The organism is Anabaena sp. WA102, assembly GCF_001277295.1.
Lineage (GTDB): Bacteria > Cyanobacteriota > Cyanobacteriia > Cyanobacteriales > Nostocaceae > Dolichospermum > Dolichospermum heterosporum.
Genome location: NZ_CP011456.1, coordinates 2,650,259 through 2,707,929, shown reverse-complemented (window position 1 = coordinate 2,707,929; position 57,671 = coordinate 2,650,259). Strand labels below are relative to the sequence as shown.

Here is a 57,671-nt window from a genome sequence, read left to right as displayed (position 1 = left end):
TTATGGCAGGTAAAGCTTTAGAAGTTATCCCCAATTTACCCACACCAAACGCTATTTTTATCGGTGGTGGTGTCACAGCACCAGAAATATTAGAAAATTGCTGGAATGTGTTACTTCCTGGGGGCAGAATGGTAGTTAATGTTGTTACTTTAGAAGGTGAACAAAGATTATATCAATGGCATGAAAAAGTGGGCGGAAACTTTACCCGCATTACTATTCAACGCGCAGAACCTATTGGTAAATTTCTGGGTTGGAAATCAATGTCCCCTGTTACCCAATGGATAGGAATCAAAAATTGATAATTAAAGATTTGGAGATTTAGACAAAATTACAAACAAAACTAGACGGGAATAATCAGATTTTCTAAAAAACCTATTTCTAATTCTGATGCAGGTTTACCACCACCACCTTCTATTAATTTTAAATATTTTCGCAATAGTTGCTGCATATTGGGAGTCCGATATTGGGGACTAATTTGTAATAAAGCATTTTCCCAATGAGTCTTTGTTGGTAAGTGTCCATATTCAGCTAAATAAATAGCTTCTCTGACCAATTTATCTAATTCTGCACCGGAATAACCGGCGGTTTTTTCAACAAGATATTCTAATATAGAAGGTGGAGTTGGTGGTAATTTATAAGCGGTAGTGCGTTTTTGCAAAATTTGATATCTTTCCTCAGTATTGGGAGGCATAACTATAAAAATTTCATCAAAACGGCCTGCGCGAAACAATTCCGGTGGTAATTTTTCTCTATCATTAGAAGTGGCGATGAAAAAAATTGGATATTCGTGATCATTTAACCAGGATAAAAATGTCCCAAACTGTCTGGTACTAATTCCTGAACTATCACCTCCCACACCGGCAAAAGCCTTTTCGATTTCATCCATAAATAGGATATTTGGGGCTGAGGCTTCGATGGCTCTAAGCGCTTGGAAAGTGTTGCTTTCCGATTCTCCTACCCAGCGCGATTGTAACCGAGCAATTTCAAAATTAATCTGGGGTACGTGCCATTCTTGTGCGATCGCTCTGGCAATAAAAGTTTTTCCACAACCAGGGAACCCTTCGAGTAAAATAGCACGAGGACGTAATTCTGGTTGTCCGTCTTGAGCAAACCAACACTCACGGCTATATATCCATTCTTTAACTTTAGTTAATCCTCCCACATCTCTCAAACCTTGACCAGAGGGAGCATAATATTCTAAAACTCCAGTTTTTCTAAGTTCCTGTTTTTTGGCTTCTAATAATAACTGTCCAGCCGCTTCTGGATCTGTCCATAAATTTCGAGATGTTGATAATTTAGCAGCCTGAATTGCCGCTTGTAAAGGCATTCCTTGAGCTTGTTCTGCTAATCTTCCAGCATCTGATTCTGTTAAACCATATTTTTCTACAGCCACACTAAAAACATCTTCATAAAGTTCTGCTTCCACAGGTAAAGGTAGATCTATAATATGTACCATATTTCGCAAAATAGTCGGAATAGTCCAATCTGAACCAATGATAATTAAAGACATTCTTACCAAAGGTCTTTTTTGGTCTATTACTAATATTAATTCTTTCAATTTCCGAGCCATTAAATGATCATCAGGGCGCAATAAAACAGACCAATCTGGCAATAAATAGGTGTGTTGTCGTTGGAGATTTTTACTAACTTGATCTTGTAAACGATGTTGCAGAATATCTAAAGATTGTAAAATTGGATTACCATTTATATCAATAGCATTACCTAATCTTTGCCATTGTGCTTGATTTACAGAACCAGTAGTTTCTAGTCTTTGTTTAAAACCTTCTGTGCTATTCCATTGTGCTAATTCTCCATCTTGAATATCTGCATTATTCAAAATTGCTAAATGGGCATCTATTGTACAACGAATAGCGCGATTTTCTTCTGATGATCTCAAAAAGATTAACGGATAACGAGATTTTAATAAATCCTGTAATTCTTGCTGACATTTAGGATAAGGTAATTCGGGTTTCATATTTTTTAACTTCCTTAAAAATCAGCTTTATTAGTATCAGTCCGAATATCTGTAACTGGTTCTTGTATTTTTTCTGTGTTATTATTAGGAGAATTTTCAACTTTATTGGTAGAGATATTTGCAGTTTTTATTTCGGAAGTTGGAGTTACTACTGGACGGAGAGGTTTCTTAGCAGGAGCAACAATAGGGTTATTTCCAGGATTATTGATGGGAATTACAGGTTGGATAGGAACAGAAGCATCAAGAGGTAAATCTAACGTTACAATAGTACGATGACGACCAATTTTAATATCTGCAATCCAATTAGAAATGATCGCAGTTAAATTTTCAGAAGTTAACATTCTAGCTGATTGTTGTTCAATAGTTTGACTAATCAGAAAACGATGATTTTCTTGGCGAAAATAATCTTCAGGATAACTTTCATATAATGTACTCAAATTAATAGAATAACTAATTTCCTTATTTCCTGCTTGTGCTATTCTGGCAACTAACGTATATTCAGACATCATGAAAACACTATTATTAATTATGGATTTTGTATGACGAGAGAAGCCCATGACCAATTTGCGAAAGAATATCTAGAGGAATTATTAAAACCTTTAGGTCAAGTAGATATTGGTAAAGACGTAAAAAGCGAAGTTAGGGAAATAGATATTTGGTTTGTTCCCAATCAATCAAAACCTGTAACTTCCGATTTAGGATTATTAGCGAAAATGGCAGTTACAAGCTGTCTATTTGAACCTTTTCGTAATCCTCCCAATGAAATGACAATTAGAAGTTGTATGTCAAAATTATACAGCCTTCATGAAGAATTGTTTCGACAAGCAAAAAGAGAAGATCGTCGGATAATGGAAAACGAGTTCCCCCTTTTATGGATTTTAACACCAACTTGCTCAAAAAATAAATTAGATGGATTTAGAGCTACACTCAAAGATGATTGGGAAACAGGAGTTTATTTTCTAGGAGAATCGCAGAAAACCGCAATTGTAGCAATTAACCAATTACCCAAAAATCAGGATACACTATGGTTAAGGGTGTTAGGTAATGGGGAAACCCAAAAACAAGCAGTACAAGAACTGATCACAGTTTCCACAGAAAACCAGCGTAATTATCTACTGGAAATTTTAGCATCTTGGCGTAAAAATATAGAGATTAACACTAATATCAACGATGAAGATAGGGAGTTGATTATGACTTTATCACCAGCATATCTCAAACAACGCGAAGAATGGCGACAAGAGGGACTGCAAATGGGACTAGAAACAGGACTGCAAACGGGACTACAAACGGGAAGACAAGAAGAATTACGGTTAATAGTAGGAAGTTTACTAACAGCACGTTTTGGTAATTTAGATGAGCAATTATTAGCTGTTGTTACTTCTATTATGGAACTTTCTCTCACAGAGAGAACTGATTTATTCCTCAACTTATCTCAGTTGTCCCGTGAAGAATTATTAGCTAAATTCCCCATTAAATAACCCATTTTTGTAGGTTATTTATTCATATCCTTCAGGTCCCCGACTTCTTAGAGAAGTGGGGGACTTTTTTGACTAAATCCATCGATCAGCTTCTGTTTTAAGTTGTTGACTCCAACGTTTAAACCAGAAGATACCACCTCCTAAAATACCTAAAGTTAATATTAATATAAATAACCGATCTGGGATCAAAGGTAATTTATAAAAAGATATATTTGGCATTCTGATCTTAACAGGTTCAGCATTAATATTTAGTTCTCTTTTAGAGGAATTAACACTAACTTGCACTTGATATTCTTCTGCTGGTGCTGCATTTGGTTGAATATATTGTAATTCATATTCTCGTAATGCTTTAAAAAAGGTTTCTAAACTGTTAACAGCTTCATTTACATCTTGCGGAAATTTACTAATACCTCCTGTTAATTCAGCAATTTGTTTTAATCTTGGTTGATCAACGATATAGTTGAATATGTCACCAGAGGGAAGTTTACACGATTGAATTAAATCAACTGCTTGTTTTTTTTCTAACCAACTATTAGGAATATTGCAGTTATTAGCACGATCTCTTAACTGTTTTAAAGACTCTCCATAACCTAAAGTGTAAACTCTGACTGTCGGATATTTTTTAAAGACTTTTTCTAAATTAGTAAATTGTTGATCTTCTGTTTTGCGTTTACTGTTGTGATAACCATCAGATAATAACATTACAGCTAATTTAGGCGGAATTTGTGGTTCATCTTTTCTCAAATCATTGCTACTATTTGCTTGTCTTGTCAATTCTTCGGAGTTATCACCTAAATACTGTACAGCTTCCTTTAAAGGATCATATAAATTAGTCCCAGCGTTAGTGGGAGAAGATGCTAAATCAGATACTCTTTTATCTAAATCTGGTGAATTTGCTGGAAGGAAATTTTTAGCAATAATTTCTTGGTTAACCTCATAATTATCTTTAGCAATTTGTGATTCTCCAAATGGTACTAAGGAAATATGTACAGGTAAATTTTTCTCGCGGACTAATTTAATAAATCCTTGAATAGCCAGAATAGCACCATCTATTTTTTTGACTCCACTAGCATCTTTTTTTCTCATGCTTCCACTCATATCTAAAAGAATGACGACATAAGCAGGATCTGATGTTAATTGTTCTCCCGGTGGAATTAATCTAAATTTTGTCACTTCTGAGAAGTCAAGATTAATAGGAGTATCTTGACTTTTGGCGATAATTCTGGCAGTTTGTAATTTGAATTCAGATTTTTGTAATCCCTCAATAGGAATATTGTTATCATTAACAACTTTAACTTTTAAGGTGACAATATCAGCATCCGTAGGACGGGGAGATACTTCAATTTTGGAATTAGCAAAAACAGGTAATGGTAAAAAGCCTAATAAAAGAGTAACAATTCCTAATTTAAGCTTGGGGGTCAAGTAAGCGGTTATAGAAAATGAATCTGTAGAATTTCTCTTCATTGTTTTCATGATAAAGTGTCAAAATTTGATTATGTTTGAGGGTGTTTTTTTGATTTTCCGGTAGAAATTTTTGTTGAAGTTTCACAGATTTTTCTGCTAAACAACGAATAATTACATTATCAGAATTTATCTCTAAAGATGCACATTCTTCTGGTAAATGAGGGATATAAATATCTGCTGTATCCCCAGAACCAATGATTATGGGGTTCTTGCTTTTTCCTGGTAATTGAATTGAAACTCCTTCCTCAATATGTTTGTAATCATTATCAGGAATATATTTGAGCGATTGATTATTTAATGTTGGTCGGAGTATTTGTGTGGGAGCATTATTATTAACTTGTAATTGAGTGGTTGATTTTCTAGTGCGTTTTTTTGTGGCTTCAAATCCTGTTCCTGCTCTCAATGCTACTTGATAACTGGGTTTGGCTGCAAAGCATAAAGATAAACCTAATAAACCACCAAATAAAAAGAAACCAAAGGCTTCTTGATATTGACCTAATGCTATATTTACACTTTCGCAAAAACTGGCTGCTAATAATCCTGAACCAGCACCAAGACCTGTACTTTGCAGAATACGTTGAATGACCCTATTTCCTGTTCCTTCAATACTTCGCCAACTCCAACTAATACTTTCAGCTAAACCGGCAAATGCACCAATAATGATCCAAGAAATGATTCTGACTGAACCACCTGACCAGTTACTTTGTAATAGCGTCCAGTTTAAAATACCAAGAAATAAACCTATTAATGCACCGACTATAAACACTTTTTTAAAAAATGTCCGAGTCAAGAATCGCCAATTAGCTTTATAACGAGTAGGGTTACTCATGAAAGTTTCTGCTATGATCATGCCACTTGTAATACAAGGAGTGACAATAATTAATAAGATTATGTAGGGAGGAATGCTAAATTCTTTGGGTACAAATAGCATCAAGAAAGTGCCTATTTCTTGCCATAAAATTTGACTGATACTCCAGCCTAGCAGGGCGGAAACTATGCCGCATAGTGCGTAAAAAATGGCTCTAATTGAGAGGTTATTCATGGGTTGGTGATGTAGAAATGAAATATCTATATTAAAATTATCGGTGTATACTGGATTATCATTTTTTCGGTTGTTTAGATTTGTTTATTGTACGTTTTATGCAGTCAACTCTTTTGTCATTATTACCTGTATCTGTCATAGGGTTATCTCTTTGACATTTCTCTATGTCACGTTTTCTGTTTTGGAATTGGTCGTTATTTTTACTATCTAGATAATATTTTATTAAGTTTCCAGCAATTGTATCATCAGGTAATGATAACACATACTGAGTCTTTAATTCTTCCTCTAATTTTGCTTTATTAGATTCATTTTTATTGCAATCTTTAAATGCTTGAAAAGTAATTAGCGCATCTTTTGGACAGTTAATATTATTTGAAGGAGAAGCATGAGAAATATTTCTGTTTTCACCTGGAATATTATTTCGGGTTTCTCCATTTCTTGTATCTTGTCTAGCTAACTGAGTTTGATTATTTTCGCCAAAAAGATTTATAGATGTTGGAATTTTATCTATTTTCCATATTATTGAAACAAATACCAATATATAGAAAATTGCTAAAGAAATTCCAATAATGCGATTGGTATGTTTAAAATGATGATTTCTTCTATTAAAAAAATTATCTATCGTAAGGTGAATAACTATTACACTCAAAATAGCATATATAATGCTAACAAATAATAACAATATTTGAGGAGGAAGAAGAAAACTTTTCCAAAGTTTTAACAGAATAGAACCTGCTAAAAAAAGCACAAATAAAATGAAAGCCTGTGTATTATATTCATTTTGGATTGGGTTATGTTTAATTGGTTGGTGTTGAATTTGAGTATATGGAATTGGCTTATTTTTAGGTTTTTTACTTCTATTTTCATTAGTTTGAGATTCATCAACTGGAGGTTCGCTATGATTTTTAGGAGGGGAATTAGGTTGTTGAGGTTTTATATTACGAATTTTTAAAAGTATTTCGTCAGGGATTCTATCGAGTATGTCTTGTGGAATATATCTATCGCTAATATAATAAAAAGTTCCAGCCAAAGAATAGTAATTTATCTTAATAAAAGTAAATGCTAACTTTTTGTATGGACTTCTTTGTTCTAAAGTAATATTTTTCGGTTCTTGTAAAATAGTTAAAATGTCTTGACAAAAATCTTTTATAGATTCTTCAACGGTTATTTCTTCTTGAGAGAAAATTCTTTTTTCAACCAGTTCTGCATAAGTTAAAAAGTTTTAGACCATATACTTTGCGATTGAGTTAATAGAAATTCAATTTTATTACTTCCATTGTCATCAGCCATTAACTGATTTAGTAGATATGAAATACCCGTATATATAGAAGAAACTAATCTGTGAATTACCTGTGGATTTTGATACTTGTAACTAGCATTTAATAATTGAGTGTGAAATTTAATAGCAATGCTGTTACTACTAGATTTTCCTGACGAATTACCGAAATTAGTTGAATTTAATATTTCTATCAAAAATGAACTCTTTTCCTTTGGTAAAAGCAGATATATTTCGGCTTTATAGATTATATTAAAGTTGCCATCAGATGCCTTTAAAGTAGCTTTGTCTATAAAATTAGACCAGGTTTCATTTGGGTATTTTGCTAAATATTCAAATAATTCCTCAGTTTTTTTAGAGTCTAGTTCATGTGTATCAGCAAATATTCTTGCTATCTCTTTTAAACAATCTCTAATCTTTTTATCTGGGACTATTTGACCAGAGTTTTTTGTAGTAGCTGTAGTAGAATTATTATTAGAATTATCTTTTTGTGGGGATGGTAATGGACGTTTACGAATAGTCTTGGGTAGATTCTCTTCAGTAGTGTAAGAAATTGCTAAAAAAGTCTCTGGATATGATAATTTCTGAACATTCCAAGCCCAAGCATTAGCATCGTTAGCACGATGACTAAGAGCTAAAGCTAGATAGTGTATTTCCATATATGCTGGATATCCTTCCCAAAGTTCTTTCTTAACTACTTGAACTTCAGGAATTTCATGCAGTGTTTGTTCATATTGCAAGATTTCTCGGAAATTATTTTTTTTAATTTCTTGGTCATAGTCAAATATTCCTGGTGAGATTGAATCAATCAATTCCTCCATTTTAAACTTAGGCTCATTCTTAGACCACCAATAAAGTAAAGTTCCAATCCCATCAACATATCGAGATAATTTTGACTTATCTAACCAAAAATATTTATAGCCAATAGTAGGACGACCACCATCATCTAGTTGCCTATTTGCTACTGCTAAAACAGAATATTTATCATTTATTTCTCTGGCAATGAGAGAAAAATCATCCTGATCTGGTGGATAATTATCATTCAATTTAAAATAATCATTAATTACTGCTTCACGAATTTCTGGAGGAACTTCATGACTTGCACGAGCGATTTTCTCAAAAGCATAACCACCAGATACATAACATTGATATACTTCTGACTTACGGACGTTATCAAATCCTCTACAAAATTGATAAATGCGAACAACTGACATAATTATTTCCTCCTAAATATCTCTTAATTGATTATCTTCCTTACCCGTTGCCAACCAATACAAAGGCGCAACTAAACCTAAAGGTCGCCATACTCCCGGTTTATCAATTACTCCATAAGTTCCCCCACTATCTCGATTTTTTTTCTTAAAGTTGGGTCTGGGTGGTGTTCCTTTTGTGCCAAAGGTAGAAGCAAAAAAGTAATTTGTAGAACATCCCCATAGGTTACTCCATTTCTTTACTGTAGTTTTAAGATTAGGAAATTTTAAGCCCATGAAAGTGTCTATATCTTGCCAATAACCTGAAGCTGGAGGTTGTTCACATTTCGTAAATACTACAGCAATTCGATAGTTTTGTAATCCTCCTTTCTTAATATTTAATCGCTCATTTAATTCTCTTTGCAGGTTTTCTAAGGCTTGAGCATATTCTTGATCAGATGTTTTATTCGCAGTGCTATCAATGAGTATCAATAAGCCTGATGCAGTGGCACAATCATCTAAATAACTAACTAAATGTGCGCTAGAATTAGCCAGATTTCGTAATTCTTTGATCAGTTCCCCGGAGTATTCTCGACAGGATACTCGCAATCTAATAGGTTGATTTCTTAAAGCTGGCAGAGGATGATTAATAAACTTAGCTTTTAAGGTAATTAGTAAGGAGTATGTTGGTAAATCCTCAGCCTCTTCACGCCCATAATCTGTACCTGCTAACTCTCTACCATCTTCTAAGATGTCCTGAGCCAGACTAATTAATTCCCCAGCTTCGTCGTTATAGGGGTCAACAGCCAGAATAGGACTGTCTGTTTTAGCATTTGGCCAACGAGCTAGAGCCGCCATAAAAGCTGTTTTTCCAGAACGACGGGGACCGATAACGCGAAAATCCTGGTTTCCGCCAATGTTACCGGGAAGATTAGAGGCGTTCGTCATGAAATACCCTCCCTGTGCTTAACCAATAAAGTGGGGAAATTAAACCGAAGGGTTTCCAAGCATCAACCTCTCGTAAATGGGCAATAAATTCGGCGGAACTGCCATCATCCGGTATATAACGATTAGGACGGGGATCATGTTGTCCAGACCTATCTCCCATGACACCGAAGGAAGAACAGGCGAAAAACCGTAATCTGGAAGGTGGTAATTTGTCTTTCAAAACGTTATAAGTTTCCTTTAAACGGACTCTAAATAAGTCTTCTTCGGCATCTAAACGACAAGGCCACAGTTCTCCTCGTTCACATTTACTCATAACTACGGCAACTCTCAATTTACTCAAAGTTTCATTCACATTAGCCTGTTCGGATAATTCTGTTAATAGCCTATTCAAAGCAGGTGCATAGAGTTTTGCGTCATTACTTGTATCCCAATCTGTGAGCATAATCATCCAACTTTTGGCGGTTAACCAATCTTCTACATATTCTTGAAATTCAGATGCTCTGTGAGGGATAGCTGCACATTCAAATGTTTCACCTGAGTAATCTTTGACGTTTAATTGTAATGTTGTTTCTGGTGAATTTTTACTGGTGGGAATTTTAATTTCAAAAGAAAAATATGGTTCATCACCATTTTCAATATCTGTCCCCGCAAAAACTGCCCCTTGTTCTAAAATATTCTTAGCTGCACTAATTAATTCTGCCGCATCATCAGAAGTAGGTGTAATTTTTAAACCAGGAAATTGTTTTTTTAATTCTTCTGGAAGCCGTAATAATGAAGCTAAATAAGTGGTTTTACCGGATTTACGAGAGCCAATGATTCTAATGTCATTGCCAACTGATTGTTGTTTTTTCAGAATTGTACGTTTAGTCTGGGAATTTTTGGCAAGCATAAGATTTTATGGGTTAATTATAAATAAGATAAGGAGCAAGATACAACCAAGGCAATTCTAGTAATTCCTGATTTTCGGTAGTAGTAATAAAGAAATTAGTTCGAGAACCAATTTCTTTTCCTTTGTATTTACGAATGACTTGATTTGCAACTCCAAAATATGACTCAACTACATGATCACTATAATCATACCAAGGGGCTGCACCGCCTCTCTTTGGGTTATATCTCCAAGTCTTTCCTTCTGCTTCCACATCACAAAATAAATCGGCTTTATGGAGGGCAATAATTATGTGTTTGACTCGTTGACAATTCTGTTGTAAAAAGTCAAACCAGTTCTGTAAACCATTCACCCATTGATCACTAGTTGGTAATGTATTAACTGGTTGGAGATGATTAGCAGCTACATCTATCAGACGGCTAGATACTAGACTTTGGTGGGGCGGTAACATTAAAATTACGGCTTTACTTTCCTTGACTTTATCTTCCATTCCTTGCCAAGCTGCTGGATGATCTTTTCGATATTGGGGGTTACTCCAAAATTCTCCAGGGGTATCAATCCATAAAATATTCAATTGTCTTGGTCCGGTTGCGGGTAAATCTACCTCCATGTTTAAGGTTTTGGTATTTAATTGATCTGTACCTGCTATTTCCTTGGTGCTGGGATTGTATAAGTCACTGGCTAGGATATTACTGATTTTGACATATTTCCCGTGTTCAGCCAAGGCTCTGACCATGCTGGTTTTTCCGGTTTTGCGATCGCCTATCACCACAATACTCATCTATTTTATACCCCACCCTGATCAAGTTGCTTGTATTTCACAGGAAAACCCGTATATGTTAATGTCTCTGAACCTAATATCCACTCCTGACGCGGTATATTCACTAAATCAGCCTCAACAATTCGCCCAGATAAAAAATGCAGTTTTTGATTATTTGAACCTTTTAGTGGTTGGTTACTAACTTGCTGCTGTATAAATAAGCCATCAACTAATAAATCTATATGATTTAGTAACCTTTGACTATCAGGAATATTATTGAATTGCAATTGTTGTAGTTGATACCCTGTCCAACAAACAACCGTCTTACCTACGGATTGGACGCGACGTGCTAAATCTGCCAAAGCCACAGCTTGAGCAAAAGGTTCACCACCGGAAATGGAAATACCCGCTAAATCCGGTAATTCTTGGAATTTTTGCCACATTTCCTCTACAGTCACCACCTGATTTAACTTAAACTGCAAATAGTCAGGATTTTGACAACCTAGACACCGAAAAGGACAACCTTGTACCCAAATCACCATCCGAGTTCCTGGACCATTAGCACAAGAACGAGGCAGCCAAGCAGCTATATTTAGCAATAGCGGTTTTGTCATCATTTACCATCTTAAATTAAGAGATTGAAACCCACGTAGGTGGGTTTTGCCTGTGTAGCCGCGATTTCTAATCGCTTCTAATCGCCGATACTTTCAGAACGCCGCTCAGGTATTTTATTAGAATCAGACTCCATAGTTGTTTTTACGGAAATAATCCCCATATCCACATTCCGCCATTCTTTGTCCACAGGTTCACCATTCCATGCTGTCCATTCCACCTGATAACCTTGCTGTTGAAACAGTTCAATCACGTCAAACGTGCGACTAGAACAGGAAGAATCACCTTCTTCATCATGAGGTCCAGCTAAGTCAATTTGTTGACCATCAAACTGAATCCGCATTTGCGTATTTACTCCCTCATGGGTTTCAATATTAATAACTACATCACCATCATTAATTTCCGCAATTTTGGCAACATAACCAACTTCTTGCCAAGATGCTACTAAATTTTCCGCCGCAGTATACACTTGTTCTGCTTGAGATTCGTAGCTACTAATTTCTTGATGGAAAATTTCTATCTCTTCATCAGAAATAGTCTGCCAACTATTACACAGATCATTTATTTTGATTTGTAATTGTTGAGTGATATGATCAGGAAGACTTGACTGTAAATTATTGAGTCTAGATTGCAGAAATTCAAACTGTTTTGTCCACTCTATCTGGAGTTGTTGAATTACCTGAATGCGAGCATCATCTAATGTTTGTAAGTAGGTTTGAGCGTCAGTTAAATTATTATTTTGTAATGCCGTTTCCGTCTTCTGAATAGCTTGTTGTACACTTGCAGTTTCCAATAATTGCCGATCAATTAAAATCTGATATTCTGATTTAATCTTTGGTAATTGCATTTTTAGATTCTGCACTTGTCTTTGTGCATCCTGAGATAAGGCTTGATTTACCTCAGCATTTATTAAGTTAACCTGTTCAGGTTCTTGAACAACAATCTTTTTTTTAGTAGCACCAGAACGAAATTGAGCAATTTTTTGTTGTATATCTTGCTCTCTTTTGATAGCAGTTTCCCTTTCCTGACGCTGACGTTCTTGATATGCTTGCAATGCAGAAGCTATCCCATCAAATAAACCAGGTTGTGATGCTGTAGAAATACCAGCAGTGACGCTAAATGTTTTTTGTCCACTCATAGTTCTTACTTGATACACTTTATTGCTATATAAAGTATATTTTAACTTATATTGTGGTATTTTAGACAGGTTTACACTATTTTTTTACCGCTGAATTTACTTATGTAGTCAGAGAAGATATAAAAAAAAATAAGGCATAAAGAAATATGGCGTTGCTGATTAAGGGTATAAATTTTAGTTTCACGCAAAGACGCAAAGGTAAGAGTTTTAAAGGTTCAATTTAGGAATTTCATACCTCAATTCAGCAACGCCAGAAATACATATACAGCACTTCCCGATGTTATGAGGTACAAGAACCCCACCCCCAACCCCCTCCCCGTAAGCGATGAGGGGGCTAAGATGTACCTCATAAGAGCGGAAACCGCTGTATGTACCGATTTTTATGACAATAAAAGGTTAAATTTATGTGGGGGTTTAGCATTGCTAAACCCTTCTCACCGTTAAAATTAAACCATCTTCTGAGCCTTTAATAAATCACCGGGAAGAAAAGCCCCATTTTCAGTAATAATGGCGGTAATTAAATCAGCAGGGGTGACATCAAAAGCCGGGTTATAAAATTCCACACCTGGAGGAGTGAGGATAGTTTCACCTATTTGATAGATTTCCGCTGGGTGACGTTCTTCAATGGGAATTTGACTACCATCAGTTAATTGAAAATCTACGGTAGATAAAGGTGCAGCCACAAAGAAAGGAATATTATGAGCTTTAGCCACAATAGCTAAACTATAAGTTCCGATTTTATTGGCAGCGTCACCATTAGCAGCTATTCTATCAGCGCCCACAACTACAGCATCAATTAAACCTTGTTTCATGCAGTGGGCAGCCATATTATCGGTAATTACTGTCACCGGAATCCCTTCTTGGACACATTCCCAAGTGGTGAGTTTTGCACCTTGTAACCGGGGACGAGTTTCGTCTGCATATACTCTGGCTAAACGTCCTTCTTTCCACGCAGAACGGACTACACCTAATGCTGTACCATAACCAGCGGTAGCTAAAGCCCCAGCGTTGCAGTGAGTGAGTATAATTAGTTTTTCTGGGGTTTGCGGTAATGCCGCCAAACCATGATCACCGATCGCTTGACAAGTTTGCAAGTCTTCGGCATTGATCTTTTGGGCAGTTTCTAAAAGGGCTTGTTTAATTTCGGCGACTGTTCCCATGGTTTCATAAGCCGTTTGCATCATTCTGCCAATTGCCCAAAACAAATTTACCGCAGTGGGACGGGTAGAACGCAACAAATTAGCTACTGTTTCCAGTTTAGCTAAAAACTCTTGGCGATGGCTGGTTTCAATTTCCCTTGCCCCCAAATACATTCCATAAGCTGCCGCAACTCCAATCGCCGGCGCACCTCTCACAATCATAGTGGTAATGGCTTGTGCCATATCTTCACTGCGGTGAATCTCCACCACTGTATATTCATTAGGTAAGCGAGTTTGATCAATCAGTGAGACTGAATTATTGTGCCAAATAACGGGATAAACCATATTGTCAGTTGTTGGTTGTCAGTGGTCAGTTGTCAGTGGTCAGTTGTCCGTGGCAATTAATGACAGGGGCTTTTTAGATGTAATTCTCAATCATTATCAAATTTATTCCCTCTTGCCTCTTGCCTCTTGCCCCTTGCCTCTTGCCTCTTGCCTCTTGCCTCTTGCCTCTTGCCTCTTGCCTATTCCCTGTTCCCTGTTCCCTGTTCCCTGTTCCCCCAAAATTAAGTTAAAAAAGTAAGATGAAAATTACCAAAAAAATCAACAATTGGCTGGAAACCCATGCTGCTGCACCTGCTTATGGCGGTTGGGTGTTGGCGGGAATCTCTGTGTGTTATTTGGGTGCAGGGATTAATACCATGGCTGGCTGGCTGTATGTGATTAGTGGGGTTAGTTTTGCGCTTTTGGGGGTGTCGGCTTTTGTTGCGCCGCGATCGCTCACAGGTATAATTGTCAAACGTCGTCCTATTGCACCAGTAACCGCCGGTGATGCACTGAAAATTGAAATAGAAATTCAAAATCAGAAAAAACAATCTTCTAGTCTATTACAAATTAGAGACATTCTCCCATTTATTCTTGGTCAACCAGTCCAGCAAAATATTGAAGCTATTCCACCACAAGAGAGTTATCAGTGCATCTATTATCACCCGACCCAACAGCGTGGTATTTACCGCTGGCACACAGTAGAATTAGTCACAGGTGCGCCCTGGGGTTTATTTTCCTGTCGTCGTCCTCGTCAGTGTGAAGCTAGGGCGACTGTTTATCCCACCGTTTTACCCTTGACTACCTGCCCCTTAATTGATGAAATCGGACAAGATGATAGCCAAAGGGGAGATCCCCGTGGTAAACCTTTACAGATGGCAACAACGGGATTAGTGCGATCGCTACGTCCCTATCGCATCGGTGATCCTACTCGGTTGATTCATTGGCGGACGAGCGCTCGCTATGGAGAATTACGAGTCCGAGAATTAGAAGTAATTACCGGGGGACAAGAAATTATCATTGCCATAGATAGTTCCTTTATATGGCAACAAGAATTGTTTGAACAAGCCGTGATTGCTGCTGCTTCCCTGTATTTTTATGCCCAAAAACAGAAACTGCAAGTGCAACTATGGACATCAGCCACAGGTTTAACTACAGGTAATATCTCCGTTCTCGAAACCTTAGCAGCCACCAACCCCACCGAAAAAAACAGCTTACCACCAGATCACCGCCCCCTCATTTGGCTAACCCAAAACTCTTTCACCACATCTTCCTTACCTCCGGGTAGTCGTTGGCTACTGTGGCAAAATCCAGATTCAGCCACACCAAACCTCATTAATCGGGAATATCCTGGCATCATCGTCCAAAACGAACAAGAACTACAACCCCAACTACAAAAAGCCCTCAGTTTATTTTGAAACGATTTCTCACACTGAGCCTGATGTACAATGCAAAGAAACATGGAAATTTATAAACAGCACAACCAATGGTCACATCAGAAGTGAATTCAAAATCCAGCGATAAAAGCCTAGAAGCAATGCGGCATTTTTCCGAACAATACGCCAAACGGACGGGAACATTCTTCTGTTCTGAACCTTCCGTCACCGCAGTTGTCATCGAAGGACTAGCCAAGCATAAAGACGAACTCGGTGCGCCCTTATGTCCTTGTCGTCACTACGAAGATAAAGAAGCCGAAGTTAACGCCGCTTTTTGGAACTGTCCCTGCGTACCCATGCGCGAACGCAAAGAATGTCACTGTATGCTATTCCTCACTCCTGAAAATGAATTTTCTGGGGACAAACAGGAAATTTCTCTCGATTGTATTAAAGAAGTTCGGGATAGCATGGGATGAGCGAAATCATGCCTGAAGAGTTTTGGCAAGGTGTAGAACATTTCAATGCTGGACAGTTCTACGCTTGCCATGACATTCTTGAAGCACTCTGGATCGATAGTATCGAACCAGATAAAACTTTTTATCAAGGTATTCTCCAAATTGCTGTAGGACTATATCATCTGGGTAATCATAACCAACGGGGGGCAATGATTCTTTTAGGCGAAGGTAGTAATCGTCTTCGGCGTTATCTACCTAGCTACGGCGGTATTAATGTGGAAGAATTACTAACTGAAAGTGTGGATTTGTTAAAAACACTACAACAAGAAAGTCTACAACCAATGGCAAATAATAAATTGGCTGAAAATCAAGCTCGACTTTTACCCAGTATTTCCCTGTCTAAACTATGATTTGTGGGATTTTGATGATTTGTGGGATTTATTTGCTTAATTTTTTGTGGGTGTGTCAGACTTGATAATTCGGTAACAATTAACAAATTTTTGCCAGTTGTGAGCAAAGGTTCTGGAAGCGAAACTTAAAGTTTAAAAAACCGTCCATTTTTGCTATAGGACTCATATTTGATTTTTATCTCCCTGTTCCCCGTTCCCTAATTACTATGATACCTCCTTATCAATTGCTAAAATCACGGATACGCCGCTTAGGATTAGCCTTGGCACTGCCAATTTCCCTTGTAGGTGTTGCAGGATTGCCCAGCCAATTGCTACCAGCTACAGCCCAATCTGGGGGAAATCGTCCCCTGACTATTCGCTCCGATACCCAAGAATATGACGCGAAAACTCAAGTAATTACTGCTCGTGGCAATGTGCAAATGGTCTACCCGGCTCGCCAAATTCAAGCCACATCTGCTCAAGCTCAATACTTTAGTAAAGAAAAACGGATTGACTTCAGTGGTAATGTTTACATTTTACAACAGGGTAGCAATAGCATTCGTGCCGAAAAAGTCACCTATTTAATTGACGAAGGCAGATTCATCGCCTTACCCCAATCTAACCGTCAGGTAGAATCTATATATATGATAGAAGATTCTAATCCTAGTAGACAAACTACGAAACCAGCCCCAAAAACTCCAGCCTTAAAGCGTTCTAATTAGCATCTATACCTAGACAAAATCCCATAGTGAAAATTGTTTTAGAGAATATTCACAAATCCTACGGTAAACGATTAATTGTAAATCGTGTTAGCCTTTCTGTTAGCCAGGGGGAAGTTGTCGGTTTACTTGGTCCCAATGGTGCGGGGAAAACGACAACATTTTATATTGCCACAGGTTTAGAAAAACCGAATCATGGCAAAGTGTGGTTAGACAATTTAGATATTACTAATTTCCCCATGCACACAAGGGCTAGATTAGGTATTGGCTATTTAGCTCAAGAAGCAAGTGTATTTCGTCAGTTGTCAGTGAAAGAAAATATTCTCCTAGTATTTGAACAAACTCAAGTTCCCAGGAGAGAATGGAGACACAGACTACATACCTTATTACAAGAATTTCGCTTAGAAAAGGTAGCTAATAGTAAAGGGATTCAACTTTCTGGTGGTGAACGACGACGCACAGAATTAGCGAGGGCTTTAGCAGCAGGGAAAGAAGGACCCAAATTCCTGTTTTTAGATGAACCTTTTGCTGGAGTTGATCCCATTGCTGTGTCTGAGATTCAGGAGATTGTCAGTCAACTGCGCGATCGCGGTATGGGAATTTTAATCACAGATCATAATGTCCGCGAAACCCTAGCCATAACAGATCGTGGTTATATCATGCGTGAAGGACAAATTCTGGCTTTTGGCAACTCTGACGAACTGTATAACAACCCCTTGGTGCGACAATATTATTTAGGTGATAATTTCGCAGTTTAAACTTTGCGCCTTTGTTCCTTTGCATCTACCCTGCGGGATCTCTAAGAGAGATTTCACGAAACATAATCATGATATCTAAACAGATTAAACCCTTCTCCAATTTAATTTCAATATTTTCATTTTCTATCATGGATCGCTATTTAGCGATGCAATTAATTTCACCATTTTTATTTGGTGTTGGTGCATTTACTTCTGTAGTTTTAGCAATTGATAGTTTATTTGAATTACTGCGAAAGGTTGTAGAATCCGGGCTACCTCTCAATATCGCCCTAGAGATTTTCCTCTTAAAGCTACCTTACGTCATGGTGTACTCTTTCCCCATGTCCACTTTGTTAGCTACTTTAATGACCTATAGTCGCCTTTCTAGCGAAAGTGAATTAATCGCTTTGCGTGGGTGTGGTGTTAGTGTTTATCGCATGGTTTTGACGGCTGTGGTGTTAAGTTTTGCCGTCACTCTCATCACTTATTTATTTAATGAGCAAATTGCCCCCGCCGCGAATTACAAAGCCACTATTACCTTAGCACAAGCTCTCAAATCAGACCAACCTTCCTTTAAACAACAAAATATTTACTATCCTGAATATCGAGAATTTAAAGAAGCAGATGGTACTCGAAAAAAGATCCTTTCTCGCTTATTTTATGCTGACCAATTTGATGGTAAGCAAATGAACGGTTTAACAATTATAGATCGTTCCAGAGGCGGAGTTGATCAAATCGTTGTTTCCGAATCAGCTAAATGGAACACTCAAAAACAAGTTTGGGATTTTTATAATGGGACTATCTATTTAGTAGCGACAGATCGCTCATATCGGAATATTTTACGATTTGAACATCAGCAATTACAACTTCCTCGCACACCTTTAACCTTAGCCGAAAATAGCCGAGACTACGGCGAAATGAATATCTCCCAAGCCTTAGAACAATTAGAAATAGAACGTTTAGGTGGGAACAATCAAAAAATTCGCAAACTCCAAGTGCGAATCCAACAAAAAATCGCCTTTCCCTTTATTTGCGTTATTTTTGGCTTAGTTGGTTCAGTTATGGGTAGCATCCCTCAACGCACTGGACGTGGCACAAGTTTTGGTATTAGCGTGATTGTAATTTTTAGTTACTATTTGCTACTATCCGTCTCTGGGGCGTTAGCACAAGCTGGTATTCTTTCGCCCTTCATTGGTGCTTGGTTGCCTAATTTATTTGGATTAGCCACAGGTTTGTTTTTGTTATTGCGAGTAGCCCAGCGTTAATATACAGTAAATCCCGCTAATTATCAAGGACGGGCAGGATGCCCATCCCACAAAATTGGGTAATTTATTTTTTGGTGTTCCCTAAAATCTAAAATTAGCGATCGCCGAGTCAGGAGTCAGGAGTAAAACTACTTTGCTGTCTGGCTTTGGAATAACTTAGTCAAAAAAAGGTTATATTATTTAATATACTCAGTAATTTGCTTGATTGTTTGATTCTAAACGTAGGGGTAAAGCAAAAGCTTAATGGTGTCAACTTAAGCTCAAATCCATGCCACACCTCGTTCCTAGTCTCTGACTAGGAATGCAGTTGATGAGGCTCTGCCTCTAATATCATTGAGGGCAGAGCCTTCTAGGATTCATTCCCAGTTAGAGACTGGGAATGAGATGAATTGAGTTCTTTGCGGGATAGATGTTTTACGTTAAGTTGACACCAATGAAGCTCTTGCTTTACCCCTACACATCTGGGTTCTTTGTCATTTGGCAAAAGTTTAAATCTCACCCGTGTTTAGTATATCTAAGTAGCCATCATGAACTATGTATACCAGAATATATGGAAAAACTTCTTATTCCCCCCTCGAAGAACGGGGAGGGCTAGGGGTGGGGTATTATTTTTAAGTCAGGTGGACGGCAAAAACCAAAATATGTGACGAAAAATGAGTAAAATCCGCACTGTCATCATTGAAGATCATGAACTCACTCGTCTCAGTATTTGCACAGCATTACAACGAAAAGACGAAATTGAACTAGTTGAACAAGCTAATAATGCTCGTCATGGGTTGATAATGTTAAAAAAGCTACAGCCAAATGTGGCGATTGTGGATATAGGTTTACCAGATCAAGATGGAATTGAATTAAGGGACTTCCAAGAAATAAATTATCCTGATTAACGAACCACAGAGGCGCAGAGGACACAGAGGAATAAGGGTTTGAGAGATTTTTGCGTTAGGTGGTTGAGTATTTTTTTATTTGGAAGTCCCTAACCAGGAAAATTAAAGGGAATCATCAACAGTTATTAAATACAAAAGTATTAATCTTAACATCATCTGATCATGAAGAATCCGTACTTTCAGCCTTTAGTGCTGGTGCAGACTCTTACTGTATGAAAGATATCAAGTTTGACAACTTACTGAATGCTATCCGGGTAACTGCTGAGGGAAATCCTTGGATTGATCCAGTGATTGCCCGGATTCTTGTAGAAAAGGCCAAGCAAAAACAAGATTCTCTCAAATCCCATGATCATAAACAACTTATTAAAGTCGGTATTCTCTCAGGCAGAGAATTAGAAGTGATAGAATTGATTACCAAAGGTTGTAGTAATAACGATATCGCCAAGAGACTTTATATTGCAAGTGCAACTGTAAAAACCCACGTTCGTAATATTATGAACAAACTAGGTGCTAATGACCGTACCCAAGCAGCAGTAATTGCTATGCGTTCTGGCTTAGTTAAGTAGGCGGAAGGAGGAAAATCAAAATATATTTCGTTTTTTGCAATGGCTAAAACTCAACGACAATAACGCATTGAGGTAAATTTACATATCGGTACACACTTTTGGTTATTTCACGTCCACCTACTTAGTTATTAAAATTAAGGACACTTTATGGCTGGAAAAAAGTTAGATAAGCTCAAGCTCATGGTCGTAGATGACGAGCTAGATAACTTAGATGTCCTCTATCGCACATTTTGGAAAGATTTTAAAGTTTATAAGGCTAATAGTGCCACTGAAGCCTTAGCTATCTTAGAAAAAGAAGGTGAAATGGCTGTCATTATCTCCGACCAAAGAATGTCTGAAATGAACGGTAGCGAACTATTAAGTCTGACAGTGGAGCGGTTTCCTGATACAATTCGGATTTTGCTCACAGGTTTTACAGATGTAGAAGATTTAGTAGATGCAATTAACTCAGGTCGAGTATTTAAATACATTACAAAACCTTGGAATCCCAGCCAACTCCAAACATTAGTCAATCAAGCTAGTGATACCTATCGCTTAGTTAAAAAACGATTAGCAGAATTATCTCGTGCCTTGCGACGGGAATCTTTATTTAATGCTGTAACAACAGCAATTAGAGAATCTTTAGACTATGACAATATGCTGCAAAAACTCGTTACTACAATTGGAGAAACATTTGCGGCTCATTATTGCTTAGTCAAACCAGTCGAAGATGATTTACTAACCGAAAAGCAATTTTGCTATCAAAATTCTCAATCTAAAATCTATGATTTACTTCCAGACCTTAGTAATTTAATTGCCGAGGTTTTCCGAACTCACCATTATGAAATAAAAGACGATATCTACGAAGACATCCCTTGTCAATATCTAATTTTTCCACTCATTTATCAACAGGATTTACTAGCTATTATTGCTATTTGTAAATTGGGAAGTGATCACATTTGGCATCAAGAAGATATTCAACTGATTACAGGTGTAGCAGAACAAGCAGCCTTAGCCCTTTCCCAAGCAAAACTCTATCAGAGTTTGCAAGAAAAACAACAACAAATTAACTTAGAGTTGGAAGTAGCCCGCCAAATTCAACATAACCTATTGCGGCAAACTTTACCAGAAATGGCAGGTGTAAAAGTCCAAGCTTGTTGCTATCCAGCACGAGAGGTAGGAGGTGACTTTTTTGAAGTGTTTGTTCATCCTAATGGTGATTTGTGGTTAGCAGTTGGTGATGTTTCTGGGAAGGGTGTGCCAGCGGCTTTGTTTATGGCTAGTACGATTTCTTTGCTGCGTCGGGAACTCTGTCAAGAAGTAGCAGTAGAGCCAAATCTCATCATGCAAAATCTGAATTATGCTTTGATTGATGATTTAATGACCAGTAATTATTTTATCACAATGATTTTAGCTCGTTATCACCCAATTACAAGAGAACTTGTCTATGCTAATTCGGGGCATATTTATCCTTTTGTGTGGTCAGAACAAGCCACTGTGAATGATTCTCCCCATTATCTGAAAGCTCGCAGTATTCCCTTGGGAATATTACCTAAATGGCAGGCTGAGTCCGGACGTTTGATTCTTGCTCCTGGAGATACATTACTCCTGACTAGTGATGGAATTACGGAAGCAACTGTATGGGAAACCTTAGACAGTTCGAGAACAACTCATCATTCTATGCTTAACCAAGAAGGTCTATGGCAACTTATTAAAAAACAATCTCAACCCCTTAATTTTGATAATTTATTAGCTCTTATTCAAGCCAATAACGATGTTCAAGAAGATGATCAAACTATACTGTCTCTGGAGGTTTTATAGGTTATGAAAAGTGAACTTCATGTTCCCAGTGACCTAAATTTTATCAATATTGCAGAACAATGGTTATTCGGATGCTTACAATTACAATTAGGGGAATCTGTTGATTGGATCAAACAATCAGGTCGCTTACGCTTGGTTTTAACAGAAGGATATTCTAATGCTGTGCGTCATGCCCATAAAAACAAGTCTGGATTAACAATTTTACTGCGGTTAGAACTGAAAGACCGAGATTTATCTATAGAGATTTGGGATTATGGTGAAGGTTTTGATTTATCTACTTACTTTCCTCCCAACCCCACAGAAAAGCAAGAAGGTGGTTATGGTTGGTTAATTATGAATCGGTTGATGGATAAGGTAGAGTATCAATTACAGGTGAATGGTGCTAATTGTCTGAAACTAGAAACTACTCTCCCCGAACTATTTCTGTAAGTTGTTAGTTATCAGTTATCAGTTGTCAGTTGTCAGTTGTCAGTTGTTGGTTGTTAGTTGTCATTGGGAAAATTCTTTCTCCCCCCCAACTCCCCCAACTCCCCCAACTCCCCCAACTCCCCCAACTCCCCCAACTCCCCCAACTCCCCCAACTCCCCCAACTCCCCCAACTCCCCCAACTCCCCCAACTCCCCCAACTCCCCCAACTTCCCCAACTCCCCCAACTCCCCCAACTCCCCCAACTCCCCCTGTTCCCTATTCCCTGCTATAACTATAACAAATCAGGCAAAAACGTCTGATTTATGGCTAATTATGGAGGAATCAACACTGTGATAAATGACCCAGGGTTGTATATTTTGCTCGTCAGCGTTCATGGTTTAATTCGTGGTAACAATCTAGAGTTAGGTAAAGATGCTGACACTGGTGGACAAACCAAATACGCGGTAGAACTGGCTTGCACATTAGCTAAAAATCCCCAAGTCGCAAGGGTTGATTTAGTAACCCGGTTGGTAAATGATCCCAAAGTTAGCCCTGATTATGCTCAACCAGTCGAAATTCTCACAGATAAAGCCCAAATTATTCGCATCGCCTGTGGTCCCAAACGCTACCTCCGCAAAGAAGTTCTTTGGCCACACTTAGATACATTTGCAGATGAATTACTCAAACACATTCGCAAAATCGGCAAAATTCCTCATGTTATTCATACACATTATGCTGATGCTGGATACGTAGGTTCTAGGGTTGCGGGTTGGTTAGGTATACCTTTAGTCCATACGGGTCACTCTCTGGGACGTATCAAACAACAAAGATTATTAGAACATGGGACTAAACAGAAAACCATTGAAGAAAATTTTCATATTAGTACAAGAATAGAGGCGGAAGAAATCACTCTGGGAAGTGCAGCTTTAGTTATAGCCAGCACTCATCAAGAAGTTGAAGAGCAGTATAGCGTTTACGATCACTATCAACCCGAACGTATGGTAGTCATCCCTCCAGGTGTCACCTTAGAGCGTTTTTATCCAGCCGCAGATAATTGGCAAAATCCGCCTATTCAACAGGAATTAGAGAAGTTTCTCAAAGACATACAAAAGCCTATAATTATGGCGATTTCTCGCCCAGCTATCCGTAAAAATGTCAGTAGTTTAATTAAAGCTTATGGGGAAGATCCCGAACTGCGCCAATTAGCTAACTTGGTGCTAATTTTAGGCAAAAGAGACGATATTTTGGCGATGGAATCGGGTCCGCGTCAAGTATTTTTAGAGATATTGCAATTAATAGACCGCTATGATCTTTATGGTCATGTTGCTTATCCTAAACATCATCATGCAGATGATGTACCAGATTTATATCGGTTAACGGCGAAAACCCAAGGAGTGTTTATCAACCCAGCTTTAACAGAGCCATTTGGACTGACATTAATTGAAGCGAGCGCCTGTGGTGTCCCTATCATTGCTACGGCTGATGGTGGTCCAAGAGATATTCTCGCGGCTTGTCAGAATGGATTATTAATTGATCCTTTGAATATTCAAGATATTCAAACTGCTTTGCGAACATCGCTCACCAATCCAGAACAATGGCAACAATGGTCTAAGAATGGCATGATTAATGTTTGCCAACATTTTTCTTGGGATAGTCACGTAGAGCATTATCTCGAACAAGTTCACCGATTATTGCCCCAAAAACGCATTCAATCTCTGTTAAGTCCGCTTGTTAAATCCCCCGCAGATGAACATCCCGATTGGAATATATCGGAGACTAATCACCTACCAACGGCTGATCGGTTTTTGGTGTGTGAAATTGATAATACTCTATTAGGTGATGGGGAAGCTTTAGCACAGTTAATTGAGAGGATTCGTGATCAAGGGAATACAACTGGAGTCGGTATTGCTACAGGGCGCAGTCTGAAAAGTACCTTAAGTATGCTGGAGGAATGGCGTTTTCCCATGCCAGATTTGCTAATTACATCGGCAGGAAGTGAAATTTACTACGCTCCGCAGATAGTCACAGATACAAGTTGGAAAAGACATATTTCTTACCATTGGCAACGGTCAGAAATTCGCAAAGTCATGCAGGATATTCCTGGGGTAGAATTGCAATCGGCTGATGCTCAGGGTAAGTTTAAGGTTAGCTATTTTGTGGATGAGGCAAAATCACCTAGTGTCCGCGAAATTATCCGTCGTTTGCGCCAACATCGTCTTCATGTGAAGGGATTTTATAGCCATAATATGTATCTTGATTTATTGCCTATCCGAGCCTCTAAGGGGGATGCTATTCGTTATGTGGCTCTAAAATGGGGGTTGCCTGTGCAACGCTTTTTGGTGGCTGGGGCTTCGGGTAATGATGAATCTATGTTAGCTGGTAATACTTTGGCAGTGGTGGTGGGAAATCACAGTCAGGAAGTGGAAAAGCTGCGCGGTTTACCACAGATTTACTTTGCTGAAGGAAATTATGCTTGGGGGATTTTGGAAGCTTTAGATTATTATGACTTTTTCGGCAACTTATCTCCAACACCATAAGCAGGTTGGCGTTGAAAATTGTCGTTATGGCAAGGCAAGAGGCAAGAGGCAAGAGGCAAGAGTGAAGAGGGTTTGGGCGATTTTACGTTTCTTTGCACAGTTTGGTTTTATTGTGTTCACCTACTTAACTGTCCGGGGACTTATATTGCTCAAAAAGAGATAAATATAGAAAATCCGTCAACCACCCATCACCAAACTGAGTACAGTTTTGGTGGGGGTCTCCTGGAGGTTTAGATGAATTCATCCATATTCATCTGCGTTTATCTGCGTTTATCTGCGGTCAATAATTCTGGAAATCTGATTTTGGATGACACGGGTTTTTTGGGAAAATAAAATTTCCCGTAGCAATTCACTATAAAATCTAAAATTCAAAACAGAGATTAGCACACATGGAAAATCTTACTCCTAATTCTAGTTTTAGTGTGACATTGCGCTTACAAATTCCCAATCGGGTGGGGATGTTAGCTTCTGTTACTCAAGCGATCGCTGCCACTGGTGGTAATCTCGGACAAATTGATTTAATTGAACAAAGCCGTCAAGAATCTATCCGTGATCTGACTGTTGATGCGGCGAGTACGGAACACGCGGAAACTATTGTCCAAGCGGTGAAGGAATTATCAGATATTCAGGTAATTGATGTTTATGACCGCACCTTTAATTTGCATCGCGGTGGCAAAATCAGTATTGTCAGTAGAATTCCGCTCAAAAGCGTTTCTGATTTAGCTATGGCTTATACTCCCGGAGTTGGTCGCATTTGTAAGGCGATCGCCGAAAATCCAGAGGAAGTATATAATCTGACTATCAAACAGAACACGGTGGCGATCGTCACTGATGGTAGTGCAGTATTAGGTTTAGGCAATTTGGGACCAGCGGCGGCTTTACCCGTGATGGAAGGGAAAGCGATGCTGTTTAAGGAATTTGCTGGACTGGATGCTTTTCCCATCTGTTTAGATACTCAAGATACAGATGAGATTGTCAAAGCAGTTAAAAATATCGCCCCGGTTTTTGGTGGTGTAAATTTGGAAGATATCGCTGCCCCCCGCTGTTTTGAAATTGAAAAAAGACTGCGGGCGGAATTAAATATCCCGATTTTTCATGATGACCAACATGGTACAGCCATTGTCACCTTAGCGGCTTTGTTTAATGCTCTCAAACTCGTGCAGAAATCCCTTGCAGATATCCGCATTGTGATTAATGGTGCAGGTGCGGCTGGGGTAGCGATCGCTCGGTTACTCCGCAAAGCTGGTGCAGAAACCATTTTGATGTGTGATTCTAAGGGAATTATTTCCCATAATCGCACCGATTTAACCGCTGAAAAACTGGAATTTGCTGTTAAAGCCCAAGGAACTTTAGCTGGTGCAGTTCAAGGTGCAGATGTGTTTATTGGTGTCAGCGCACCGGGAGTTTTGACACCAGAAATGGTACAGGGAATGACGAAGGATGCAATTGTGTTTGCAATGGCTAATCCTATTCCCGAAATTCAGCCCGAATTAGCTCCTAAAAACGTCGCTGTGATGGCTACGGGTCGGAGTGACTACCCCAACCAAATCAATAACGTCCTGGCGTTTCCTGGGGTGTTTCGTGGGGCTTTAGATTGTCGGGCTAGGACGATTACTACTGCTATGTGTTTGGAAGCTGCCAGTGCGATCGCATCTTTAGTTAAACCCTCGGACTTGAACCGGGAACATATTATTCCTTCTGTCTTTGATCGGCGTGTTGCTACTGCTGTGGCTGCTGCTGTCCAACAAGCCGCACGGGAAGAAGGTATTGCTCAAAGTTAGTTAATTTTTGACACTCCCCGGTCTAAAGACGCGGGGATTCTTAATCGAATAATTGTCAAGACAACTGCTCGAATAATATCCGCTTTTCAGGTATTACCTTAGATGTACGGTTCTTGCCCTGATCCTGTTTGCCATTACTGGCAGAATCATCTCTGACAAGCGTAACTTTCCGAGAGTCCCCCGGTAGGTTTTTAATGTCTTTGCTGACAAATTTTAAATTAGCTCTTCACAGTAATTATACCAGTGGCGTTATCATCTGCACCCGGAGAGGCAGGAACTGTGTCATAATGGGCAGCAATGAGAATTGCTCCGGCGGTTTTGTTTGTTCCTGGTCGTTGGGTAAAAATATTTACACCTTGAGGAAATTTTTCTAGTTGAGGTTGCCAGCCAAATTTTCGCAGTTCCTTTGTGATATATGTACGGGTAAGCGATCGCTCCATTTTGCTATAACGCCGAAAATTCAATTTTTGAACATGAGCGAAAAGTTGATTACTATCAACCAATAGAGTATTGTTCACATTTTGGGGTTTCCCCGGGGTTTGAGGTTGTTGTACAGGAGTATTTTTAACTATCGGTACAATCTCAGATTGCGGAAAAAAACCGCCAATAGTCAAAACAATCATTACCGGAAAATGTTCATTCGTCATTGACCAACGATCCTGATTGAACTGCATTCAATTTCGCCTGTTGGTCAATTCCTCACTCGCGCGCATTCATCCCACACTCCTAAGAGTGAGATGTGGGACTTCTGCTGTTTGTGTTAAAACTACACCAAGTTTGACAGATTGTCTTTTGACATGGACATCATGATAAGAGATGTAAAAAGTATACTTTCCCAATAGACATCTCCAGAAATTAAAGATGCTTGACCTGAAACCCTTGTAGAGACGTTCCATAGAATGTCTCTAGCATCTTTTTTGGAGATGTCTAATTGCCAATTCCCAGTTCCCATCATGAATATGCTAGATTTATTACTCATCACATTACTAGGTTTCTTGGGCAGTTTTGGACATTGCTTTGGAATGTGTGGACCCTTAACAGTAGCTTTTTCTCTTTCTAAACAGCAGGAAAATCCAACTTGGCAACAGCAATTAAAGTTTCATACCTTACTCAACTTGGGGCGAATGTTGAGTTACGCTTTAGTAGGTGCTGGTATTGGCACAATCAGTTCGGTATTAGTAGAAGGTGGACAACTTGCAGGAGTCGGTAGTGATTTGCGGCGTTGGATAGCCATAATTACAGGCATAATTCTGATTTGGTTTGGTTTAGGACAGGTGAAACCAGATTTATTACCGCATATTCCCCTACTACACCCCATCTTAAAAGGGAATTTACACAACCGTCTCAGTGCAGCCATGCTCAAGTTATCTGCACAAACTCAATGGTGGACACCGACACTTTTGGGCATGACATGGGGATTAATGCCCTGTGGTTTTTTATATGCGGCTCAAATTAAGGCTGCGGCGACAGGGAATTTGTGGCAAGCAACAGCGACAATGTTAGCTTTTGGAATTGGCACGCTGCCCATCATGCTAGGTGTAGGTGTTTCTACGGCTTTAATGAGTAAAGATCGCCGCAGTCAATTATTTCGCTTGGGTGGTTGGCTAACTCTAATAATTGGGGCTATTACCCTCTTACGAACGGGGGATACCATGACAGACTATAGCGGACACGCTTCTCTAATTTGTTTAATTCTCTCATTGATTGCCCGTCCTGTGAATAGTTTTTGGTCTGCACCTCTGCGTTACCGTCGAGCTTTGGGAGTTGGGGCTTTTGTTCTGGCTGGGGTACATACTATTCATCATGTTGAACATTCTCTAGCGTGGAATTTCAACGCTTTTTGGTTTTTAAAGTTAGAATTTCAATGGGGGATGATTGCAGGAGCTATGGCATTATTATTAATGCTTCCTGCTGCTTGTACAAGTTTCGACTTTCTGCAAAAGTCATTAGGTAAGCGTTGGCGACAAATTCATCTCCTGAGTGTACCAGCTTTGTTATTGAGTGCTATTCATACGCTGATGATCGGTTCTCATTACCTGGGTGCTTTCAGATTAAGTTGGCAAAACCAGTTAGCAGCCGTGTTCCTGGGGATAATTATTTCTGGTGTATTATTAGTGCGCTCACGGTATTTTTGGTTATATTTACATCTAGAAAAATTTTATGTTCCTCCCAATAAGTCGCGGTAAATTGACTCGTTCTACTCAATGTAACAGCAAAATCAGGTATCTATTATTATTAATTTTATCTAGTTTGATAGTTACTACAAATACTCAAGTTTTAGCCCACACGGTGAAAATATCCGAAGATGTGGGTGGTACTGTCCATTTAGAACCTAATGATAATCCCCGCGCTGGGGAAGTTACTCAAACTTGGTTTGCCCTGACGCGAAAGGGTGGTAAGGTAATTCCTTTAAAAGATTGTAATTGTCGGTTGGCTATTTATGCTGAACCTCATGTAGCAGGAGAACCAGCATTAATTGAACCTCGATTAAAATCTATTCAGGCTGAACGGTATGAAGGCATACCAGGAACAGAAGTAACTTTTCCCAAACCAGGGGCTTATCAGTTGCAATTGAGTGGTAAACCTGTGATTAAGGGAAGTTTTAAACCTTTTGAGTTAAAGTTTGTTGTCACTGTGGCTACAGGAAAGGCTGTAGATATTTCTCAACCGGGGCAAAATGTCAACGAGAATCAGCAAGGAACAAAAATTGGTTTAGTACAACCTTTAATTTGGTTGGGAGTTTCGTTAATTTCAGGTGGTATTGTAGTTTTTTTGAGACAAATTAAGTAAGTTGGCGTTAAAAATTGTCGTTGGGATCAGACATTTGACTTTTGACTTCTGCCCTGCGGTACTAGTAGTCTGTCAAATAAATTTTGACGGATAAAGAAGAAATGAACCACGAAGGACGCAAAGAGCGCGAAGGAACAAGGAAGAGGAGAAAGAAGCTTGTTTAACTTTAAGAGAATTAGAACGTCTATTGGTAAGGTAAGTAGGTGAACACAATAAAACCAAAGTGTGTAAAGAAAAGTAAAATCGCCCAAAGCTTCTTCACTCTTGCCTCTTGCCTCTTGCCCTCCTATAACGACAATTTTCAATGCTAACCTACTTATCTCGTAGACAAATATAACCAAAGTATTGATGCTCGTTTAGGAGATCAAACTCGTTATCAAAGATGGGAAGCTGGGTTAATTGTTGCACCTGATTTAATCTCAGAAGAAGATTTGCGTATTTGTTTAATGAAACAAACTCGACGCTCGATTTATAGGGGTGGATATCTGCAACTTGAAAATCTCACCTATCGGGGTGAAAACCTAGCTGGTTACGCTGGGGAAAGCGTGGTGTTGCGATTTAACCCCAAAGACATTACAACTATCTTGGTTTATCGTCAAACAGGTTCTCAAGAAGAATTTTTAGCTCGTGCTTATGCTCAAGATTTGGAGACTGAAGAATTGTCTCTGGATGAGGCTAAAGCCATGAGTCGCAGGATTCGACAAGCAGGTAAAGAAATTAGTAATCGTTCGATTTTGGCAGAGGTAAGAGACAGAGAAACTTTTGTTAAGCAAAAGAAAACGAAAAAGGAACGCCAAAAAGAAGAACAGGTTGTAGTTGAAAAAGCCAGCAGTGAGCGTCTTGCCCTGAGCGAAGTCGAAGGGAGTCGAACTGTTAAAAAACCTGTGATTGTTGAACCAGAAGAAATAGAAGTGGCATCTGTGGAAAGTTCTTCACAACCAGATATGCCAGAGGTTTTTGATTATGAACAAATGCGCGAAGATTACGGGTGGTAAATTATGACTTCACAACAAGCCCAAAGTGTTGCTCAAGAATTAGGTGATATTCTCCCCAATGATGAGAAATTACAAGCAGAAATTCACCGATTGAATCGGAAGAGTTTTATTCAATTGGAACAGGTGAAAATGCTCCATGATTGGTTCTATTCGGGCTTTAAAGAAGGGATTATTATTTTAACATCAGCTAAATATTTGAAACTTTCAATTATAAATGATAGAATGTAATTGTGGGTGAACGTCGGCTTCATGCCGTGTGTTTGGGTAGCTTGTCTACTTAAATCTAGCCCACAAACCATTTTAGTTTATCTAGTAATAGTCGGTTATAATCAGTTTTAGATAAACCTCTTTTGTAATTATTTTGCAAACTAAATTTAGCTAATTTAATACATTTACTCACTAATTAATTGCAAGTCTTGTATCTATACTGATGATGTATCAGTAGGGGCTGTGGCAATTATTTTTAATAGTAAATGGTGACACCGAAATTCAGCAGGATATGATTTTCCTGATGGAACTACCCTCTGATGATCCGAGGTTTTGTGATCACGAATTGGAAAATCTGGATGATCATTTAATGTGCATGGTACTTTAGTCTCAATATTGGTAAAAGCTTTGTTAGGATCACCAGAAAAAAGATAACCGAGCATTCCTCCTTCATAAGAAAAGGGTGCATACTTGCAAGTTATAAAATTTTCATTTATTTCTTTTACATATTCACCTACTGCGCCATCTGTTTTTAAAACTTTAGCTTCTAAAGGCCATATAATCCTTCTATTCTTTCTAAGAATAAATGCAATGTCATACTCTTTTGGTTGTGCTGGTGCAACTTGACGAGTCTCCCTTTCATAAGAACCATGTTGAACATAATATGGCTCATCCCCTGTCATAACGCTGCGAATTTCTGGCTCAAGCAGTTGAGTGATATCTCTTTCAATATCATCTTCAGCTTGACTACAATCAATTTCTGAGAATACCTCGTTTACTAATAAATCATATCCTTTCCACACAAAAGTAAGTATATTGATTGATGCTGTTTCACACCAATCCTTAGAAATCGCCATGAATTCATCTGTCTCTGGCCATCTTAATTCCGAAATTGTCTGCCGTCTTCTAATCAAAATTTAACTCCTGTACTACTAATATTTTGCGTTTAAATTTAGTTAATTAATCTCAGATATATATCTAAGTCATAATATCTGCGGCTACTTCGTCAGCATCTCTTAAAGCCATAGAGCGAGTCCAATAACGAATTTTGTCAGGTTTGATTAAATAAATAGTAGGAATTTTCACCCCTTTCAATTCTACAGAATCATAGATACTGGCAACACGCTGATAAAAGATGCCACCGTCTTCTATACTTCCTCTTTCCAGATATAACTTATTTAAGTTTTCCAAACGTTCCATTAAATCAGGGGAGTCAATAGGTTTAATATGAACACCTTCAGAATCAGGCTTATTAAGATAAATAGCCACTAAGCGAATAGGAAGAAGAGTTTTAGTTTGTTCCTGAAATATGGTGGCGCAAACTTGTTTATCTTGTCCAAATCCTGCTTTAAGAACTCGCAAGAAATACTCACAATATGCCGTAAGTTCAGGTTCAGTATTATTCTGAAATTGACTATTATCTATACGGTGAGTTCTTTTGCGTCCTGGCGAAGCACCATCTCCTTTAAAGTCTGGCAGAGTGTAATTAAATAAATCATTAATTAGCACCCATTCACTATCTTTAAATTCAAAAGCTTGTCGTATGCGCTCATCTATATCATCATCATCAATTGTTTTTATATTATGTAATTCTCCTACCGATAATTCAGGTATTGGCACACGCAGTAAATCGCTTGGTTTTATTTCAGGAATATATGACGCAAAACGACCATTTGAAAGTAGTAGATAATAGACAGCCAATTTACTTTTGTAGCTCAGACAAGCTGCTTCTAATATTAAAGAATTTTCTTCGGCAATGTGTACACTGACATAGCTACCAGAGCAAATAATTCCTTCATTAGTTCCATCTAATTCAGTTAGTTCTGCTCTAAATCGTTTATTTTCTACTAGCCAGCTTTGCTTGATTATTAATTGTGGTAAATTGAAAGCATCTATTTTTGTTGATCTTCCTCGTTCAGCGTAGGGATCTTGATTAATAGGAAAATCATTTTTACTAATACGAATAGATGTATTTTTTGGGAAATTTTTCGTTTCTAAAATTCGTCTATTTAAAAGATGATTATACCTTTGTTTATTAGTACCTCTAATTATTCCCTGACTAGTAATAGCAATATTATTATTCTCTAATTGTGTAAGATTATTAAATCTACTTAATCTCCTAATAAGATTCAGATCGCGTCTTCCTCCCCACATTAAAGCTGTCCAAACTAATGGATCTGTTATTGCCTCTTGTGGGTAAATTATATTAATATAATCTGGCTCAATTACTATATGATAGTCATCCTCATTTGTCATAACGGGCTTGGGACAAATGTATGTCAAAGGCTCACCATCAGGAGGTATTGCTGACATAGTAATGATACAAGTTGGAGAAATAGCATCTTTAAAAAGTCCAAAACGTAATGCAGACAAATTAACTATTTCTTCTATTTTGAAATCTGAAAAGAGAGTATTACGGAATATCTGAGCAGGTTTACTTTGATTAAAAATCAAAGCCATTGCAGGTTGCATCATTGCGATTTGCCCACCCAATTTAGTTAAAGCAGCAGCTTTTGGTAGAAAGAAAAGGGCAATATTACCATAAGAGGTATTCCATTTATTCCGATTTTCAGGTCTATTCTTCCAAGAATCTATGTATAAAGATTTCTTTACGGAATTTTTACCCCAGGGTGCATTACCAACAACTAAATCATATTTAGCAGCATCTTCAACAGAACGAAAACCTTCTTTTTCTTCTTCAAAAAAATCAGCAGCAATTAATTGACGTTCACGTAATCTAGGAAAGCGAAACTCATTATCCCAATAATATTGAGGTTCAACTTTATCAAGCATGGTTAAATAAAGACTAAAAGATGCTACTCTTACTGCTTGAGCATCTACATCAACACCAAATAAATTATTTTCTAGTAAATATTTTAAATCACTAGGTTGAATTTTTTTTGGATGAGCTTTTTCCCATCTATAAATTAAACGTTGGAATGCTTTAACTAGAAAAATTCCTGAACCACAAGCAGGATCAAGAATCTTCATATCCCATTCTTCACTATCCCAAGGTAAAACACCATCTAATACAAAATCAACTATATGTTCTGGTGTGTAATGAACTCCTGTGCCAGATTCTTTACTAACAAACTCCTCATATATACTACTGATAAACTCTAAAGGTATAACGTCAAAACGGTAGTATGGCCATAGACTTAATTGTCCAGTTTCAATGTCTATATGACCACTAACAAAATCAGCAAGTATATTTAGGTGGGTTTCTTTAACTTTTTGTTCTTCTGTTTGCCATTCAGTTTCACGTTTTTCTTCCGTAGCACCTTTACCTGGGAATAAATCACCATTGAACTTGCTATTAAGCCAACGGAAAAATTTATAAGTATCTCTATGATTTCTTAATATGTCAGCTAAATGAGAGTATTTAGCAGATAATTCACCAATTCGATATAAATAATCTAGTAAGTTTGTATTTAAAGCAGGATTACCTTCAGATTCTTGACGATCAAAAAGGAATTGAATAAAAATAATTCTTGCTAATAAATCATGAATCGTGTCATCATCAAGTTCTTTTTTTTGAAGTATTTTCCGAACACTTTTTAGATTTTTTAACAGCATCTGGTCAGCAGCTTTTTTTCGTTGAAATCGCTGACTATGTTCTTGGAAAAATTGACCAGATACTAGATCAACCCAGTGTAACCGCAAAGTTTCAGCAGCTTGACCTGAAAGAGATAACTGATTAAATGACTCAATTTCCTGTTTAGAAACATTAACTACAGGCTTGATAACATCATCCTCTTTTGGAGGTTCTTCGTAGCACGTCCAAATTCTTAATCGCTGAGGTTCTGTTGTAATTAGTGATGGTGTACGAGAAAAACTCCAAGCAAGTTGATAAGTTTTTCTTATTGTGTCTTCTGAAACTTCTGTAGGAAAATCGCACACCAACGCAATAGGTGTTTCTGTTGAGTCACCTTGAGGATTTGCCGACAGCACGCCTATTTGCACACCATAACCATCTGAAAGTTTGCTGATAGTTCTACCTAATTTTTCCCTAGCGATTCCTGCATAAACACCTGGACCAGCACCAGATGGGTCCAAAATTTCTTGTGGAGTTGGCCAGTGAAGCTTTTCATGTGCTAGTTCAAGTAGTCCAGACTGTGACATTCCGTTTTTTACGCTGAATTAAAGTATAGTTTCAGATTTCAACCATCACATTGTCATGATATTGATTGATATTCTTCAAGAGTACAGGAGTATTATCCATTGCTGCAATAATAATATTTAAATATAGTTCATAAAATTTTATTTAGAGCGATCGCTCCGCTCGCCGAAGGCATCGCACTTTCATCAAAAGCAAGCGATGCTCCCAATATACAGTAATCATGCGACTTCAGTTTTAATCAGCCAATTTTTTAGCTAACCCCTGATAAATAACATCTAACCACACGGGAATCACAGAATCTGCCGAAATTTTGGCTCAATTTGCTCCCCAAAATCCTGCTGAAACTCAACCAGCGAAAAGTAAAAAAGGGAAAAAATCTCCAACTTCAGATAGCGAACGTAATTTATCAAAAAACTTATTCGACACTTACAGTAATACAGAAGATAATTTAACTCGTTGTGCCATTAGTTATCTACTCAAAAATGGCTGTAAAATTAGCAATAAAGATTTCAACACCTTTCAACACCCCTCCCGGAGTGGGCTACGGTGTACACACAAGTCTTAAAATTCCCCCTATGACTTGGTTTCGTTATCTAATTTTAGGCTGTGCGATAGCGTTCGCGGTAGTGTCTCGTTCGCGGTAGCGTTCCGATAGCTTGCGTGGCGACGCAGGAGCCATAGGAATAGAGATAGCGCGACCTAGGAATCGCTCTGGAAGTCTTTCATTGCCTTCCCGTAGCGTCTCCCACAGAGGAGGAATAACGAAGCGATAGCGAACGCATTGCGTCCCGGAGGGAACTAGCGCGACCTAGGAATCGCAAAAACCACAAGATTATGTGATTACTTGCGCTCGTAATGACAATTTCAGGGGTCTATAACGCCTGAAACCCTTGCAGATAACACTTGTGTGTACACAAAAATGAGCGCGGAGGGATTCGAACCCCCGATCTACAGGACCGGAACCTGTTGCTCTATCCACTGAGCCACGCGCCCTTATACCTCTATTACCATAGCACACTTTTTCAATTTAAATAAAATTAAATTATGAGTAAGTAGGTGAACACAATAAAACCAATCTGTGTAAAGAAAAGTAAAATCGCCCAAACCCTCTTGACTCTTGCCTCTTGCATGAGTGCCTCTTGCCTTGCCATAACGACGATTTTCAATGCTAACCTACTTAATTTGCTGGGTCAACGGGTGTACCATCACGGCGGACTTCAAAATGGAGGTGGGGTCTGGTGGATAAGCCTGTAGAACCAACAGCAGCGATCGCTTGTCCTTTCTGTACAGTTTGTCCTTCACTAACGTATAATTCTAGTGTGTTCATAGAGGGTGGTCATCGCCCGACTATGGCTGATAATCAACATAAACAGGATTATGCCTGACCTGTGGCAAAATTTAACACAGCGATTCAAACCGAATTCCTATTCATGGCAGTAATTACGGGTAATAAAATGATTTATTGAATATTACAGCAAATTGTCATCAAACCCGGAACAAGAACCCCACCCCCAACCCCCTCCCCGCAAGCGATGAGGGGGCTAAGATGTACCTTATATGATTGGAAATCGCTGTATGAGCGATCGCAATAGTGGCTGTGTAGTAACACACTTTATTATTTTGGGTATCCTATTAAAATGGAAACCATGAATAGTTATTGATACTAGCAGTGCGAAACCGTCAACTCCCTTATTTTTTATTTTCTTTGACTTTAGTGATCATAATTGGCTTTGTTAAGTTCTTAGATAAATCCCCAAGTTTTCCCTGTGAAAAAGCGGGATTTATGGTTAGCCAAATTACACAATCTTATATCCATCCTGAGAAAATATTAGTCCGTCCCTGGTTGGGTCAACATCATGTATATGCTGTATTTATGCTGCCAACTAATTATGTATATGATCGGCTTATCAAAGTTAATTTACCAGTCAATAAAACCTTTTGTGGAACTACCGTTAAATTCACTCAAGCTATAGATGACATTAATCTTCAACCAGGACATTATTTAGTCAGGGGATATTTACAAACACGCACTGCACTCCAATATATCTTTGCAGGCAAAATAAATGACTTAAAGCAAGTAAGTAATTGGCAATTACTTACCCACTTTGTCAAATAAAGATAAAAAAACGCTGCTGATTTTCTGTTTTCACAGCCAGGGACTCAGCAACGCTATTTTTTAATCCACAGTATTAACTACTGACTACTTACACAGCTTCAGTATTCTTTTCACCTGTTCTAATTCTCACAATTTGTTCAACAGGGGAGATGAAAATTTTACCATCACCAATTTCACCAGTACGGGCGGCGGCGATAATTTTATCTACAACCATATCAACTTGGGCATCTTCAACCACAATTTCCACTTTCAGTTTTTGGAGAAACTCCACAGTATATTCCGAACCCCGATAGCGTTCAGTTTGACCCTTTTGCCGTCCGAAACCCCGAACTTCAGAAACTGTCATCCCGACGATGCCCGCATTAACTAAGGCGATTTTCACTTCATCCAATTTAAATGGACGAATAATGGCTTCTACTTTTTTCATTTTTTTGATTCCTGACTTCTAATAACGTCGTTTATATATCTAAGCAGATTCATTGTCTCACACTGTGAATACAGCCATAGTTATTTAATTTCAGCCTGATGTATGGGATTTCGCACTTTTTTTACACTTCCCATTATGGACTATTTTTTGGCAAAAGTGATCACTTCGCCTGTCCCAGACTCTGCCAATCAGCGATCGCCTGTTCCGTCCATAGCCAATTTTGTGATAACCTCTCAATAGTAAAGTCTGCTGGTGCATTTTGAATCACCATCTGCCGCAGTTTAATCGCTTCCTGTAAATATTGCTGGCGTTTATCAGCAGGTTGATTCTTCGCCGATTTATATAAACCCAATGCTAACCCAGCATAAGCCGTCAAAGCCTCCGGTTCTCCCGCTATTTGGGGATATTTCATTGGACCTGAACCTTGATTCTGTTGAGGTTTTAAAGCCAAACTCAGCGACTTAAACCAAGCATCATTAGCATAATTGAGATTATCCTCCCCATAATAGGCAAATCCTAAAGAATTATTATATAAAAGAGAATCTGGCTGATTTTGTACAGCCCTAGCCCAATAACGACGGGCATCATCAATACTGTACTTATTATTTTTCGTTTGGACTAACTGCCAAGCTAAACGCCCCCGGAAAAAGTTCACAGATGGATTTTCAGCATCCTGAACAGGAATCAAATTTAAAGCTGTTTCCGCAGCCGTAAAAGCCCCACGATTTAGTAATTCATTAATAGCATCCAACCCAGACTTTAAATTACCTTGACTCAACTGTGCCGTAGCTGTAGCCGTGACAATTCCCGTAGATGAATTAGCTAAATTAATGGGTGGATACTGATTACTCGTGAAATTTTCTCCAGGAATCTGTGGAACATCAGAAGACTTCTGTACTTGTCGTTGATGCCACCACCAACCAATCCCCACAATCATAGTAATTACACCTGCTCCCACCAAACCACACAGCAACAAGGGTGATTTCATCCAGTAAGAGCGATTACCCTTGGGAGTCACAGGTGACGGTGATAACTGAGGATTTACCTCACGCTTCTCAAAATTCAAAGGAGTTGGCGTAATTTGAGTGGGAACATTTCCCCAATCTAAATTTTGTTTCGTGGGGGCAACCTGCATTTCCGACTGATAATGATGATTCTCCTCGATTAATTCCGCCTTCATACTTGGTTTTTCTGGTTTAGTCACCGGATTGCCAAGCTGACGAAACAAATCAGAAACTATTGCCGAGTCCTCATTATAGCTAGGGTCATCATACTCAATCTCATCCACAAGATCACCCCAAGTATCCTCCCCTAGCCAGTCTACCTCCGTCGTTTCCTCTTCAAAATTATGATTAAGAATATCATCTATAGCCATTATACTTTCTAGATTACTGGCTATAGCAGAATAATTATCACTATTAGTCAGCTTAGTCGGCTGATACTCGTTCAGCAACTCAGAATAGCCAGATAAATTAACTTGTGGTGTCAAACAACCATCAAATTCTCGCTGAAGATACAAAATCGGCAAAGCCCAGTACATCTGTTGAGAACCATAGGCAGAAATTAAACCTTGACGGACTCGACTTACACATAAATCTAAAGCATAGCCCTGACCCAAATTGCGGTAAAACAACTGTGTCAGCGTCAGTGCCACCTCGTCAGGGATGCGTTCTGACATCGCCAAAATACTTCTAATTCCTCGTTTTACCAAACTTTCAGTTAAATTCCGTTCCCCTGAGTCTTCCGCTACCTCGGATCTCGCCCGATATGCCCCCAAACAGGAGTTAAACACTGCCACTTGAATATTATTATTCACCAGTAGCCCAGCTAAATCATCTCCATTAAGAGTTTCTGTTAAACCAGTTTTTTTACTCACTAAATAAATTTGTCCACCATTGCCACCCAAATTGCTGTGACCAGAATAGTGGAGAATATGGTAATGTCCCTGTTCTAGGGCTTGGGTAAGTTCTTCCCGTCCCGGTTGATCTAGAACAGTTAATTCAATTTCTGGTAGATGATGATTACCATCAGCCACCTTTAATGTTTGGCGGCGCAGTTCTGCCTTCAGATTAATAGCTTCTTGTTTGAGTAAATCCAGCCGGACTAAATCAGTAGGTGCAGAAATGACCATTAACACTCTTATCCCCCGTGCTTCCGGCGACATGGGCAGATTATGAGTCGGTAACCGCGATGGTGGGGCAATCCCACTTTGGTAACGGGCAAAGGTAATATAAGGCCCAGTAGCTAAAGGGCGATCGCCAGCGTGCATAATTTCCCACGGCAACCGCGCCAACCGCGTATCCTTCAGTCCTAATCTTAGCCGCAGCACCTGTTGGTGATTTTGGGCAATACCTTGGGCGGTAATCCAACTATCCCGCAGCGTTCCTTGAAACAACGCATTATACAAATCTTGTCCCAAGGCTACCAAGTTAACAGAGTTTCTGGCTACCATATTCCCCTGCAACACCGACTGCAAGGGATCATCCATTAAATCCCCTGCGGCAGTCAACCACTCAGCCACAGGCCAATGCACCAGTTCTTCTGCCACTGGCACCCCAGGCGCAACTTGTTCCGTCCTCACCAGATAGTCATTTTGCCCCACCGACGTTGCGGAAAGGTGAAATTCCTGGGTCACAACTTCTGCTCCATAAAACTTAGACAATGCTGATAGCACAACGTGGCGCAAGCCATACATTGCTGTTTATTTCCCGCCTCCACCAAGGTAGAATACTACTTCTTGTCCACGGGCGTAACTTTCGGGTGAGCCAACCGTACAAATTCCTTTCGTACATTCAGCAGGTTATAACCCACATTTAAATCCCCATCCATTATAATTATATCCCACATTCCCCAGATACCAAAGCAAATTTAGGAATTAAAAATTTAGGAGAGATCAAGGGTTTCGATAATTTTAGAGGGGGGGAGTGAATAACTACCTCGAAGTTCCTCGTTAAGTAGGTGTATTTTCTCTATAACTAGAAAGACTTTCTGAACCATTGTCAATTTCTCTTTTTGCTTCACAGGTAAATTATCTTCTTTTTTAACAAGACATATTTACTCTTATTTATCCCTGTCAATATTTCCTTTTTCTCCTCCTCATCTGTTTTCTGGTTTAAGTTCCTGCTACATCTATTTTCAGATGAAAAGTAACAATCTATTAACAGTATTTATTTGTCACCGATAATTTTCTACAATAGTGAAAAAGACTTTTATAAAAGGTGCAAGTTAAAAAAGTGTCTAAAACTGTTGCTGAAGTAATGAGTCGTGATCCTATCCTCGTCCATCCTCAAACTCCCTTAAAAGAAGCTATCCAAATTTTGGCAGAAAAACGAATTAGCGGTTTACCTGTAGTTGATGACGCAGGTAAACTAGTGGGAATTATCTCCGAAACAGACTTGATGTGGCAAGAAACAGGTGTGACTCCTCCTGCATATATTATGATTTTGGATAGCGTGATTTATTTACAAAATCCTGGTGCGTATGAACGAGATTTACATAAAGCTTTAGGACAAACAGTAGGAGAAGTGATGAGTAAAAATCCCCTGACTATTTCTCCTGATAAACCATTAAGAGAAGCGGCGAAATTAATCCAAGATCACAAAGTTCACCGTCTCCCAGTCCTTGACAGTGTGGGTAAGGTCATTGGTATTCTAACTCGTGGTGATATTGTTCGCACTATGGCTGCTGACTAGTAGTCTGTCAACCCGGAAATGACGGGGGGTAGGGGAGGTAGGGGAGGTAGGGGAGGTAGGTGAGGTAGGGGAGGTAGGGGAAGTAGGGGAGGTAGGGGAGGTAGGGGAGGTAGGGGAGGTAGGGGAGGTAGGGGAGGTAGGGGAGGTAGGGGAGGTAGGGGGGTAGGGGAGGTAGGGGAGGTAGGGGAAGTAGGGGAGGTAGGGGAGGTAGGGGAGGTAGGGGAGGTAGGGGAGGGAAGAACAGAAGTTTTTTCCGATCATTACCCGTCAAAATAAATTTGACGAACTACTAGGTGTGGGGAAGTAAGAGCAATATTCTTTTACAACTGACGACTGACAACTGACAACTGACAAGGGACTATTAAATGAGTGTATCTGCTGATAGTATAAAAGAGTTACTGCGTTCTGACAATTTAGGCGATCGCTTGCGTGCAGTTAACCAAATTCGGGATCTAGAACCACAAATCGCTTTAGAATTAGTACAAATTGCCATTCAGGATAAAAGTGCGCGTGTCCGTTATTCTGCTGTAAGTCAAATGGATACCCTGGGAACACAAGATTTACCATTATCCTTGACTATCTTACGGGGTTTATTACATGATCCTGAAGCGGATGTGCAATCCGCCGCAGCAGACTGTTTAGGTGCGCTAAAATTGCATGACGCTTTTGAAGACTTAAAAAAGCTTTACCAGGAAACACCAGAATGGCTAGTCCAGTTTAGCATTATTGCCACATTGGGAGAATTAGGAGATCCACGAGCTTTTGAATTACTTACCCAAGCGCTCGCTTCCGATAATGGTTTAATTCAAACTGCGGCTATTAGTTCCTTCGGTGAATTGGGAGATCCAAAAGCAGTTCCTCTCCTAGTTCCATACAGCACTAACTCAGATTGGCAAGTACGTTACAGAATTGCACAAGCTTTAATTCGTTTAGGAAGTGATGAAGCTAAATCTATTCTAGCAACTTTGGTGAATGACGAAGTAGAAGCTATTTCCAAAGAAGCAAAAGCTGGTTTACAGTTATTTTAAACACGCGTGGGATATAAGGTTTTGCGAAACGACAAATAACCTAGATGTGTAGGGGTTTAGCACTGCTCATTGGTGTTAAAAATGGCTTATCTGTTGTCTTCCACAACCGCCAGGGAATAAATTCCCTGTCTCATAGCTCAAGTCCGTTAAAACGGACTAGTAAATTTTCCCAGTGTTTAGTCATCTTCAGATGACTTCTGCTATTAGACTGGGAATTCATTCCCAGGCGGGCTAAAGGTTTTACGTTAAGTTGACATCAATAAGCAGTGCTAAACCCCTACGAGAAATATGGGTTTTAGGACTATACATACTTAAAGTTTCCTGTCAATGCGTAACTCCTAATAACCTGATTTTTGATTGATACACAAACTTTGATTATTAACCACCATATACCTGCGGCCAAGTCGTCAATAAAAATACTATCACCGCACTGATAGCTAAAACACCTTGAATCAAATTCCCCACAACCGTTCCCACAGTAATTCCTATCCCAGCTTTTACCGCAGGCCATAATCGTCTTTGATAAAGGAACTCACCCACAATTGCTCCTAACAGTGGTCCAAATAAAATTCCTAATAACGGTCCACCAAAAGGTAAAGCTGGTAGTAATCCAAAAAATCCCAGTAACAACCCCACAAATGCGCCAATTTGTCCCCACTTACTAGCACCTGCTTGTTTTGCTCCGATATAACCAGCAAGGAAATCAACTCCTGTACTCAGAAGTAAAACAATAATTGTCACAATCAGGGGAATTTTAATAGCTGCAAAGGAATTACTCACGATTCCCCAAATAATAATAGATATTAAAATCAAACTACTTCCAGGTATCGCTGGAACTACAGCACCAATAATCCCCACAAACATTACAGCCACTAAGAGTAAATAAATAATTTGCATAATTCATAATTCATAACTTTTATCATCTCGCCAATCTCGTTCCCAGTCTCTGACTGGGAATGTTTATCAGGCGGCTATGCCGCTATTAACGGGAGGCAGAGCCTCAAAATCGGCATTCCTAGCCAGAGTCTAGGAACGAGAATCACCAAGGGTTACAGCTAATTTATCGGCAATTCCCCCAATCCAGTTTTCATCTTGTTTAGTGTAACTGCGGGGAGCATTTGCCGCTAAAATTAAAACCCCTTCTTTACCAATAGGTTGACAAATTACACCTTGTGTATTTTCTGGCAAATAATCAAATTCGATTTTACCAGGATAAACATACAAAGCAACTAGATAAATTGGCTTTTGTGTTTCTAATACTTTTTTTAAAATTGTTCCTGGGACTACTTCCGATTTAGCAGCCAAAATACCACGACGTAATAAAACTTTACCTTGATAGTAGACTATGAGCGATCGCGTGACTGTATTAGTTAATAATAACCGCGATGCCCAGGCTAATTCTATTTTCGCGGCTTCTGGTAAATCTGCTGCTAAAAAAAATCCCTCTTCCCCAATCAATTCTACTGTTTCAGGTGTACGCGGCTGTACCTGTTGCCAAATTAAACCAGTTAAAATTAACACCGCACTCAGAATTACCCCCAGCACATCTCCTCGGGCTTGAGAGTTTGTCAGTTGCGGTGTTAACAACCGATTCATTAACAAAAGCACCGCACCTAAACCCCCAACAACTAAGGGTAAACGCCGTAAAACTCGATTGGGATCTGATTTTGTCATTTGTCAGTTGTCAGTTGTTAGTTGTCAGTTGTCAGTTGTCAGTTGTCAGTTGTCAGTTGTCAGTTGTCATTGGCAAAATTCTTTCTCCCCTACTTCCCCCACTTCCCCCACTCCCCCCACTTCCCCCACTTCCCCCACTCCCCCCACTCCCCCCACTCCCCCCACTCCCCTGCCCCCTGCCCCCCGCTCCCTGCCCCCTGCCCCCCTGCCTACTCTTCTCCCGGTTCTAGGATGCGTTGGAAAAGATAACCAGTACCTCTAGCGGTGAGAATTAGTTCAGGGTTGCTGGGATCATCTTCTAATTTTGCCCGTAATCGGGAAATATGTACATCCACAACGCGAGTATCTACATGGCGTTCAGGAGTATATCCCCATACCTCTTGCAGAATTTCTGAACGGGAAAAAGCTTCACCAGAACGACTGACTAACAATTCTAATAAGCTAAATTCCATCCCGGTTAAGCGAATCCGCTCATCACCTTTATAAACTTGACGCTTATTTGTATCAATTTTGATGGTGCTGACATGAATTACCCCGGAACTAGGAATACCGTTTGCACCTGTTTTGTCTACTCGTCGCAATACTGAACGAATCCGCGCTTCTAGTTCTTTGGGTGAGAATGGTTTAACGACATAATCATCAGCACCTAATTCTAACCCGGTGATGCGATCTGCGACATCTCCCAAGGCGGTGAGCATAATAATAGGGACATCCGATTCTTTGCGTAATTCTTGACAAACGCCATAACCATCGAGTTTTGGCATCATTACATCTAAAACTACCAGGTCTGGTTCAGCTTTGCGAAATATTTCTAAAGCTTCCTCTCCGTCTCCTGCTGTCACCACATCGTAGCCAATCATGGAAAGGCGTGTTTCCAAAATCCGACGAATGCTGGCTTCGTCGTCTACTACTAGGATTTTTTCTTTATGACTTTCCAAGTTTTGTCATGCTCCTTAACTAAAATTTTTCATGATTAATTTTAAATATCATAATATTAAGATATCATTACATGAATTGATTTGGAAAAAGCTCTAACTATTACTACGATTAAATTTCGGTTTTTTCCAAGAATTAATGAAAAATTAAGATTATTATCTAAAATTTAAGCATGGCAAAGCCAAAAACCATTTATATCTGTAGTAATTGTGCAGCGGAATTCTCCCAATGGTTCGGAAAATGTTCAAATTGTGACACTTACGATTCTTTAGTTGAGCAGAATATTAGCTCTTTTCTGGGGGATATACCTGGCCGGGGTGGTGTGGGAAATTGGCAAGCTGGAGGTCATAGTAAATCTCACAATAAACCAGCTAAAGCTAGATCATCTCTGACTTTTGACCAAATTAGCGATCGCCAAATTGCTCGTTGGGAGTCCGGTTATGGCGAATTAGATCGAGTTTTAGGCGGTGGTGTTGTTCCCGGTTCAATGGTATTAATTGGTGGTGATCCTGGCATTGGTAAATCTACTTTACTACTACAAGTATCTAACCAATTAGCACAAAAATATCGTATTCTCTATATTACTGGAGAAGAGTCTGGACAACAAGTAAAATTGCGTGCTTCTCGCTTGGGAATGTCCAAACCTCCTCTTGTCGTCACAGAAGATCATCAAAATAAAGATCCGGAAGCACCAGTGACAAATCCTCAACAACCTATAGATCCTGACAGTATAGGTGCGGATTTATATATATTACCAGAAACGGATTTAGAAGAAATTTTACGAGAAATAGACTCCTTAAAGCCAAATGTGGCGGTAATAGATAGTATTCAAACCGTATTTTTACCAGCTTTGACATCAGCGCCGGGTTCAGTGGCTCAAGTCAGGGAATGTACCGCAGCCTTGATGAAGGTGGCAAAACATGAAGATATTACGATGTTAATTGTTGGTCATGTTACCAAAGAAGGCACGATTGCCGGACCGAGAGTATTAGAACACTTAGTTGATACTGTATTGTATTTTGAAGGCGATCGCTTTGCCTCCCATCGCCTATTAAGAACTGTAAAAAACCGTTTCGGAGCAACACACGAAATTGGTATATTTGAAATGGTGTCTCAAGGATTAAGAGAAGTTGATAATCCTTCTGAACTATTTTTAGGCAATCGTGATGATCCGGCTCCAGGTACAGCGATTGTAGTGGCTTGTGAAGGAACAAGACCCATAGTAGTGGAGTTACAAGCTTTAGTTAGCCCTACTAGTTATCCCTCCCCTCGCCGAGCAGGTACAGGCATAGATTATAATCGGTTAGTGCAAATACTCGCCGTATTAGAAAAGCGTGTGGGTATTCCTATGTCCAAATTAGATTCCTATGTTGCTTCTGCGGGGGGATTAAATGTAGAAGAACCAGCAGTAGATTTAGGAATTGCCGTTGCCATAGTTGCCAGTTTCCGCGATCGCATTGTTGATCCTGGTACAGTCTTAATTGGAGAAGTAGGATTAGGGGGACAAGTGCGATCGGTTTCCCAAATGGAACTACGATTAAAGGAAGCAGCAAAACTGGGATTTAAAAGAGCGATCGTTCCTAAAGGCACAAAATTTCCTGAAATTGGTATAGAGATATTACCAGTAGGTAAAGTCATAGATGCAATTATCGCGGCTGTTCCTCATCAGGAGTTGACAGAGGAAGATTTAGAACCTGATGGGGATGAATAACCGTTCTAAAAACCCCAATGCACGCACAGAGAAAGCACTAGGAGACGTAGAAAAAAAGGTAGAAATATCAATCAATTTGCGGACAATCATCCCATAAAGTTGTAATTTCTCGTAAACTCTGATGAGTGCCATTACCTAAGATTAAATGATCTAAAATGGAAATAGCTAACAGTTCTGCCCCGGCTAATAATTGACGAGTCAATTCGATATCTGCTTCACTGGGTTCTAAACTGCCAGAAGGGTGATTATGGGCAACTATTACTCTTGTAGCACCTTGACGAATGACTTCTCGGAAAATATCACGGGGGGAGGCTAACGTTTCCGTCGCCGTCCCAATTGTAATCACTTTTGTGCCTAATAACTTATTTTTCACATCCAATAATAATACGGCAAATCTTTCTTGATTTTGCCACATCAAGTCTTGACTCAGCACCGCAGCCGCAGCAATGGGACTATCAATCACTGTTCCGTCGGAAGGACGAGATAAAAAAGTCCGTTTACCCAATTCAATTGCAGCGAGGATAGTTGTCGCTTTTGCTGGTCCCACACCGGGAATTTCCATTAATTCAGCGGGGGAGACATTTCGTAAAGCAGCTAAGGGGTCACACTGACCTTTACCCAATTGCTGTAATATATATTGCCCTAAACCAACTGCGGATAATTTACCAGGGCCTTGTCCAGTACCCAGCAAAATAGCGATTAATTCCGCTGTAGCTAAAATCTTCGGTCCGTGAGTCATTAACCTTTCACGGGGGCGTTCATTTTCCGGTAAGTCGGCTATTCTCAGGCAATAAGTCATACCAATTGGGAATTTTGAATTGGGAATAATTGTCATAGCATTCAGCTATCAGCTATCAGCGAAAAGCAGAAATAGCAAATAGCAAAGAAGAGGAGGTATTCATTTAATTACCTGTATTTCAGATTTTCAGGCTGATTGCTGAGGACTGGGGGCTGAATGCTAACTCATTATTTATCCCTTATTTTTGGACACAATTATTCCTTTTTGACAATATCTTTAATTTTTGTAGATACTACCCGGAATTACTTACTGGTAAATTTGCGTAGCTTTGAGCATATGGTAGGTAATAATTAACTGAGTCAGGGCGAGAGGATAACTTTGCAGTGTTTCTCCAGTTGTACCTGCAATTTTACCCAATTCTGGATTACTTTCCCGATCGCACACATTATTTAAATACGGCATATCATTACACATAATCCGTTCGATTTTATTCACCTGTTCCAAAGTTGCATGACCGTCAACCTCTAAAACATCCACCGGTTTTCCCATATCTCTATCTAGTCCTAAGCGGATAGCTGATTGGGAATCACTACGACCAGCGTGAATAATTTCCGTAAAATCAGGGTGGGGAATCGAAGGACGCAGCACCAAGCGCACATTTAAACGTCCATTGGTGTTATCAATTTCATCACTGGGAGGATAGAAACTGACCACAATATCCGACCATTGCCGCTGAGGACGGATATACTTTTCTGAATCTGGTTCACGCTTGTCTAACTCCGCTAATACCTGTTCTGGAGTATAACCGCGCTTTTGAGTATCCCGTTTCACCTTCCAATCAGCGCGAAGTGGTTCAGGAGGGGCAAGATAGACTTTAACATCATAAGCATCACGGGCTACACGGGTAGAATAACCTAGTAACCCTTCAATAATCACAAATTTACTGGGTTTGATATATTGCGGTGGTTCAAAAGTCCCTGTAGAGTGGCTGTAAACCGGCTTCAGAATCGCCTGTCCTGTCCGTAGCAGCGATAAATGTTGCTGCATGATATCCAGATAGTTACAATCAGGATGGAGTGCCGTAATGCCGATTTCTGCCCGTTGTGTGCGATCGTAACGGTGGTAATCGTCTGTACATATAATAGTCACATTTTCAGGACCGAGTACCTGAGCAATCCCTCTAGTCAGAGTTGTTTTCCCAGCAGCACTATCACCAACAATACCCAGAATAATTGGACGGCTCATGAATACCTCCTCTGACGCGAGTAAGTTTATAGAATAATCTTCAATTTTAGAGGGCGAATAAGCACTTTCTTCAGAAAATTATATCTTTGCAACATCTCTACATAAACTCCCTGGATTTGGTGTCATGGGATGATTTTTTGCACGCAGAGGCGCAGAGGCGCAGAGATTTAGAACCGCCATAGATGTTAAGTAATGAGACGGAATTAATTACACAACTGATTTTCCTGTTCTTTTCAACCACCAACATAATTATTTTCCTCTTTATCCTGTTAATCCTCAAATCCCGGACATCCTGATTCAGACAATCAAGACTTGACAAAACTCAAAGACTAAGCTATATTTATGTTATGGGTGGAAAAGTGTGCGCCCATATATATAGACTTTTCAACCACCAACATAATTATTTTCCTCTTTATCCTGTTAATCCTCAAATCCCGGACATCCTGATTCAGACAATCAAGACTTGACAAATCTCAAAGACTAAGCTATATTTATGTTATGGGTGGAAAAGTGTGCGCCCATATATATAGGCTTTTCAACCACCAACATAATTATTTTCCTCTTTATCCTGAAAATCCTCAAATCCCGGACATCCTGATTCAGACAATCAAGACTTGACAAATCTCAAAGACTAAGCTATATTTATGTTATGGGTGGAAAAGTGTGCGCCCATATATAGACTTTTCAACCACCAATATAATTATTTTCCTCTTTATCCTGAAATCCTGGACATCCTGATTCAGACAATCAAGACTTGACAAAGCTCAAAGCTTGAGTTATCCTTATGTTATGAGTGGAAAAGTGTGCGCCCATATATATAGACTTTTCAACCACCAATATAATTATTTTCCTCTTTATCCTGTAAATCCTCAAATCCTGATTCAGACAATTTAAATTTTATTATGGCTTATTTTACCCCAGGGCAACTACTCAAAAAAGGACAATACGAAATTATTGACACCCTGGGACAGGGAGGATTTGGTATTACCTATTTAGCGCAAGATCATAGACGCAAAAAAGAAGTAGCTATCAAATGCCTCAACGTCTCCTTTTTGAAACAACGCTATCGAGATAAATATGGGAATACAGAAGGTTTTGGAGAATTTTTAGCCCAAGAACAGGACAAGTTTAACACCGAAGCGATGGTGTTAGCTACCTTTGATCATCCTCACATTGTCAAAGTGTATCCTGAACTGTTTCAAGAAAATGGTTTATCTTGTATGGTGATGGAATATGTCAAAGGCAAAAATTTAGAACAATATTTATACGCGAATGGTGTTTTTAGTGAAAGTGCGGGTTTAGAAATTATTAAAGGAATTGGAGAGGCTTTAAGTTATATTCATAGTCGTAATTATCTGCACCGAGATATTAAACCTGCGAATATTTTACTAAGAGAAGAAGACAATAAAGCCATATTAATTGATTTTGGTTTAGCCAGAGAAGTCAATTTTGCCGAATTGATGAGTTTAACAAATGCCAAAACTCCGGTTTTTGCACCACCTGAACAATTTGAAAATAGAAGTAATTTCACTCCGGCTTTAGATATTTATGCTTTAGCTGCGACATTATATGTAATTATCGCCGTTCATGAACCTCCTTTCATTCCTCTGCCTAGTCCTTATCTCAATGCTAAGATCATGTTAGACATGAAAATGGCGATTGAACCACCGCAAAAATACAATTCTCAAATTAGTCAAAAGGTAAATGATGCTATTCTCAAGGGAATGGAGTTAGATTATCAAAACCGTCCTCAGTCTATTACAGAATGGTTTAAATATTTAGGTATTCAAACAAATAAAAAACCTAACCCCCCTAACCCCCCTTCCCTACAAGAGAAGGGGGATATTAAAGCCTCTCTCCTTGTAGGAGAGAGGTTGGGAGAGAGGTTTTTAACTAACCTGAAAACTTTCACTTTTGAAGTTGTCACAACGAACGCAAAAGGAAGCATTATCAACCGACGCAACCACTCAGCAAATTACTTTGTGGAAGATTTAGGAAATGGGGTGAAGTTGGAAATGGTGGAAATACCCGCAGGAACATTTTACATGGGTTCACCGACATATGAAATGGGAAGATCCGATGATGAAGGTCCCCAACATCAAGTTAATGTTCCCAGCTTCTTTATTGGTAAATATCCTTTGACTCAAGCACAATATCAAGCTATCATAGGAAACAACCCTGCTCATTTCAAAGGTAATAATCGCCCTGTTGAATGTGTGAGTTGGAAAAATGCGGTTAATTTTTGTCAAAAGTTAAGCCAAAAAACAGGTAAAAACTATAAGTTGCCCAGTGAGGCACAATGGGAGTATGCTTGTAGGGCGGGAACAACCACACCTTTTTATTTTGGTGAAAGTATTACCCCATATTTGGTAAACTATGATGGCAGGTATGCCTACGCTAACGCACCAACAGGGCAATATCGAGAACAAACCACAGATGTAGGAACTTTTCCCCCTAATGCTTTTGGTTTATACGATATGCACGGAAATGTGTGGGAATGGTGCGAAGATGACTGGAATGAAAATTATATAAACGCGCCTATAAATGGCAGTGCTTTGATTAGTCGAAGCGATAAAAAGACGCTGCGCGGTGGTTCGTGGTACAACGATCCTGATGATTGCCGTTCTGCTTGTCGCGCCACCTACCGCCTCGTCAGCGACTACAACGCTTTTGGTTTTCGGGTTGTATGTAGTGGTGCGGCGAGGACTTAGTTGCCCTTTATACTCTTGCTCTTTCGCCCTCTGCTCTTTTTTCTTTTCCCTTGTCTCGCAGTTAGGCGGAATTCTTTTTGGATAAATACTGGATGTGGAAGCCATATATATATGGGCGCATACTTTTCCACCTATAACATAAGCATAGTCGAAACTGAGAACTTTGTCAAGGTCTGAATCAGGATATCCAGGATTTGAGGATTTTCAGGATGTTGTTTAATGATTGTTTGTGGGATTTTGGGATTTTTCAGGATGTTGTTTAATGATTGTTTGTGGGGATTTTGGAGATGATTTTGTCTGAATCAGGATTTTCAGGATTTCAGGATTTCAGGATTTACAGGATGTTGTTGGATGATTGTTTGTGGGAAGTTGGGATTTTTCAGGATGTTGTTTAATGATTGTTTGTGGGAAGTTGGGATTTTTCAGGATGTTGTTTAATGATTGTTTGTGGGGATTTTGGAGATGATTTTGTCTGAATCAGGATTTTCAGGATTTTCAGGATGGGTAATTGGTAATTGCGAAAATGCTGTAAACTAACCATCTAAAGAAGAGCATAAAACAACATCTTTAAAATATCCCAACTTCCAAAAATCCCCACTTCCTCAAAAACAATCTTTCCATCACATCCTGTAAATCCTCAAATCCTGGATATCCTGATTCAGACTAAAAAAATCACCACTTCCCAAAAACAATCTTTAAATCACATCCTGAAAATCCTCAAATCCTGAACATCCTGATTCAGACTAAAAAAATCACCACTTCCTCAAAAACAATCTTTAAATCACATCCTGAAAATCCTCAAATCCTGAACATCCTGATTCAGACTAAAAAAATCACCACTTCCTCAAAAACAATCTTTAAATCACATCCTGAAAATCCTCAAATCCTGAACATCCTGATTCAGACAAAAAAATCACCACTTCCCAAAAACAATCTTTAAATCACATCCTGAAAATCCTCAAATCCTGAACATCCTGATTCAGACAAAAAAATCACAACTTCCTCAAAAACAATCTTTAAATCACATCCTGAAAATCCTCAAATCCTGAACATCCTGATTCAGACAAAAAAATCACAACTTCCTCAAAAACAATCTTTAAATCACATCCTGAAAATCCTCAAATCCTGAACATCCTGATTCAGACAAAAAAATCACCACTTCCCAAAAACAATCTTTAAATCACATCCTGAAAATCCTCAAATCCTGAACATCCTGATTCAGACAAAAAAATCACCACTTCCCAAAAACAATCTTTAAATCACATCCTGAAAATCCTCAAATCCTGAACATCCTGATTCAGACAAAAAAATCACAACTTCCTCAAAAACAATCTTTAAATCACATCCTGAAAATCCTCAAATCCTGAACATCCTGATTCAGGATTAAAAGAGGATTTGGGGGTTGACATTTGATTTTAAATTTGTTATCATAAAATCGATAAGGAAGAACTATCATAAAATAATTAATATAAATCATGTCAAAACAGACTCTGGGTTTAGAACAAAACCTGTATGATTATTTGCTTTCAATTTCCCTCCGCGAACCAGCTATTTTAACCCAACTGCGTCAAGAAACTGCTGAAATGCCCAGGTCTATCATGCAAATAGCTCCTGAACAGGGACAATTTATGGCATTATTAATTAAGTTAATAGGAGCAAAAAAAACCTTAGAAGTTGGTGTATTTACTGGCTATAGTTCCTTAGTAGTAGCTTTGGCTTTACCCGCAGATGGTAAAATAGTCGCCTGTGATGTTAGTGAAGAGTATACCAGTGTAGCTCGACGTTATTGGCAAGAAGCGGGAGTCGCTGATAAAATTGATTTGCATATTGCCCCAGCTTTGGAAACATTAGATAAGTTATTAGTGATAGGGGAAGCGGGAACATTTGATTTTGCCTTTATTGATGCTGATAAAGGTAACTATAATAATTATTATGAGCAATGTCTTGAATTAATTCGTCCCGGTGGACTAATTGCCATTGATAATGTGTTGTGGTCAGGTAAAGTTGCAGAAACAGAAATACAGGATAATCAAACTAATAAAATTCGGGCTTTAAACCGCAAATTACATGAAGATTCCCGCATTACCTTGAGTTTAGTTCCCATAGCCGACGGATTAACCTTAGCGATGAAAAATTAGGAAAATCAACCACATGGAAGAACTACTTACACTCAAAGAACTCCTGCACCAAGGCAATATCACGGAAGCCTTGTTAATTGTCGAAGAATTAGAAGAAATGAGCAAATCTGATAAACTGAATAAAATATTTAGCTATGGCATCATTTTACTTCTACACCTAATTAAACAAGCTGCTGAAAACCGCACCACTAGGTCTTGGAATTTTTCTATTCGCAATTCTGTCAAACAAATTCAACGCAGTAATTCCCGTGAAAAAGCGAAAGGAACTTACATGAGTGAAACAGAATTAGCAGAAACCCTAGAAGATGCTTATGATTTAGCCTTAGAAAAAGCAGCAATTGAAGCTTTTGAAGGTCAACATGAAGCAGAAGAATTAAGCAAATTAGTCCAACAAGAAGAGATCATAAAAAAGGCAATGAACTTAATTTGGGAACGATAAATAAGATCCCCGACTTCTTTTTTATCTTGTTAGGACTTACGCAAGATTCATGGAATAACGAACCACAGAGGCACAGAGGTCACAGAGAAATGAGGATTTGAAAGATATTTCGCGTAAGTCGTGCTTGTAAATAAATTATAAATTGAAATAAGATACCCGACTTCTTTTTTTATCTTGTATAAATAAATTATAAATTGATCTCAGAAGTCGGGTATCTGGATGTTATATTTTTCTAGATATCCAACTTATCACCCCGAATAGCATAATCTAATAATTCCATAGGGTGCATCACAGAAATAGTTTTACCTTGTAAATATTTACTAATCTGCAAACTACAACCAGGGTTAGGGGAAGCAATTAAATCAGCACCAGTATTTAATAAATTCTGGGCTTTTTGTTTACCTAATTCTTCCGCAACTTCCGGTTGCAACATATTATAAACCCCCGCGCTACCACAACATAAAGCCGCGTCTATGGGTTCTTTCAAAGTCACACCGGGAATTTGTTTTAACAGTTGACGAGGTTGGACACTAATTTTTTGACCATGTAATAAATGACAAGCATCTTGATAAACTAAATTGATATTTTTGTCAGTCAAAGGTGAAAGTTTAGCCGTTAAACCCACATTAGCTAAAAACTCCTGTGAATCCTTAACTTTTGCCGCAAATATTTTTGCTTTTTCTGCATATTCTGGATCATCTGCTAAAATATGACCATATTCCTTCAAAGTATGACCACAACCAGCAGCATTGATAATCACAAAATCCACATTAGTATCAGCAAAACTATCAATCATTTGTCTGGCTAAAGTTTTCGCTTGTTCAGTTTGTCCTTGGTGTTCAGGAAGTGCAGCACAACAACCTTGAGACTTAGGAATTACCACTTCACAACCATTCGCTGTTAAAACCCTTACAGTTGCTTCATTGACACCAGAGAAAAACAGTCTTTGCACACATCCTAAAATTACACCCACGCGATATCTTTTTTCACCCTTAGCTGGGATGATATCTGGTAAATTATCCTGAAAAGACTTAAGAGTAATTTCCGGTAAAATAGATTCCATAGCTGCTAACCGGGGAGATATAGCCTTAATTAACCCAGTTGCTTGTAATACCTTAGAAATTCCTAACTTTTGATAAACTAATAAAGGAAAAAGTAAAATTCTTAAAAGATCAGGATTAGGAAACAGAGAAAAAATTAATTGTCGAACCAACTTATCAGGTAAACTGCGATTATAATTCCTCTCAACTTGATGTCTAGTAGCCGAAATCAACTTATCATACTGCACACCAGAAGGACAAGTAGAAACACAAGCTAGACAACCCAAACAAGAATCAAAATGTTCAACAGTAGCCGTATTGAGAGCAATTTCACCCTCATTAATAGCATCCATTAAATATATCCGTCCCCTGGGAGAATCCATCTCCTTACCTAATACCCGATAACTAGGACAAGTAGACAAACAAAAACCACAATGAACACAACTATCAATTAACTTTGCATCAGGTGGACAATTACCATCAAAACCCTTTAAATTCTTAATACTAGCAGTATTATTCACCGAACCTTCCGAAACTTGCATTTATATTTCTCCCCTCTTAACCTCTGTGACCTCTGTGCCTCTGTGGTTCGTTTTTAATTAAAACTTAAATCCCACCCACAAACCGACCAGGACTTAAAATAAAATTACCATCAAACTGTGTTTTAATTCCCCGCATTACTGCCAAAGCATTACCATTATACCCCCAAACATCAAACCTTTCCTTTAACTCAACAGGTGCAGATAAAATACTTAAAAAACCATAATTTGCTGCACATAAATTCCGCAAAGGCAAAATTTGATCTTTATTTTCTAAACGCACCAAACCCAAACCACTGCTAATATGAATTAAACCAATATCTATTTGATTGATAATCTCCACAGCCGCAGTTGGTAATACTCCTACTTTGCAGGTAATTGTAGATTCTGTCACATGAAAATGTATTTGTTCTGGTAATCGTTGCCATAAATTAATTTCCTGATTTCCCAAATAAATTACCCCCTGTAAACCTAACTTTTCGCCAATTGCTAAAAGTCGTTTTGACTGTTCTTGGACACTTTCATTAATACTTTGAAAGCGGGTAATTAAACCTATTCCTGTTCCCAAATCTAAATTAGTAACTAACTTACTTGATAATAAATCAACTTGAGTTGGTGTTAATTCCGAACTTTGTAAAGTTCTCACTGCTTGGGATATAGCTTCAGGTTTACCAGTTAATATTACTGTTCCCGAAGTTTCAGGAATGGGATAAACTCGAAAAGTGACTTGGCTGATAATTCCTAATGTCCCGTAAGCGCCAGTAAATAATTTCATTAAGTCGTAACCAGCGACATTTTTTACAACTCGTCCCCCAGCTTTAGCGATTTGTCCATCTGCGCGGATAAAAGTTATACCTAAAAGTTGGTCACGTACACAACCATAACGTTGACGCAGAGAACCTGTATCAGCAGTAGCAACGATACCGCCTATGGTAGCAGAATCAGGAAAAGCCGGATCAAGTGCTAAAAATTGGTGATGTTTAGCTAAAATCTCTTGAAGCTGGGCAAATTTCATCCCTGCTTCCACAGTGACAGTTAAATCACCAACTGCGTGTTCTATGAGTTGGTTAATGCGATCGCTGCTGACAATAATATCAATATTTTTAGCCAAACTACCCCAATTGATTTTACTACCACTACCACAAGTGAGAACGCGCCATTTATGACTGTTGGCAGTGGTGATAACGGCGGCTAATTCTGCTTGGCTATGGGGATAAATCACACAACTAGGCTGGCTTTTGGAGTCTATCCCTTGTTGGATATGATGCTGTTGGGTGGGGGTAAGATTTTCCCACGATATAATGGAGGTTTCAGGGCTGAGAATAGAAATTAAAGTAGATGCTATTGAATTCATTAGTCTATTTTTTATATCCTTCTTAATTAATTTAATATGAATTGTATTTCGCACAAAGGAACAAAGTCATAAAATTAGGGCGGGGAAACCCCACCCCTACGTGACAATTAGCCTTTATCTAGCCGCAATACAGCCATAAAAGCTTCCTGGGGTACATCTACTGTACCTATAGCTTTCATGCGTTTTTTTCCTTTGGCTTGCTTCTGCAATAGTTTCTTTTTGCGGCTGATGTCGCCACCGTAGCATTTAGCTAACACATCTTTTCGCATGGCGGGGATATGTTCACTGGCGATAACTTTTGCGCCAATGGAAGCTTGAATGGGGACTTTGAATTGATGACGGGGAATTAGTTCTTTGAGTTTTTCCGCCATTGATCTACCGACATTGTAGGCTTTATCTCTGTGAACGATCATGGCTAGGGAATCCACTGGATCACCGTTAATCATGATATCCAATTTTACTAAAGGATTTTCTCGGTAGCCAATCAGATGATATTCCATACTGGCGTAACCGCGAGAACGGGATTTCATTTGATCAAAAAAGTCGGTAACAACTTCGGCTAAAGGCAATTCATAAGTGAGTGTGGTCCGTCCTTGGGTGAGATATTTCATATCTTTG

Annotated in this window: 49 protein-coding genes, 1 tRNA gene and 3 pseudogenes (2 of these 53 running past the window's edge); 26 read left to right on the top strand and 27 right to left on the bottom strand. The window is 38.9% G+C overall.

Going from position 1 to position 57,671, the window contains the following annotated elements; translation table 11 throughout:
- Nucleotides 1–299: the 3' portion of a bifunctional cobalt-precorrin-7 (C(5))-methyltransferase/cobalt-precorrin-6B (C(15))-methyltransferase gene (locus tag AA650_RS11665; protein WP_053539145.1), read on the top strand. The gene continues 910 nt to the left of window position 1, outside the view; the window shows 299 of its 1,209 coding nt (coding positions 911–1,209); its start codon lies off the left edge, out of view; the stop codon is at nt 297–299.
- Between the two features lie 41 nt (nt 300–340).
- Here the strand turns inward: AA650_RS11665 and AA650_RS11660 are convergent, their stop codons facing one another.
- Together AA650_RS11660 and AA650_RS11655 are read right to left on the bottom strand one after the other, a co-directional pair.
- On the bottom strand, nt 341–1,975 hold the full coding sequence (locus AA650_RS11660; protein ID WP_053539144.1) for an AAA family ATPase: 1,635 nt from the start codon (nt 1,973–1,975) through the stop codon (nt 341–343).
- A gap of 14 nt (nt 1,976–1,989) precedes the next feature.
- Nucleotides 1,990–2,484, bottom strand: coding sequence for a hypothetical protein (locus tag AA650_RS11655; protein WP_199924433.1), 495 nt, complete (start codon nt 2,482–2,484; stop codon nt 1,990–1,992).
- Nucleotides 2,485–2,514: 30 nt separating this feature from the next.
- Between AA650_RS11655 and AA650_RS11650 the strand changes: the two genes are divergently transcribed.
- Nucleotides 2,515–3,453 carry a hypothetical protein gene (locus tag AA650_RS11650; RefSeq protein ID WP_053539142.1) on the top strand — a complete coding sequence of 313 codons (939 nt, stop codon included), beginning with the start codon at nt 2,515–2,517 and terminating at the stop codon, nt 3,451–3,453.
- A 72-nt stretch (nt 3,454–3,525) separates the two neighbouring features.
- Here the strand turns inward: AA650_RS11650 and AA650_RS11645 are convergent, their stop codons facing one another.
- The 10 genes from AA650_RS11645 to mtnA all read right to left on the bottom strand — a co-directional run bounded on the left by AA650_RS11645 (nt 3,526) and on the right by mtnA (nt 14,253).
- Nucleotides 3,526–4,917, bottom strand: coding sequence for a vWA domain-containing protein (locus tag AA650_RS11645; RefSeq protein WP_199924432.1), 1,392 nt, complete (start codon nt 4,915–4,917; stop codon nt 3,526–3,528).
- A complete protein-coding gene (locus AA650_RS11640; protein ID WP_199924431.1) occupies nt 4,859–5,959 on the bottom strand; it encodes a hypothetical protein in 1,101 nt (366 codons plus the stop codon). Before AA650_RS11640 ends, AA650_RS11645 begins: the two co-directional genes overlap by 59 nt.
- 58 nt (nt 5,960–6,017) lie before the next feature.
- A complete protein-coding gene (locus tag AA650_RS11635; protein ID WP_053539139.1) occupies nt 6,018–6,989 on the bottom strand; it encodes a DUF6688 domain-containing protein in 972 nt (323 codons plus the stop codon).
- 182 nt (nt 6,990–7,171) lie between these two features.
- A complete protein-coding gene (locus tag AA650_RS11630) occupies nt 7,172–8,449 on the bottom strand; it encodes a hypothetical protein (RefSeq protein ID WP_053539138.1) in 1,278 nt (425 codons plus the stop codon).
- Nucleotides 8,450–8,461: 12 nt separating this feature from the next.
- Nucleotides 8,462–9,373, bottom strand: coding sequence for a hypothetical protein (locus AA650_RS11625; protein ID WP_053539137.1), 912 nt, complete (start codon nt 9,371–9,373; stop codon nt 8,462–8,464).
- On the bottom strand, nt 9,357–10,262 hold the full coding sequence (locus AA650_RS11620; RefSeq protein WP_199924430.1) for a hypothetical protein: 906 nt from the start codon (nt 10,260–10,262) through the stop codon (nt 9,357–9,359). The genes AA650_RS11625 and AA650_RS11620 overlap by 17 nt, the downstream gene beginning before the upstream one ends.
- A 13-nt stretch (nt 10,263–10,275) precedes the next feature.
- Nucleotides 10,276–11,040, bottom strand: a complete 765-nt coding sequence (locus AA650_RS11615) for a GTPase domain-containing protein (protein ID WP_053539136.1) — start codon at nt 11,038–11,040, stop codon at nt 10,276–10,278.
- Between the two features lie 5 nt (nt 11,041–11,045).
- Nucleotides 11,046–11,636, bottom strand: a complete 591-nt coding sequence (locus AA650_RS11610) for a 4Fe-4S single cluster domain-containing protein (RefSeq protein ID WP_081424211.1) — start codon at nt 11,634–11,636, stop codon at nt 11,046–11,048.
- A gap of 74 nt (nt 11,637–11,710) precedes the next feature.
- The gene (locus tag AA650_RS11605; protein ID WP_053539134.1) at nt 11,711–12,769 is read right to left on the bottom strand and encodes a hypothetical protein; all 1,059 of its coding nucleotides are present in this window, start codon (nt 12,767–12,769) and stop codon (nt 11,711–11,713) included.
- Nucleotides 12,770–13,215: 446 nt separating this feature from the next.
- Entirely contained in the window at nt 13,216–14,253 is a 1,038-nt protein-coding gene (mtnA, locus tag AA650_RS11600) for an S-methyl-5-thioribose-1-phosphate isomerase (RefSeq protein ID WP_053539133.1), read from the bottom strand.
- Nucleotides 14,254–14,492: 239 nt separating this feature from the next.
- On the opposite strand from mtnA, the gene AA650_RS11595 reads away from it, so the two are divergent.
- The 12 genes and pseudogenes from AA650_RS11595 to AA650_RS11535 all read left to right on the top strand — a co-directional run bounded on the left by AA650_RS11595 (nt 14,493) and on the right by AA650_RS11535 (nt 27,152).
- Entirely contained in the window at nt 14,493–15,650 is a 1,158-nt protein-coding gene (locus tag AA650_RS11595) for a DUF58 domain-containing protein (RefSeq protein ID WP_053539132.1), read from the top strand.
- A gap of 68 nt (nt 15,651–15,718) precedes the next feature.
- On the top strand, nt 15,719–16,084 hold the full coding sequence (locus AA650_RS11590) for a ferredoxin thioredoxin reductase catalytic beta subunit (protein ID WP_027400682.1): 366 nt from the start codon (nt 15,719–15,721) through the stop codon (nt 16,082–16,084).
- On the top strand, nt 16,081–16,473 hold the full coding sequence (locus AA650_RS11585) for a DUF309 domain-containing protein (RefSeq protein WP_053539131.1): 393 nt from the start codon (nt 16,081–16,083) through the stop codon (nt 16,471–16,473). The genes AA650_RS11590 and AA650_RS11585 overlap by 4 nt, the downstream gene beginning before the upstream one ends.
- A 206-nt stretch (nt 16,474–16,679) precedes the next feature.
- The gene (locus tag AA650_RS11580) at nt 16,680–17,174 is read left to right on the top strand and encodes an LptA/OstA family protein (RefSeq protein ID WP_027400684.1); all 495 of its coding nucleotides are present in this window, start codon (nt 16,680–16,682) and stop codon (nt 17,172–17,174) included.
- 26 nt (nt 17,175–17,200) lie between these two features.
- The gene (lptB, locus tag AA650_RS11575) at nt 17,201–17,929 is read left to right on the top strand and encodes an LPS export ABC transporter ATP-binding protein (RefSeq protein WP_039203962.1); all 729 of its coding nucleotides are present in this window, start codon (nt 17,201–17,203) and stop codon (nt 17,927–17,929) included.
- 128 nt (nt 17,930–18,057) lie between these two features.
- The gene (locus AA650_RS11570) at nt 18,058–19,173 is read left to right on the top strand and encodes an LptF/LptG family permease (protein ID WP_039203961.1); all 1,116 of its coding nucleotides are present in this window, start codon (nt 18,058–18,060) and stop codon (nt 19,171–19,173) included.
- A 653-nt stretch (nt 19,174–19,826) separates the two neighbouring features.
- A pseudogene (locus AA650_RS11565) lies at nt 19,827–20,024 on the top strand (response regulator transcription factor); the annotation flags it as partial.
- A gap of 155 nt (nt 20,025–20,179) precedes the next feature.
- Nucleotides 20,180–20,626 (top strand): annotated as a pseudogene (locus AA650_RS11560) (LuxR C-terminal-related transcriptional regulator); the annotation flags it as partial.
- 147 nt (nt 20,627–20,773) lie between these two features.
- The gene (locus AA650_RS11555) at nt 20,774–22,426 is read left to right on the top strand and encodes a SpoIIE family protein phosphatase (protein ID WP_053539129.1); all 1,653 of its coding nucleotides are present in this window, start codon (nt 20,774–20,776) and stop codon (nt 22,424–22,426) included.
- Nucleotides 22,427–22,429: 3 nt separating this feature from the next.
- Nucleotides 22,430–22,855 carry an ATP-binding protein gene (locus tag AA650_RS11550; RefSeq protein ID WP_053539128.1) on the top strand — a complete coding sequence of 142 codons (426 nt, stop codon included), beginning with the start codon at nt 22,430–22,432 and terminating at the stop codon, nt 22,853–22,855.
- Between the two features lie 329 nt (nt 22,856–23,184).
- On the top strand, nt 23,185–25,371 hold the full coding sequence (locus AA650_RS11540; protein WP_053541265.1) for an HAD-IIB family hydrolase: 2,187 nt from the start codon (nt 23,185–23,187) through the stop codon (nt 25,369–25,371).
- 389 nt (nt 25,372–25,760) lie between these two features.
- On the top strand, nt 25,761–27,152 hold the full coding sequence (locus AA650_RS11535; RefSeq protein WP_053539126.1) for a malic enzyme-like NAD(P)-binding protein: 1,392 nt from the start codon (nt 25,761–25,763) through the stop codon (nt 27,150–27,152).
- 218 nt (nt 27,153–27,370) lie between these two features.
- Here the strand turns inward: AA650_RS11535 and AA650_RS11530 are convergent, their stop codons facing one another.
- The gene (locus tag AA650_RS11530) at nt 27,371–27,826 is read right to left on the bottom strand and encodes a M28 family peptidase (RefSeq protein ID WP_053539125.1); all 456 of its coding nucleotides are present in this window, start codon (nt 27,824–27,826) and stop codon (nt 27,371–27,373) included.
- Nucleotides 27,827–28,111: 285 nt separating this feature from the next.
- Here AA650_RS11530 and AA650_RS11520 point away from each other — a divergent pair, with 285 nt between their 5' ends.
- The 4 genes from AA650_RS11520 (at nt 28,112) to AA650_RS11505 (ending at nt 31,165) form a co-directional block, all read left to right on the top strand.
- Nucleotides 28,112–29,338: an urease accessory protein UreH domain-containing protein gene (locus tag AA650_RS11520; RefSeq protein WP_039201738.1), complete on the top strand. Its 1,227-nt coding sequence runs from the start codon at nt 28,112–28,114 to the stop codon at nt 29,336–29,338.
- Nucleotides 29,313–29,942, top strand: coding sequence for a hypothetical protein (locus AA650_RS11515; RefSeq protein WP_053539123.1), 630 nt, complete (start codon nt 29,313–29,315; stop codon nt 29,940–29,942). Before AA650_RS11520 ends, AA650_RS11515 begins: the two co-directional genes overlap by 26 nt.
- Nucleotides 29,943–30,388: 446 nt before the next feature.
- Nucleotides 30,389–30,937 carry a Mu transposase C-terminal domain-containing protein gene (locus tag AA650_RS11510; RefSeq protein ID WP_234413375.1) on the top strand — a complete coding sequence of 183 codons (549 nt, stop codon included), beginning with the start codon at nt 30,389–30,391 and terminating at the stop codon, nt 30,935–30,937.
- Nucleotides 30,938–30,940: 3 nt separating this feature from the next.
- Nucleotides 30,941–31,165, top strand: a complete 225-nt coding sequence (locus tag AA650_RS11505) for a hypothetical protein (RefSeq protein ID WP_053539122.1) — start codon at nt 30,941–30,943, stop codon at nt 31,163–31,165.
- A 194-nt stretch (nt 31,166–31,359) separates the two neighbouring features.
- Here the strand turns inward: AA650_RS11505 and AA650_RS11500 are convergent, their stop codons facing one another.
- Nucleotides 31,360–32,058, bottom strand: coding sequence for a hypothetical protein (locus AA650_RS11500; RefSeq protein ID WP_053539121.1), 699 nt, complete (start codon nt 32,056–32,058; stop codon nt 31,360–31,362).
- Nucleotides 32,059–32,122: 64 nt separating this feature from the next.
- The gene (locus tag AA650_RS11495) at nt 32,123–35,266 is read right to left on the bottom strand and encodes an HsdM family class I SAM-dependent methyltransferase (protein WP_053539120.1); all 3,144 of its coding nucleotides are present in this window, start codon (nt 35,264–35,266) and stop codon (nt 32,123–32,125) included.
- Nucleotides 35,267–35,574: 308 nt separating this feature from the next.
- Between AA650_RS11495 and AA650_RS27875 the strand changes: the two genes are divergently transcribed.
- Nucleotides 35,575–35,829, top strand: a complete 255-nt coding sequence (locus AA650_RS27875; RefSeq protein WP_053539119.1) for a hypothetical protein — start codon at nt 35,575–35,577, stop codon at nt 35,827–35,829.
- Between the two features lie 355 nt (nt 35,830–36,184).
- Here the strand turns inward: AA650_RS27875 and AA650_RS11485 are convergent.
- Nucleotides 36,185–36,257: transfer RNA gene (locus AA650_RS11485), tRNA-Arg, on the bottom strand.
- A gap of 184 nt (nt 36,258–36,441) precedes the next feature.
- A pseudogene (locus tag AA650_RS26415) lies at nt 36,442–36,607 on the bottom strand (M23 family metallopeptidase); the annotation flags it as partial.
- Between the two features lie 362 nt (nt 36,608–36,969).
- Here AA650_RS26415 and AA650_RS11480 point away from each other — a divergent pair.
- Nucleotides 36,970–37,380, top strand: coding sequence for a hypothetical protein (locus AA650_RS11480; RefSeq protein ID WP_442853957.1), 411 nt, complete (start codon nt 36,970–36,972; stop codon nt 37,378–37,380).
- 88 nt (nt 37,381–37,468) lie between these two features.
- Here the strand turns inward: AA650_RS11480 and AA650_RS11475 are convergent, their stop codons facing one another.
- Together AA650_RS11475 and hetF are read right to left on the bottom strand one after the other, a co-directional pair.
- Nucleotides 37,469–37,807, bottom strand: coding sequence for a P-II family nitrogen regulator (locus AA650_RS11475; RefSeq protein WP_039201734.1), 339 nt, complete (start codon nt 37,805–37,807; stop codon nt 37,469–37,471).
- A gap of 160 nt (nt 37,808–37,967) precedes the next feature.
- A complete protein-coding gene (gene hetF / locus AA650_RS11470) occupies nt 37,968–40,442 on the bottom strand; it encodes a cell division protein HetF (protein ID WP_053541264.1) in 2,475 nt (824 codons plus the stop codon).
- Nucleotides 40,443–41,064: 622 nt separating this feature from the next.
- Between hetF and AA650_RS11465 the strand changes: the two genes are divergently transcribed.
- The gene (locus AA650_RS11465) at nt 41,065–41,499 is read left to right on the top strand and encodes a CBS domain-containing protein (protein WP_053541263.1); all 435 of its coding nucleotides are present in this window, start codon (nt 41,065–41,067) and stop codon (nt 41,497–41,499) included.
- A 365-nt stretch (nt 41,500–41,864) separates the two neighbouring features.
- Entirely contained in the window at nt 41,865–42,527 is a 663-nt protein-coding gene (gene nblB, locus AA650_RS11460; protein WP_053539117.1) for a phycobilisome degradation protein NblB, read from the top strand.
- Between the two features lie 378 nt (nt 42,528–42,905).
- Here nblB and AA650_RS11455 read toward each other — a convergent pair whose 3' ends face one another.
- From AA650_RS11455 to rpaB, 3 genes are all read right to left on the bottom strand, one after another.
- Nucleotides 42,906–43,424 (bottom strand): DUF456 domain-containing protein, encoded by a 519-nt coding sequence (locus AA650_RS11455; RefSeq protein WP_053539116.1) that lies wholly within the window; start codon nt 43,422–43,424, stop codon nt 42,906–42,908.
- A 129-nt stretch (nt 43,425–43,553) separates the two neighbouring features.
- Entirely contained in the window at nt 43,554–44,201 is a 648-nt protein-coding gene (locus AA650_RS11450) for a cofactor assembly of complex C subunit B (protein ID WP_053539115.1), read from the bottom strand.
- Between the two features lie 209 nt (nt 44,202–44,410).
- Complete coding sequence (gene rpaB / locus AA650_RS11445) at nt 44,411–45,139, bottom strand: response regulator transcription factor RpaB (RefSeq protein ID WP_015079764.1); 729 nt, start codon at nt 45,137–45,139, stop codon at nt 44,411–44,413.
- 170 nt (nt 45,140–45,309) lie between these two features.
- On the opposite strand from rpaB, the gene radA reads away from it, so the two are divergent.
- The gene (gene radA / locus AA650_RS11440) at nt 45,310–46,848 is read left to right on the top strand and encodes a DNA repair protein RadA (RefSeq protein ID WP_053539114.1); all 1,539 of its coding nucleotides are present in this window, start codon (nt 45,310–45,312) and stop codon (nt 46,846–46,848) included.
- 67 nt (nt 46,849–46,915) lie between these two features.
- On the opposite strand, the gene radC is transcribed toward radA, so the two are convergent.
- Both radC and AA650_RS11430 read right to left on the bottom strand, forming a co-directional pair.
- Complete coding sequence (gene radC / locus AA650_RS11435; RefSeq protein ID WP_053541262.1) at nt 46,916–47,647, bottom strand: RadC family protein; 732 nt, start codon at nt 47,645–47,647, stop codon at nt 46,916–46,918.
- 246 nt (nt 47,648–47,893) lie between these two features.
- On the bottom strand, nt 47,894–48,832 hold the full coding sequence (locus AA650_RS11430; protein ID WP_053539113.1) for a phosphoribulokinase: 939 nt from the start codon (nt 48,830–48,832) through the stop codon (nt 47,894–47,896).
- Nucleotides 48,833–49,734: 902 nt separating this feature from the next.
- Between AA650_RS11430 and AA650_RS11425 the strand changes: the two genes are divergently transcribed.
- From AA650_RS11425 to AA650_RS11415, 3 genes are all read left to right on the top strand, one after another.
- Complete coding sequence (locus tag AA650_RS11425) at nt 49,735–51,543, top strand: bifunctional serine/threonine-protein kinase/formylglycine-generating enzyme family protein (protein WP_053539112.1); 1,809 nt, start codon at nt 49,735–49,737, stop codon at nt 51,541–51,543.
- A 1,475-nt stretch (nt 51,544–53,018) separates the two neighbouring features.
- The gene (locus AA650_RS11420; RefSeq protein ID WP_053539111.1) at nt 53,019–53,681 is read left to right on the top strand and encodes a class I SAM-dependent methyltransferase; all 663 of its coding nucleotides are present in this window, start codon (nt 53,019–53,021) and stop codon (nt 53,679–53,681) included.
- Nucleotides 53,682–53,694: 13 nt separating this feature from the next.
- On the top strand, nt 53,695–54,120 hold the full coding sequence (locus tag AA650_RS11415; RefSeq protein ID WP_053539110.1) for a DUF29 family protein: 426 nt from the start codon (nt 53,695–53,697) through the stop codon (nt 54,118–54,120).
- A gap of 232 nt (nt 54,121–54,352) precedes the next feature.
- On the opposite strand, the gene AA650_RS11410 is transcribed toward AA650_RS11415, so the two are convergent.
- The 3 genes from AA650_RS11410 to lepA all read right to left on the bottom strand — a co-directional run.
- Complete coding sequence (locus tag AA650_RS11410) at nt 54,353–55,702, bottom strand: (Fe-S)-binding protein (RefSeq protein WP_053539109.1); 1,350 nt, start codon at nt 55,700–55,702, stop codon at nt 54,353–54,355.
- A 64-nt stretch (nt 55,703–55,766) separates the two neighbouring features.
- Nucleotides 55,767–57,053: an FAD-binding oxidoreductase gene (locus AA650_RS11405; protein WP_053539108.1), complete on the bottom strand. Its 1,287-nt coding sequence runs from the start codon at nt 57,051–57,053 to the stop codon at nt 55,767–55,769.
- Between the two features lie 107 nt (nt 57,054–57,160).
- Nucleotides 57,161–57,671 carry the 3' end of a translation elongation factor 4 gene (gene lepA / locus AA650_RS11400; protein ID WP_053539107.1) on the bottom strand. The gene runs 1,301 nt beyond the window's last position, so 511 of the gene's 1,812 nt are visible here — the last part of the coding sequence; the start codon falls outside the window, past its right edge; its stop codon occupies nt 57,161–57,163.

What these genes read in the sequence shown, in the direction of transcription:
- AA650_RS11555 (WP_053539129.1), top strand. Translation starts at nt 20,774, where the DNA reads ATGGCTGGAAAAAAGTTAGATAAGCTCAAGCTCATGGTCGTAGATGAC.
- AA650_RS11405 (WP_053539108.1), bottom strand. Translation starts at nt 57,053, where the DNA reads ATGAATTCAATAGCATCTACTTTAATTTCTATTCTCAGCCCTGAAACC.
- AA650_RS11585 (WP_053539131.1), top strand. Translation starts at nt 16,081, where the DNA reads ATGAGCGAAATCATGCCTGAAGAGTTTTGGCAAGGTGTAGAACATTTC.
- AA650_RS11630 (WP_053539138.1), bottom strand. Translation starts at nt 8,449, where the DNA reads ATGTCAGTTGTTCGCATTTATCAATTTTGTAGAGGATTTGATAACGTC.
- nblB (WP_053539117.1), top strand. Translation starts at nt 41,865, where the DNA reads ATGAGTGTATCTGCTGATAGTATAAAAGAGTTACTGCGTTCTGACAAT.
- AA650_RS11505 (WP_053539122.1), top strand. Translation starts at nt 30,941, where the DNA reads ATGACTTCACAACAAGCCCAAAGTGTTGCTCAAGAATTAGGTGATATT.
- AA650_RS11660 (WP_053539144.1), bottom strand. Translation starts at nt 1,975, where the DNA reads ATGAAACCCGAATTACCTTATCCTAAATGTCAGCAAGAATTACAGGAT.
- AA650_RS11520 (WP_039201738.1), top strand. Translation starts at nt 28,112, where the DNA reads ATGCTAGATTTATTACTCATCACATTACTAGGTTTCTTGGGCAGTTTT.
- AA650_RS11595 (WP_053539132.1), top strand. Translation starts at nt 14,493, where the DNA reads ATGAAAATTACCAAAAAAATCAACAATTGGCTGGAAACCCATGCTGCT.
- AA650_RS11655 (WP_199924433.1), bottom strand. Translation starts at nt 2,484, where the DNA reads ATGATGTCTGAATATACGTTAGTTGCCAGAATAGCACAAGCAGGAAAT.
- AA650_RS11530 (WP_053539125.1), bottom strand. Translation starts at nt 27,826, where the DNA reads ATGCAGTTCAATCAGGATCGTTGGTCAATGACGAATGAACATTTTCCG.
- AA650_RS11420 (WP_053539111.1), top strand. Translation starts at nt 53,019, where the DNA reads ATGTCAAAACAGACTCTGGGTTTAGAACAAAACCTGTATGATTATTTG.
- AA650_RS11580 (WP_027400684.1), top strand. Translation starts at nt 16,680, where the DNA reads ATGATACCTCCTTATCAATTGCTAAAATCACGGATACGCCGCTTAGGA.
- AA650_RS11625 (WP_053539137.1), bottom strand. Translation starts at nt 9,373, where the DNA reads ATGACGAACGCCTCTAATCTTCCCGGTAACATTGGCGGAAACCAGGAT.
- AA650_RS11590 (WP_027400682.1), top strand. Translation starts at nt 15,719, where the DNA reads ATGGTCACATCAGAAGTGAATTCAAAATCCAGCGATAAAAGCCTAGAA.
- AA650_RS11535 (WP_053539126.1), top strand. Translation starts at nt 25,761, where the DNA reads ATGGAAAATCTTACTCCTAATTCTAGTTTTAGTGTGACATTGCGCTTA.
- AA650_RS11645 (WP_199924432.1), bottom strand. Translation starts at nt 4,917, where the DNA reads ATGAAGAGAAATTCTACAGATTCATTTTCTATAACCGCTTACTTGACC.
- AA650_RS11465 (WP_053541263.1), top strand. Translation starts at nt 41,065, where the DNA reads ATGAGTCGTGATCCTATCCTCGTCCATCCTCAAACTCCCTTAAAAGAA.
- mtnA (WP_053539133.1), bottom strand. Translation starts at nt 14,253, where the DNA reads ATGGTTTATCCCGTTATTTGGCACAATAATTCAGTCTCACTGATTGAT.
- AA650_RS11550 (WP_053539128.1), top strand. Translation starts at nt 22,430, where the DNA reads ATGAAAAGTGAACTTCATGTTCCCAGTGACCTAAATTTTATCAATATT.
- AA650_RS11515 (WP_053539123.1), top strand. Translation starts at nt 29,313, where the DNA reads ATGTTCCTCCCAATAAGTCGCGGTAAATTGACTCGTTCTACTCAATGT.
- AA650_RS11605 (WP_053539134.1), bottom strand. Translation starts at nt 12,769, where the DNA reads ATGAGTGGACAAAAAACATTTAGCGTCACTGCTGGTATTTCTACAGCA.
- AA650_RS11640 (WP_199924431.1), bottom strand. Translation starts at nt 5,959, where the DNA reads ATGAATAACCTCTCAATTAGAGCCATTTTTTACGCACTATGCGGCATA.
- AA650_RS11475 (WP_039201734.1), bottom strand. Translation starts at nt 37,807, where the DNA reads ATGAAAAAAGTAGAAGCCATTATTCGTCCATTTAAATTGGATGAAGTG.
- AA650_RS11410 (WP_053539109.1), bottom strand. Translation starts at nt 55,702, where the DNA reads ATGCAAGTTTCGGAAGGTTCGGTGAATAATACTGCTAGTATTAAGAAT.
- AA650_RS11510 (WP_234413375.1), top strand. Translation starts at nt 30,389, where the DNA reads ATGAAACAAACTCGACGCTCGATTTATAGGGGTGGATATCTGCAACTT.
- AA650_RS11570 (WP_039203961.1), top strand. Translation starts at nt 18,058, where the DNA reads ATGGATCGCTATTTAGCGATGCAATTAATTTCACCATTTTTATTTGGT.
- AA650_RS11610 (WP_081424211.1), bottom strand. Translation starts at nt 11,636, where the DNA reads ATGATGACAAAACCGCTATTGCTAAATATAGCTGCTTGGCTGCCTCGT.
- AA650_RS11650 (WP_053539142.1), top strand. Translation starts at nt 2,515, where the DNA reads ATGACGAGAGAAGCCCATGACCAATTTGCGAAAGAATATCTAGAGGAA.
- AA650_RS11450 (WP_053539115.1), bottom strand. Translation starts at nt 44,201, where the DNA reads ATGACAAAATCAGATCCCAATCGAGTTTTACGGCGTTTACCCTTAGTT.
- radA (WP_053539114.1), top strand. Translation starts at nt 45,310, where the DNA reads ATGGCAAAGCCAAAAACCATTTATATCTGTAGTAATTGTGCAGCGGAA.
- AA650_RS11495 (WP_053539120.1), bottom strand. Translation starts at nt 35,266, where the DNA reads ATGTCACAGTCTGGACTACTTGAACTAGCACATGAAAAGCTTCACTGG.
- AA650_RS11615 (WP_053539136.1), bottom strand. Translation starts at nt 11,040, where the DNA reads ATGAGTATTGTGGTGATAGGCGATCGCAAAACCGGAAAAACCAGCATG.
- AA650_RS11455 (WP_053539116.1), bottom strand. Translation starts at nt 43,424, where the DNA reads ATGCAAATTATTTATTTACTCTTAGTGGCTGTAATGTTTGTGGGGATT.
- AA650_RS11415 (WP_053539110.1), top strand. Translation starts at nt 53,695, where the DNA reads ATGGAAGAACTACTTACACTCAAAGAACTCCTGCACCAAGGCAATATC.
- radC (WP_053541262.1), bottom strand. Translation starts at nt 47,647, where the DNA reads ATGACTTATTGCCTGAGAATAGCCGACTTACCGGAAAATGAACGCCCC.
- AA650_RS11430 (WP_053539113.1), bottom strand. Translation starts at nt 48,832, where the DNA reads ATGAGCCGTCCAATTATTCTGGGTATTGTTGGTGATAGTGCTGCTGGG.
- AA650_RS11620 (WP_199924430.1), bottom strand. Translation starts at nt 10,262, where the DNA reads ATGCTTGCCAAAAATTCCCAGACTAAACGTACAATTCTGAAAAAACAA.
- AA650_RS11425 (WP_053539112.1), top strand. Translation starts at nt 49,735, where the DNA reads ATGGCTTATTTTACCCCAGGGCAACTACTCAAAAAAGGACAATACGAA.